Here is a 57671-nt window from a genome sequence, read left to right as displayed (position 1 = left end):
TCAGGAACTAAAACATTGCCCTTAGATTTTGACATTTTACTTCGATCTTCAGCTAAACACCAACCGCTTATCATGATGTTTTTCCACGGCAAAGTATTTTGGTGTAAATGAGCTTTTAAAATAGTATAGAACGCCCAAGTTCTGATAATTTCATGTGCTTGAGGTCTTAAATCCATCGGAAATAATTTATCGTGCCTATCTTTATTAACAGCGAAATCGTCAGAAATCCCATGAGTAGAAAGTTGAGGCGAAACGGAACTTGTTGCCCAAGTATCCATTACGTCATAATCAGGTTCTACTTCTTCTTTACTATAACCCATAGGTAAATCTTTTAACGGATCGATAGGTAGCTGCGTAACATCGGCATATAAGATTTTTCCTTCCTCACCTACTCTTTTAGAGTACCAAACAGGGAAAGGCACACCAAAATAACGCTGCCTACTTATACACCAATCCCAACTAATGGCATTAATCCAATTCTCTAAACGAATCTTCATATTTTTAGGATGCCAATTTAACTCATTCGCTCTTTTAAGCAATTCTTCTTTATGTGATATAGTTTTAACGAACCATTGCGGTACAGTTAGTATCTCAAGAGGAGCACCTGACCTCTCGGCACATTTAACGGTATGAGTGATGTCTTCTTGTTTAATAAGCAACTCTTGTTCTTTTAAAATATCTATTATTTTTGTTCGAGCTTCTTTAATTTTCAACCCATCTATAGAAGTTTCATGTTGGAAGTCTATTGTACCTTTTTTAGTGATAATAGTTTTTAAAGGTAGATTATGCGTCTTCCACCAAGTAATATCCGTTTGATCACCAAACGTACAGCACATTACCAGTCCCGTACCTTTATCTTGTCGTACTAAAGGGTCAGCAAGCAGTGGAACTTGCTCATTAAAAAGTGGGGTTATAGCTGATTTACCTGCTAGATGCTTATAACGTCCATCGTCAGGGTGATAAAATACGGCTACGCAAGCCGGTAATAACTCAGGTCTGGTAGTGGCTATAGTAAGCGGGTCTCCTTGCTCGGTTTTAAACGTAATATAATTCATGAAAGAGGTTTTTTCCTTATCCTCAATATCGGCTTGGGCAAGAGCTGTACCATCTACTGGATCCCATAAAATCGGTTGATTAGTAAGATAAATTTCTTCTTTTTGTACTAAATCAAGAAAAGACATTTGTGATATTTTTCGTGATAACGGACTAATAGTTTGGTACTCTAAACTCCAATCAACCGATAAAGCTATTTGGTTAAATAGACTTCTAAACTTTTCTTCTTCACTTTCTACTACCTCTTCGCAAATTTTTATAAATTCAGATCGATCCATATTATAAGCTTTGATCTGTTTCTGCTTTTCAACAAGTCTCTCGGTCGGTAGCCCGTTATCGTCAAAACCCATAGGATAAAAGATATTTTTACCCATCATACGCTGAAAACGTACAATAAAGTCGGTTTGCGTATAGCTATAAACATGACCGATATGTAACTGTCCTGAAACTGTCGGAGGCGGAGTATCGATTACATAGGTTTCTTCTTTTGCAACGTTTGGATTATAAGCATAAATTTGTTTCTCTTGCCAAATTTGCTGCCACTTTTTTTCATTTTCGGTAAAATTATAATTTTTTGGAAATTCTTTCATAGATTTTGTAGTTGATTCAAGAATATTATTATAAAGGTTATATGTGATTATGACAATAGATGCTTTTCTTTGGGAGGATATGGATATTTAGGATTTGTGCAAGTGGTGCTTGCATGATTAAGTACTTATTTACAATTGAGCGAACGAAAGTTTCTTGAAGACCTGTAATTTTGGCAATAACAGGAATTTTACAGCCCTGACTGAACATTTCCTTCGCTATAATTACTGCCTTATTATGTTCGCCCTCAGCTTTGCCTATCTCAATACCCTGCACCTTTCCTTCATCTCTATATGTATCAGCGATAGTTTTCATAATAGTATCCTTATCTTGCGGTAATAGATGTGTATCTAATACTTCTACTAATTCCGGTTGTTTTTGTTTTGATAATTTTGCGTTAGTATACCATAAGAACGATCTTAGGTAAATATAACCTTTTTCTTTATCCAATATTATAATATGCTTAAACTCTGTTAAAAACTTCTCCCATAGTTTTATCATATCCTGCATATTGGATATGCTGCATCATATATTCTAGCATACCTAAATGTTTTGTCTTGACGATTTCATCATCTGTCATAGCTTGCAAATCTACTAATTGATAATCTTCCCCCATTAATTTCTTTGCCATCACACTATCAGTAAATAAACTCCACAGATTTCTTGGAGCATTATAAATTTCTTTACCGTTGTAAATAACTAAATTATAGACTAGCGGTAATTGGTAATTTATCCTTTCCTTGCTTATGTCTTTCACATAATAATAGTGTATATTTCCATAACCGCAAAGCCGTCCAATAATCAATTGTTGATTGGGCCTCTACTAATACATAAACAAATGCTTCTTCTTTATTATTGGTGCTAATTTTATATGTTATATTACTATATTTCTTATTTAAAGATTCCTCAATGTAGCTTTCTTGTTCTACCGTTATTTTTGATAAATCTAATATTAAAATCATCGGGTAAATAATATTCCAAAAATTCTTGTGCTGCTACCGGGTCGTTCATTATTATTTTTACTAATGAATCATGTTGTAATTTTTTAGCCATAAAAATCTAGTAGCTTTATTTCGTGGCGTATTTTATCTTAAATTATCTATAATATCCATATTTATTTAAATTTAAAGTTTAATATGCTAATTCTAGACAAACTTTTGCTTACCTTAAAATTAATGCGTGTAGATAAGCTGGTAGCTTATTTGCTGGTTTTTTTTCCTGCTTTATTTGGGTTACTGCTTGCAAACCCCTCAAGAACGGAGTTAATACATTTATTACCGTTATTTATTTTAGGTAGTATAACAGCTAGAAGTAGCGGGTGTATTATTAACGATATATTTGATAGAAAATTTGATAAGCATGTTGCAAGGACTAAAGAGCGACCTTTAGCTAGCAAGGCTTTATCTGTTTCTTATGCTATTTTGATACTCTTTATTCTTAGCGTTATCTCACTTTGTATTTTGCTACTTTTAAACAAAACAGCTATATATATAGGTTTTTTTGCGGTAATAATGATTAGCCTATACCCGTTAATGAAACGTATTACTTATTTCCCGCAAATCTTTTTGGGATTTACATTTAAGCTAGGGGCCTTAATAGCTTATGCGGCAGTTCAGGATACACTTGATATAGCAGCGATTATTATGTATTTAGCATGCTGTTTTTGGGCCATCGGTTATGATACGATTTACGGATATATGGATATAAAAGATGATAAGAAAATAGGAGTGAAATCGTTAAGTATATATTTAGAGAACAAGCATTCTAAGCTTTGGCTTTATATATGTTATATAGGTTTTATATTGTTATTTATTCTAGCAACAAAAATGGCTAACCATAATATCGACTATTTACCTATTTTAGCTGCTTTAATTTTACTGATATTACAAGTAGCAACTCTTGATATTGAAAATCCTGCCAATTGTATGACAAGATTCAGAGCTAATAATTATATCGGATTAGTTTTGAGTGTGGTGTTTTATTAAATTCTTTTCCTAATAACAGTCTTGTTAGGGATTAGATAATGTTCTTGATGTCATTCCTGCGAAAGCAGGAATCCATAAAAATAACATTAATATTGCTGTAAGTATTACATTTCTAGTAAAAAACATATAAGAATTTAATTTTTATATGTTTTACTGGATTCCTGCTTTCGTAGGAATGACATTGACCCGTGCAACAACTCCTCTAACAGCCCATAAAGTGACCATCGATATTGCGGTTATATAAACCGCAATTGATAAAGAGTTGCCGGTTACATACCATAGCATTAGGCAGATTGACGGAGTAAGACGTCCGATTAATGAAGCACCTATACTACTGCCGATACCGACTAACATATATTTATCGGCAGTTTTAAATAAATCATTTAGCCAGCAGTTCAAAGGTGCCAAGAACCCGACACCAAGTATTATAATCCAAATACGTACAAAATTAACATACCATATAGATGCATTATTCAAGCAGAGCCATAAAGGAATTATGCTTAAACTCATTAAAATAAGAGTACCGTTTAGTATTTTAAGGTACTGTAGCTTTTTTGTTAGATGCCCTATTATCGGAATCATAATCATATCAAAAATCAGAAACTCAGTATTAAATTTCATCATTATTTCGAGTGATATAGCAGTGATAAGCGGAATAAAACTATTCAAAAAGACGAAAGGTACTATATAAGTCATATATGAGAAACCTATGGCAAAACTAATGCGTAAGATACTTAGTTTACAGTTCCAAATTGTAGTTAAGTCTTGTAATAATGATGATACTACGTCATTGCGAGGAGAGGACCCAGGTGTCATCCCGTGGCTTGACCACAGTATCCAAAAATTACGTAAAGTAATTTTATCTTTTTTATTGGATCCCGTGGTCAAGCCGCAGGATGAAAATGAGGGCTTGACTACAATATCCTCGCGCTTTCTTAAAAAATAACCTATCAGTGCTGTAAGTCCGCCAAATATGAAACATAAACGCCAATATTTATTATACTCTACATTTAAAACTATAGTACTGATAAATGAAGCAAGAATAATACCGACCATAGTAGATGTTTGATAAAGGTAAGAAGCTTTAAACGCTTTTTTTTCTTCTTTATTCTCTAAAATAAATAATTTAGCAATGGCACATTCACCCTCGGAATATACTCCTTGCAATGTTCTAAGCAACACTAATAATAGCGGTGCAAGCCAGCCTATTTGAGCATGTGAAGGTATTAAACCGATTAGGCTAGTTGTTACAGCAACGCCGATTAAAGAGTAAGATAAAGCAAAAACACCGCCGTATTTTTTAGCAATTACGCCAAACAAATAAGAGCCTATGGGACGTGTAAATAAAGACGCAGCAAGAACACTATAGGTAAGTATTAAAGCAACGACTTTATCATGATTCGGAAAAAAAATACCAGCAAGTAGCGGAGCAAGAAACCCATAAAGTGCAGTATCGAAATGATCCATCGCATTACCGATTAGGATCGAAAAATCCCTTTTACTTAATGCATTATTCATATATTAATAATTTAAAATTTATAATGGATTATACTCGATGAATTTGGAACATTGGTGACAATGTCTTTGTAAGTCCTCGGATGCTGAACGTTTAATATACGCTCTGCTCCTCGGCTTACAGAACTATTACTCTTTCCCAAGTTGATCTTCGTATAACAGCGCTTCGTTTTGTAGGAGTATATAAGTATGTAATCTTCCTTGTAAATATTTTTTTAAGAGATATGATTATAAAGTTATAGCTTAAAGTAATTGTAATGAATGAATAATTTGAAACAAGGAAAGTTTATTACATTTGAGGGAGGGGAAGGGATAGGCAAATCTACTCAATCTCAAATGCTCTATGAATATTTACAATCTCAAAATACTCCCGTTATTTTAACTCGTGAAGTCGGTGGTACTATTGTAGCCGAAAAAATGCGTGAAATTCTAGTACATGAAGAATTACTACCTATGTCCGAGCTATTACAAGCTATGGCAGCACGTTATGATCATATGGCACGGAAAATTATACCAGCTCTACAAGAGGGACATATTGTAATATGTGATAGGTTTATTGACTCAACTGTATGTTATCAAGGATTAGAGCTAGAAAACGGCATAGATTTAGTTTATAATCTGCACAAAACTTTAATGCCTTCTCTTATGCCGGATATTACGTTTTTTATTGACGTAGAGCCGGATACTGCTATTAAGAGAGTCAATTCACGAAATATGAACAATAAATTTGACATAAGAGGTATAGATTTTTATAAAACAATCTATTATTGCTTTAAAGAATTAAGTAATAGATTTCCTGAGAGAATAAAAACAATTAAAGCTTCAGATTTAAGTCCACTTGAAGTACATGAGTTAATAAAAAAGCATTTATGAACAATACTTACTACATTACTACCCCTATATATTACGTTAATGATATTCCCCATATCGGTCATGCTTATACTAGCGTTGCAAGTGACGTAATCGCTCGTTTCATGCGACTTCGAGGTTTCGATGTAATGTTTTTAACAGGTACTGACGAACATGGGCAGAAAGTAGAAAAAGCAGCTATTAATAAAAATATTGACCCACAAAAATTTACCGATCAAACATCCGAGAGTTTTCGTCATCTGATGACTGCTATGCATATTTCCAATGATGATTTTATCAGAACAACGGAACACAGACATAAAGAAGCTGTAGCTGTTTTTTGGCAGAAATTACTAGATAACGGCACTATTTATGAAGGTTTTTATGAAGGGTGGTATGCAGTGCGAGATGAGGCTTTTTTTGATGAGTCGGAACTTACGAGGGACGGTTTAGCACCGACTGGTGCTCCAGTTGAATGGGTTAAAGAGCCTAGCTATTTCTTTAATCTTTCAAAGTGGCAGGATAAATTGCTTGAGTTTTATGAAGCAAACCCTGATTTTATCAGACCTATATCAAGGCGTAATGAAGTAATTAGCTTTGTTAAATCGGGTTTAAAAGATTTATCGGTATCGCGTACTACTTTTAACTGGGGAATAAAAGTGCCAAATAATGAAAAACATGTAATTTATGTTTGGCTTGATGCACTGGCTAATTATATTTCAGCACTCGGTTATCTTGACGAACAAAGTAATTACGGTAAGTTTTGGCCGGCTGATTTACATGTAGTCGGTAAAGATATCTTGCGTTTTCATGCCGTCTATTGGCCTGCTTTCTTAATGGCTGCAGAAGTTCCGCTGCCGAAAACAATTATGGCTCATGGCTGGTGGACGAATGAGGGGCAGAAAATCTCTAAATCTCTTGGTAATACCATTGATCCGATTAAGTTAATTGATGAATTCGGTGTTGATCAAGTTAGGTATTTTCTGATGCGTGAAGTAACTTTTGGTGCGGACGGCAATTTTGCTCGTAGTAATTTAATTACCCGTATTAATAGCGAGTTGTCAAACAAAATAGGTAATTTATTACAGCGTACTACATCTTTTGTTTATAAGAATAATGACGCCAAAGTGCCTTTGCTTACGCAAGGTGTTATAGATAAAATATATGAGCTACCGATTTTAAAAACCGCAAGTAAATTTGTCGAGCAGAATATTTTATTGATGGACAAAACAGAGATTAATAAAATTCTTGAAAATATTATTAATTTGGCCGAAGAGGCAAATATCTATATTGATAGCGAAGCACCCTGGAATTTGAAAAAAACCGATCCAGATAAAACGTTAGAAGTGTTATACGCTTTACTAGAAGTTTTACGCTATATTGCGATAATGCTTCTGCCTTTTATACCGAGTTCAGCAAATAAAATGCTTGATCAGTTAGGGGTAAATAAAGAAGAACGTCTATTTAAGCATTTAATACGTGATTATACTTTAACAGCGGGTAGCAATATTTTAGAACCTACCATAATATTTCCAAAATTTGAATAGTGTGTCATACCGTGGCGAGACCGCAGTATGACACACCTACTAAGAGTATAATATGTTAATAGATTCACATTGTCATCTTAATTTACGTAGTAACTTTTCATCCCGCGACGCGATCGCGGGATCTAGTGAGGGTATTAAAACAACTAATATTAGTTGTTTTCTAGATACCGTAGTCAAACCATGGTATGACGCAGTGCTTTTAGATTCTGTCATTCAAAGAGCATTAGAAAATAATGTGCAGTATATGCAAACTATCTGCACTAAAATTGAAGATTTACCTATTATTTTAGAGATAGCTGAAAAATATGCAAATGTTTTTGCGAGTGTTGGGGTGCATCCGTGTGAAGTGAATTCTTTTATTAGTCATTGCGAAGCACTGCAAGTGCTGTGGCAATCTCAGGAAGCTTGGACAAGATTGCTACGTCAAGACTACGTCTTCCCGAACTCAGATGCTGAGGCAATTATTATGCTAACCCAGCATCCGAAAATTATCGGAATCGGTGAAACGGGGCTTGATTATTATCATCAGCCTTACGATCAAAAATTACAAAAAGATTTGTTTGTAGCACATATACATGCGGCGTCTAGTACACGCCTGCCTGTTATTGTTCATACAAGAGAAGCAGACGAAGATACTATTGACATTTTAACCTCAGAAATGCGTAACAGCACATTTCCAGGTTTAATACATTGCTTTACCTCTTCAAAAAATCTAGCGGCAAAAATGCTAGATATCGGTTTATATATTTCAATGTCAGGGATTATAACTTTCAAGAATGCTACTGATTTACAAGAAATAGTCAAATATATACCGCTTGATAGGTTATTAATAGAAACCGACACTCCTTACTTAGCTCCTACGCCTATGCGAGGCAAACAAAACGAACCGGCATTTGTTAGGTATGTCGCTGAAAAAGTTGCCGAACTCAAAAATATAACATCAAAAGAAGTAGCAAATGTTACTACTCATAACTTCAAAACATTATTTTCTAAATTTGAAAAATATATAAATAATACTTTATAAAAACAGCAAGTTTGATAATTTAAAGTTGCAATTTTTAAAATAATATGTATATTTTATAGTATTTCAATTATTAGTATATTTGATATGGAATTTAATCGCAAAAATACCATCATTGGTTTTTTAAAAGCACATGAAGATCAGCAATTTACCTCTTATGGTATCGCTGAATGGTTTGTAGAAAATCACATTGACGAAGCAAGACTCAAGAAGAAAAAGATAAGGAGATATAGGAATTGATGCAGGTGAAATTAGCAGTAGTAAGCTTTCTGCTGAACGAAGACAAGAACCTAATATTAGAATAGAGCTAAACCTAAGCTAAAGTTTTATTATTCGCAAAACCCTGATTACTATGTCAATAATGAACAAGCCACAGAACCTAAAATAAATGCAAATAAAGAAGATAAAATAACCGCAGTGCAAGTATGTGATGCACTGGCATTATATCTTCAAAACAAATTGAAGATTCATAATATGCCTATTAAGCATAATTTTTCTTCAAATAAACAAGGCACTAAAGGTAATAATAAATGGTTACCCCAGATTGGGTAGGTATGGAAGTTCTTAATGAAAAGTGGAGTTTACTAATTAAAGATTGTGCTAAATATTATGCATGAAAACAAGCAAGGCTTTGGTCTTTTGAAGCAAAAAAATTATCAATCGTAGTAATTTACGAGAATCGTTTTTTCAGGCTTTATCAAATTCCTCATGTGCACATTATGGTTATTTAGTTGCTGCTGATTTAATTGAAAGTAGATAAAATGATACTAGGCATGGTATAGGATTTATTTTAGTAGATAAAATCCTGAAGATAGTAAAATATCAATTCCTGCTAGAGAAAGACCGGAAATAGATTGGAATATGGCTAATAGGTTAGCAGAAGAGAATAAAGATTTTGAAAATTATAATTATATAAATAATATTGATACAGTCTATAAAAAACAGAAAGTAAATGATAGTACTTGGTTTAATATTAATGACCACGTAAATAAAATTCCTAAGCAAAATAAGAAGAAAAAATAAACATATTTATATATAGACCATTATTATCATGCATTTATAAAAATTTAAGCAGTGAGTCCTAAAATTAATGTACTGAGAATTTTTAGTGTTAAACTAAATTTATATTCAGTATTTTTAAATTTGTGGATAAATTATGATTAACTGTGATTTAAGTACTAATTATACATATTATATGTTAGAGGGGCTTAGAGCACAAATTGCTCCAATGCATTTAGGTATAAAAATTCTAAAAGAAGCATATTAACATGAGATAACGGTTTTGCAAGAATTATGCATGCTTATTTAACGCTTTGTGAACGCATGACTAGAAAATATGAAAAACCCGAATTTAATAATCCTTGAAACAATTATTGATGATAAAACCTATAACATTAATGAAAAAGTTATACTAAAAAAGTCTTTTTGTGAACTAAGGCATTTTCAGAACATAGGTTTTAAAAAAGAATTACCTCAATTATTAATAGTAGCACCCATGGCCATGGCGGGACATCACGCTACTTTACTTAGAACAACAGTACAAGAATTATTACTGTATACCGGTATTTATATTACAGATTGGACGGAAGCCAGTTATGTGCCGCTTGAAGCAGGGCATTTTGATATGGATGATTATATTGATTACGTAATGGAGTTTATCAATTTTATAGGACCGAATGTTCATACTATGGCAGTTTGCCAACCTACTGATCCATTGCTTGCCGCCATTAGCTTAATGTCGGAGAGTAATAGTCCAAATGTGCCGAGTTCGATGATTTTGATGGGCGGCCCTATAGATGCTAGAAAAAATCCCACGGCAGTTAATGAATTCGCTCAAAGTAAAAGTTTAGAATGGTTCTGCCAAATGGTTACAATGCAGGTGCCGCCAAACTATCCCGGACATGGTAGAAAAGTATATCCCGGTTTCCTCCAACTTGCCGTCTTTATGGGTTTAAACTTATTTCGTCATATAGATTCACATTTAGAATTATGGCAAAGTTTATTAAATTCTGACTATAAAAAAGCCGATATTAAATTTTATGATGAGTATTTAGCAGGTATGGATATGCCGGCAGAGTGTTACTTACAAACTATAGATGAAGTATTCTAACAATTTTCGTTAGCAACAGGTAAATTAGTTTCTGAGAAGCGTCCGATCGATTTAAAACATATTACTAAATGTGCTTTATTCGGTATTGAAGGGGAATTAGATGATATTGCAGCGGTAGGGCAAAACAAAAGCTGCTTTAAAACTTTGTTCAAATATACCTGAATCAATGCAAAGATACCAATTTACAAAAAGGGGCAGGGCATTACGGGGTATTTAGCGGAAGTAAATTTAAACAGTTTATAGTGCCTATTATCAAAGATTTTATCTATGATTTTGATAAAACTAATTTCAAGCAATCTAAACTTAAGGCAGCATAAAAATAGTCATTACGAGCGGGCATTGCCTGTGTGGATTGTTTTTTCCGTCATTGCGAGGAAATTACGTAAGTAATTGACGTAGCAGTTCAGTAAAAAATGCTGATTTACAGCATTTTTTTGTTATTTTTTCTGGATTGTCACGCTTCTTTCAGTCGCTCGCAATGACGGGGTGGTATCCACGCAACAATACCTTGCTGGAATTATATCGCAGCCATACAACAAGATCATAATTAAAGGAGAAGGGTGGTAATCTAATATTCAACTCTTATTAGTCTTTTGAATTTCTTGTTGTTGCTGTTGTCTGTATTCTTCCGCTTTTTCTTCGATGTAATTAAAAAAGAAATAAGTAAAAGTTAAAAAACCGGTCAAAATAATACCAAATGTTATTAGTATTGCTTTAAGTTGCTTTCGTGAATCTTCTGCTTTTAACCTTTTCTCTTCTTCATCTATGTCTTCATCATTTTTGACTTCAGATATTATTGTTTGTTCTTCTGTAGTATTTTCCATGTTGTAACTCAACTAAAATGAACCGCTTTATTACTAAGTCGTTCCTATAACTTACAGATTTTTGAAGTTTATAAGATTAGCTATATTTGAATGATGAGGTGTAAACTCATAAAAATAGGATATATACGCAATAATGCTATGTCAATAGCCTTGAATATTAGCGGTGTTCAACCAAGGTTATACATATTATTATAATTTGAGTCTCCTAACATTGAAGTATTTAAAGTATCGGAGTAAGCAGCTGATAATATAGCATCATCAAAAGTGATATTAAGCTGTCCTATATAGTCTTGAATAAAATTGTTAACAGTAGATTCAAAGTTTGTATATTTTTAGGATATGAATAAACAAGCTGTGTACATTCTGTATTTCCTAATTTACTTCCAATCAATGTTAATAACATAGAGTTATATTCATCTTGGGGGTGTTACGATTAATTATTTCGTAAGTTTTAGCAAGAATATAACAAGCTTCGTTATTTCCCTTCATAGTTTCTAATTTTATTTCTTCAGAAGATAAAATATTATTTAGAAAAGCTTTTTCATATATTTCATAATTCGGTGATGAATCAGATTTTCCGTTAAAAAGAGCAGTAAATAGGATTTTAGCTTTCTCTAGATCATTCATTTTTGATTTAGCGGCAACCAAAAGACCGTTTTCATAGTATCGATAATAAATTGTCAAGACCTTAATTTATTATTAGAACTAATGAAAGAGTTTGTAGTATTGCTTGTTACTACGTTTCCCTCGCAATAATTATCGTTTATATTCCAGTGTTTTACCTGTAATAAGGAATGCCAAGTACCAAGATCGTTCCAAGCAAAATCGGCTTTTATCATGACCATTCCCGAAATATATTCCATTATGGTATTGTCTATAGAAATTGCTGCGATTTCATTATAAGCCTCATTGTCTATGGCCAAACTATTCTCATTTTTTACGGCAGTATTAAATGCTTTTTCTGCAATACAGAATAAATCAGGTTGAAGGTTCATTGCTAAGTTTAAGAAGAAGTTAACATCGTATACACAAATTCCTGAATTCCAAAAATATTCATTACTTTGAAAATGTTTGCTTGCTCTAATATAGGTTGTTCAATTAAATGATCAACTAGATAAACATTTTCTGCAATTGATAATCCTGTGTTTATATAGCCATACTTGGCACTTATAACATTTATAGGAATATAGTGCAAATGCCGCATTCATTAACATAATGTAAAGCTTTATTTAGAGTATTAAGATAATTTATATCATCCGCTATATGATGGTTTGAAGTTAGTAACACTACAATATCAAATCCTAGTGCTGTAGCCGATAATGTCGTAATAATGGCACAAACGGCAGTATTTTTTTGTAAAGGCTCGGTAATTAATGCTATTTCTACATCTATTTCTGCTGCTTGTTCTTTAGTGATTGATTCATATTTTTTGGAAGTAATAATAGTAGGTTGTCCTAAAAATTTATTTCGGTTTAATGTTTGCTGAAGTAAAGTTAGATCACTCAATATTTTTTAAAACTGTTTCGGTTTATCCTTAGATGACAAAGGCCATAGTCTTTTACCGTTACCTCCTGCCATAATCATCGGTTTTATTAGACTCCTTGCATAACCTCCTTCTAAAGGTAATTTGTATACCTTTGATACTTCAAGATTTGGTACGTTAAATTTCAGGATTTGCCTGTGCTCAGGTATTTTTATACGCTGTATAGGCTCACCACTTATTTGACTCCCAACTTCTGAAGTATCTGCGATATACGTCGATCCAATACTCGCATCCTCACTTACCTTTTTGTACGCTGCGGTGCTGCGTTTCATGTCTCCTTCAAATTCCTCTTTATAAGATAGGTTATGTAAGGAGTCTACTTTCATATATTTTACAACTATTAATTGAATTAGATAATAAAGCGCTTTATAAATAGTTTTAAAAAATATGTCAAGTGAATTAACTATATTGGCAAGTTTTACAATAAAAAGTACTTCTGCCTGAATGCTTTATCTTGATAATGGTGCTAGAACAGCTTAAACAACTTTGTCCCTCTCTACCGTAAACCTTAAGTTGCTTAGTAAAATAACCAGGTTTGTTATCGCCGTTTACAAAATCTTTAAGAGTAGTACCGCCGGCAGTTATAGCTTTAGTTAACACATCTCTAATCGCTTTAATTAAATTTTCTATTTCATCATCCCTTAAATCGTTACCTGATTTATCCGGATGAATTCTAGCTAAATGCAGACTTTCGGAAGCATAGATATTACCGACTCCGACTATAACTCTATTATCCATAATCAAGTTTTTTATTGGTATTTTTTTAGTTTGTAGCTTATCTTTTAGATATTCTAACGTCAATAAATCAGAAAAAGGCTCTATGCCTAAATCATTAAAAAATTCTTTTTCTAAGAGATCAGTCTTAAAACTATAAATCATACCGAATCGTCTAGTATCGTTGAAAATTAACTTTTCGCCGTTACTTAAATCAAAAATCACATGATCGTGTTTTTGAGTTTTATAATTAGCAGATTGCAGAGTAAATCTGCCGTTCATGCCTAGATGAACTATTAAAGAATAATCATTATTAAAATCTATAATTAAATATTTTGCACGACGCCTAACATCCAGTATATTAGTATTTAAGATTTCTGTAGCTAAAAGCGGGGATAGCTTATAACGTAAATTATCTCTTTTTAACTCTACATTTTCTATAATAAGCCCGATTAGCTTATCTTTTAGAGAGTTTTTAAGAGTTTCTACTTCAGGAAGTTCCGGCATTTGATACTAATATTTATAATAAAAAACTATGAACCAAACAAATTTTGGCTTTAAAAAAGTAGACTACACTAAAAAACAAGGTTTAGTAAATAACGTTTTTTCTAATGTCGCTGATAAGTATGATTTAATGAATGACTTAATGAGTTTGGGATTACATCGCTTATGGAAAGATGAATTTATTAGGCAAATTCCAAATCTTAACTCTCATATATTAGATGTTGCTAGCGGTAGCGGTGATATTGCTTTAAAACTTGCTAAAAAAGCAAGAGATAGAGTTAATAATATCTCTTTAACTTTAAGTGATATTAATGAAGAAATGTTAAAGCAAGCTAAGAAAAAAGCAATAGATCTGAATTTATTTCAAAATCTTAAATTTACTGTAGCAAGTGCTGAAGAACTACCGTTTCTGGATGATAGTTTTGATTATTATACTATAGCATTCGGTATTAGAAACGTACCTGATATAAATAAGGCTTTAAAGGAAGCATGTAGGGTTTTAAAGCCAATGGGTAAGTTTATATGTCTTGAGTTTTCAAAAGTAAAGGAAGGGTACATGAAAGATTTCTATAAATTCTACTCATTTAATATTATACCGAGTATTGGTCAAATGATAGCGGGTAATAAAGAGGCATATGAATATTTGGTCGAAAGTATAGATTTATTCCCCTCACAAGACGAGTTTAGAATAATGATTAAAGACGCCGGTTTTGAGGAAGTCGGTTATAAAAATCTAAGTGGCGGAATAGTTGCTATCCACAGTGCGTATACTCGATGAACTTCAAAAATTGGCTACGTCGTTCTACAAGATCTGCGGTACTTACTTATTAAGTATACGCTCCGCTCCTCGACTTGTGAACTCCTTGCTCTTTTTGAAGTTGATCTTCGTATACTATTCTTTATTTTACTTCGGAGTATATAATAGATGATAAGTAATTTTTTTAATTTAATACGTATTTTTCGTATCATCAGTAAAAAGCAAATCTTAATTGATTCAAGAAGCCCTATATATTGCAGGTTTATCGGTTATATATTAGCCTTATTTTTTGCTCCGGTCTCGTTAATAAAAAAATCACGGGAAGATTACGGCAAACGCTTAATAGATTGTTTAAGTGATCTTGGACCTATTTATATAAAATTTGGACAAACTCTTTCGACAAGAACCGATTTAGTAGGAGCAGAGATAGCAGGTTATTTAAGGTTACTGCAAGATAAGCTACCTCCGTTTGATGGTGGGGTGGCGAGAAGGTTGATAACGTCATTGCGAGGAGACATGTATGTCGACGAAGCAATCTCAGCAAGCAAACAAAAGATTGCCACGCAGTCTATGACTGTGAGCCATGACGCCCTCCCTTTCTTACACCTCGACGATACCCCCATCGCTGCCGCATCAATTTCGCAGGTACATAAAGCACAACTTATAACCGGTGAATATGTTGCGGTAAAAATTTTGCGTCCGGGTATTCATAAAAAATATAACAGAGATATTAAGCTGCTATATTTTCTTGCAAAAATTATCTCAAAATTTTCTAAAGCAAAAAGGCTCAAACCGATTAAAGTAGTCGATAAATTTCATGAAACTATGAAATTTGAGCTTGATTTACGTTTAGAGGCGGCAGCAGCTTCTGAGCTTACGGATAATATGCGAAATGATATTAACGTGATAATCCCTAAAATATATTGGGATTTAACATCAGAAAATATACTAACCACCGAGTGGTTAGACGGCACTTCTATATATGATACTTTGCTACTAAAGGAAATGGGGTTAGAGCCTGCAAAAATATCTCAGGATTTTGCCGTAATGTTTTTCAATCAAGCCTATAGAGACGGATTTTTTCATGCTGATTTACATGCAGGGAATATTTTAGTGAATAAGCAAGGTAAAATAATTTTACTTGATTTCGGTATTATGGGCAGACTTAAAGAAAAAGATCGTTTAGCCGTTGCCGAAAGTCTATTTGGCTTTTTAAGGCGTGATTATAAATTAGTTGCTAAAGTACATTTAAGAGCCGGCTATATCCCATCAAATACCGATTTAGCTTTATTCGCTCAAAGTTGTAGAGCAGTTACCGAGCCTATAGTAGGGACGCCCATAAAAAATATTTCCATAGGTAAGCTGCTTGCACATTTATTTAAAATCACGGAAGATTTCGGCATGGAAGTACAACCGGAGTTGTTGCTATTGCAAAAGACTTTAATAATGGTGGAAGGGATAGGCAGACAGTTAGACGGTAATGTTAATATGTGGCAGCTCGTCGAACCTTGGATTAAAAAATGGGCCGTGAAAAATCTAAGCCCTGAAGCGAAGTTGTTACGATTGGTAAAGCATGACCTAGATAGTCTAGAGGATATTATTTGACATATAAAAAATTAGCCTTATATATTAAGAAATTTTTTATTATGAAACTAAAAGATTTATTTATTAAATATCCTATTACTACTCCTTTTTTGGTTGATTGTAAAAATGATAAATTAGTATTTCCTTCAGATAAAGAACAAAAATATAAAAGAGACCTAAAAGAAAAAATATGAGAGGAAGAGTTTGAAAAATTAACGACTTTAGATAAAATTGTTTAATACCCCGAAAACTTAGAAAATATAGCTTTAGTAAGTATAGAAAGACATCTCGATAAATCATTTATAGTAGCGAAATTGCTTAATGATGTACAACGTGAATATTATAAATCCATATAGATCCCGATAATAATATTAAATCGATTTTGCATTTCTCAGAAATATATTTTATCGGTGATGTAGGGTGAATGCCGGCTGAAGTTTTAAAACGCGAGTATAATGTCGGTACTATACAGCAAAAATCTTTACCGAAAATCATGGAATTATGGCCTGACCCTTACTATTACAACTGGATTCAGAAAAATAAAGAGTATAACAACCCGGATATAGATCCTCAGGTAATGGAGAATATTGTTTTATTGTGTGGAGAGGTTAGTATGGATTTACCGGTAAATGAAAAATTATAGTAAAAAACCATTGCAAGATAACCATGACTTTTAAAATTAACAAAAATTAAATTTTATAAATCTTTAAATTATATAAAGGTATTTAAATGTCTAAAAGCCAAGAGCAAGAGCAGGAATCCATTGATAATATAAGAAGGCAACAGTTTGATAAAGAATATAAAAATCTTTCGTGGGTTCAAGTTGGATATTTAGCTCTTGGAGCTGACACAGGTAACAAAAAATATGATGAGTTAAATAAACGATATCTAGATCTTAATAAAGATAATTTAGGTATAATACAAAGTGTTATCCAAGCAGTCGGGAATGTTCCTAGTGCATTGCAGTTTACCTGGGAGGCTTCTCAAGTTTTACCTGATCTTGCATTGGAGCTTAATAACCTCAGAAAAGCGAGAAGTGCTACCACTAGTGTAGGTTCTATTGACGCTGGTTGCAAGATGATAGCAGATGCAGCATCGCTTATAAAAAATGTGCTTCTGTTTTACATTCCGAAACTATATCTAATAGTTCAAAAGAAACTCTTTTACAGTCTAAAGTTATCCCATATCTTCTCACGCCTATTTTAAATAAGAGGCTTAGCAAAATAACAAAAAACTTTCAAACTTCCGAAACAGAAAAAATAAATGTATTAGACAAAATAAGTCCTAAATTTATCAGAGAATTATCTACACTAGGAGTAGATTTAATATCTAAAGCACTAGAAAGCGATTTAAACCCAAAAGTACAAGAAATATATAAGAATATTAAACAAAAAAACGCGTCATCTCAAGGTGCTATATTAAAAATATACATGACATTTAAAGCACAAAAAATCGCTAAACCTGAATTAATTGCAAATACAGTAGCACTACTTGTAAATTCTAGCGAAAAATTAATTGAAAGTACTCCTTCAGCTATAAAAGCTTATAGTCAGCTTAAAGCAAATCAGCGTTGGACTAAAATTAACCTAAATATGGAAGGGTTAGATACTGAAAAGGCAAAAAACCTCAAATAGTAGAGTTAGTTGAAAATGCCAAAAAAATTATTGATAATTTATCTCCTGTTTTAGAAAAAAATTACCGCGATATTTAGATAGTAATAAACAGGATATATTAGATGTTTTAAAATATCCTAAAGTAACGGAAAGAATAGAATCACAAGGGAAAGATCCAGAGTGTTTATACATAAGGCATTAGATGCATCTACGTCTTTTTTAAAAGATGCTCTGCCGTCAATTACTAAACTTGCAAGTCTCGCTCTTCCCGATAGTGATAAAGTTGCTGATATAATACAAAAATTTCAGTTAATTAAGCCACTTCCAAAGGAAGAGAAATCAAAAGAAGAAAAGGTAAAAGAGGTAAAGGAATTGATTAGTCCTTTGATACAAATTAAAAACCATAATCCGGAAATAAGAAAAATAATTGAAAAAGACCTTCCTGAACTATTAACAAAACATGCAAGTAGTTTAGGACCGGTTGTAGATGAGTTTTGAAATAAAACACCTAAGGGTCAAAAATTAAAATTAGACGGTGAAAAATTAGTAAAGATAGCCGGTAAGTAAACATGCACCTGAATTAATTCAAATTGCTGATAAATTTAGCAAACATGAATACGGTAAAATTATTATTGCTGGCGTTAAAATTATTATCAGATCCAAAAGTGCTAGGAGTAGTAGCAGAAACTATAGTTAATTTAGGAAAAAGTAAATTTAGTAAAGATAAAGAAGCGGTAGGACCGCATACAAGTAAGGTATTAGAAGAAAGACAAAGAGAGATAGGAAAATCCGGTAGAGGAGCCTAAGTCCTGTGCACTTTTAATAGAATAATCATAATTATGGCTCTTTTTAGTTGGAAATTATCAAATTTTTTTGAAATATGCATAACTATTCCTTCAAAAATCTTATTAATTTTCGCTTAAAAAGATCTAATAATTATAATCATTAATCAAAAGTGCACAGGACCTAGAAACATCTTGCTATTATTTGATTAAAATTATATTGTAAATTCAAAGTGTCATTATGAAATTACAAGGATGATAGACAGAAATTATTAGTTAACACATATCACAGGTGCCCTTGAGATATTCCCTATTTGTGTCATGCCCGGTCCAAGGCAATGTGGTAAAACTACTTTAGCTCACGCTTATATTAAACAGCTTAAAGAAGATGAAAAGAGCTACTTTTTTGACCTTGAGGATCCATCTCACTTAGATCAATTTAAGAATCTTAAAACAACTCTTGAGCCTTTAAACGGTTTAATAGTAATTGATGAAATTCAAAGACAACCTGAAATTTTTCCTTATTTAAGAGTTCTTGCTGACTATTCAAACAAAAAATTTTTAATATTAGGTAGTGCTTCTGGAGAATTATTGCGACAATCTTCAGAATCATTAGCCGGCCGTATTGAATATACGGAGCTTACTCCGTTCAATTTAATAGAGATAAATGATTTTAGGGAGTTATGGTTAAGAGGTGGTTTTCCTAAATCATATTTAGCAAAAAATTATGTCCAAAGTCTTAGATGGCGTAATAGCTACATCACTAGTTTTATCGAGCGTGATTTGCCTAGTTTAGGAATATCTCTTAATGCACATGTAATGAGGCAGTTATGGATGATGCTTGCTCATAATCATGGGCAATTATTAAATTATAGCGAGCTTGGAAGGTCGCTCGGTTTAACGGATATGACTATAAAACGTTATACTGAAATATTAGAGCAAACTTTTATGATTCGGCTATTAAAACCTTGGTATGAACATATCTCAAAACGTCAAGTGAAAGCACCAAAAGTCTATATACGAGATAGCGGAATACTACATGCATTATTAGGGATTCACGAACATGATTGGTATGTTCATCCAAAACGCGGTCTTTTATTTGAAGGGTTTGTAATAGAGGAGTTAATACGTAAATTTAAAACGGATGCAGAGTATTTTTTTTGGCGAACGCAAACAGGAATTAGATTTATTAATTATTAAGAATGGTAAGAAATACGGCTTTGAAGTAAAAAATGTTGATGCTCCTAGTATTACTAAATCAATGCGTACCGTTCTTGCCGATTTGCAGTTAGAACATTAGAACATTTATATATTGTTACCGCCGGGAATAATACATATAAAAAAACAGAAAAATAAGTGTAGTTGGAATAGCGAACTTATCTAATTTACAGCTTGGTTAAAGTATATAAGTTACCATATTTCATTACCTTTAGTCTTATCATTACTTAATAAATTCATGATGACAATTAGAATCAGTAATATTATCTAGTAATATATCTAATTCAGATTTTTCGGTGCTAATAACTAAACTGTTATTAATTAATTTTAAACTACACATACGGGTTTTTAGTTTTTACGTAAATGAATCTAATAGGAATGCCCGGCATGTCAAAAGCCTCACGCATATTGTTTACTAAATACCTAGTATAGCTATCGGTAATTTTTTCCGGATTATTGGAGAATAGCTTGAAAGTAGGGGGGCGGGTTTTTGTTTGAGTCATATATTTTACACGCACTCTTCTGCCTCCTTTTTGTAAAGGCAGCAGATGTGCTTTCGTAGTAAAATTAAGCCATTCATTTAATTTGCTAGTAGTTATTTTCTTATTCCAAATTTTATAAATTTTAAGACAAGCATCTAGCACTTGTTCAATATTTTGTTTATTTATTGCTGAAATGAATAGAACGGGGATACCTTTAACTTGAGGCAGATGAGTATTTATTTGATAATAAAATTCTTCCTGAAATGCTTCTTTTTCGGATTCTTTAACTAAATCCCATTTATTCACTACTATAACTATACTTCTTCCTTCATTTACCACATGGCTTGCAATATTTAAATCTTGCTGTTTTAAAGGAGCTAAAGCATCAATCATTAAGATTACGGTATTAGCAAATTTAATACTGTTAATAGTATCCGATGCCGATAATTTTTCTAAAGACTCTGTAATAGTAGATTTCTTGCGGAGTCCTGCCGTATCAATCAATTTAATATGATTATTTTTATATTGCCAATCAATTTCAATTGATTCACGAGTAATGCCGGCTTCAGGACCGGTTAATAATCTTTCATCATTAATAAGAGCGTTTATAAAAGTAGATTTTCCGGCGTTAGGTCTGCCACTAACTACTATCTGCAAACAATCTCCTTTAATTGGATCGGCTATATTTGTCTCGATTGATTCTTCTTCAGGTAACTTGGCAATAATTTCGTCATATAAATCAATTAAGCCTGTGCCATGCTCGGCAGAGATAGCTATCATACTATCAAACCCTAATTTGTAGTACTCTTTATCAAAATCAAAAGCTTTCTCGCATTTATTAACTACCAATATAGCAGGCTTATTATATTTTCTAACAAAACTACTAAGTAGCTTATCATCAGGTAATATTCCGCTTCTACCGTCAACCATAAAGCAAATTAAATCTGCCTCTAAAATTGCTTTAGTAGTCTGCTCAATTAACCTCTCTCCCATACTATTAGGATTCTCGTCAAGTCCTGGGGTATCAATTAACAAAAATTCAAAAGAGCCGATTTTGCCGTCTGTATATTTTCTATCTCTAGTGACGCCTGGCAAATCGTGAACGATAGCTTTTTTACGTATGCTTAATCTATTGAAAAGCGTTGATTTGCCTACATTCGGACGGCCAACTAAAGTAATGATTTGCTTAGTCATTATTTAATATATTATTATGGTTAAGAGAACTAATAATGCCCCGATAAAACCTACTATATTTGCTATTATAATAGGTGTATTTTTTATTAATATGCCGTATATAAGCCAACTACAAAGAGCAATAGCACTTATAGTAAAGGTGGGCATAGACACAGAAGCCGAAGATTGACAGGTGAAAATCTTATGAGCCTGTACATAGAACATAAAATTGCCGATTGTACCGACAATCGTCATATATTTTTCGTAAAATGTCATTTTTGGAGACATATATTTATTTTTAAAAAGTGGTCTATGTCATTCCTGCGTAGGCGGGAATCCATTAAAATCATATAAAAACTTGTTTTTATATGGTTATTTTATCAAATTATGTAACTCCTATATCAATATTAAAGCTATTTTTTTGGACTCCCGCCTACGCGGGAATGACATACGGCATCCTAAGATAGCAACATTCCACATTGACTATCCCTTAAAACTCGCAATTACCGGTATATGATCTGAAGGTTTTTCTTGAGTCCTTAAATTATAATCCATATAGCAATTTTCTAAATAGTCAATAGTATTATTACAACCAAGAATCATATCAATCCTCATACCTTTATTTTGTTCAAAACATCCGGCTCTATAATCCCACCATGAAAATTCTTGTTTACTCGGATGCATTAATCTGTATAAATCCTCAAATCCGGAATTTAGAATAGTGCGTAATTTTTTTTGTTCAACCTCAGTAAAACAAGTAGTTTCAGCCAGTAGCTTAGGTGAATATACGTCTATATCGAACGGTGCAATATTGAAATCACCGCCTATGATAGTTTTTTCGTCAAAAGATTTTTTAGTTGATAGATAATTGATAAAATTATCATAAAATGCTAGTTTTGCTACAAATTTATCGCTACCGACAAATGAACCGTTAGGAGCATAGAGCGAGATTATATTACAAAACCCTATAGGTAATGATAATTTTATTTCTAAGAATCTTGCTTGATCACTGCAGTAATTATTCGGAAAATCCTTAATTATTTCATCGGCTGGAAATTTTGAAATTATAGCAACGCCGTTATATGATTTTTGTCCGTGAACATAAGAATTATAAGGTAGATCGGATAATGCATCAAAAGGAAATTTTGCGGTTTCGCATTTTATTTCTTGCAATAATAAAATATCCGGATTTTCTTTAGATAAAAAATTACGCAATAAATTAAGTCTTGTTTTTATGGAATTAATATTCCAAGTAGCTATTTTCATGTTTGTTTTGCTATATCTTCTAATTTTGTATTACGGAATCGCCACTCAAGAAAACCAAAATGATAAACTAAGAGACTAGTAATAAATGCTCTGGCAATTACTATACTCATTGAATGTTTTATTGTATGATAATTTGGATTACTACTGTACATATCTAATAATATGCTAAAAGCTATACCCCATAAATACAGTGATTGCAATACTAACTCCTCTTGGTGTCCTCTTAATTGAATTTTCTTTCATAATAAAATCTCGTAATATTGTATCGCAATTAGCTGTAATGAAAGCAAAAAACGGTCTCCAAAAACTTAGAGGCTCAATTTTGTGAATAATAACCATTGCAACTCCTCTCAGTAGTATAAGTAGCTCCTGCTGTCATGTCGGCATTGCCGCTTTGAATATCTAACTTGATACCAGCTATCTTGATTGTACTCAATATTGATACCTATTATTTTTGCAGCAATAGCGTTCATTAATTCTATATCCATACCGGAAACGGTAGTATGACCGTTTGAAGAAGCAATTAAGTATTGATAAGGCTCATTTACATACCATGCATTTATCAAAGTTTTTTTATCAGCTGTCCCTTCGCATTCTAAAATTGCTTGTTGTTCGTTCGTGCCTATGCTTAAAGCATACAAATTTTTAGAAATGAGAAGTATAAAACCAAAGCCTTTAAGCACGAACTACTTTAATTTCACCGTCAGAAAATTTAATATTAAAAATTTTTTCATTCGCAGCAGTAATTTTAGAAGATAAAAAATTACCCGTTTCTCCTTTAACTATAGCAAAACCTCGTTTTAATACGTTGTGATAATCAAGGCTTGCAAGTAACGTACTATTTAATTCTAATTTATACTCAAAGTTTTTCAAAGTATTATTTGCCGATTTTGATAGATAAGCTGTTTGATGTGTTAATTCTAATGTTTTGTAATTGATTATTTTAGCAGGGTTAACTCTTTCTTTAGAAAAAGATTTTATCTTTGTTTCTTGTAGTTCAATAAAGCACGGTAAAGCATCTAGTAAATTAAAACCGGTTTCGTCCAGTAATTGCTGCCTATTATTTATATAGTGAGAGAGATATCTGTGTATTTTATTGTAATTTACTATATTTTGTTCGTGATATTTAATTAACCGGCTAGTATTATTCAATAATATTGTTTCATAAGATTGTAGCGTATTATTTAAAATAGAGCGTACCGGTACAGCAAATTCTGCGGCAGCAGTCGGTGTTGGAGCTCTTTTATCGGCTGCTAAATCTATTAAAGTATAATCCACTTCATGACCTACTGCGGAAATAATAGGAATTTTTGAGTTATAAGCAGCACGTACTAATATCTCATCGTTAAATGACCAAAGATCTTCTATAGAACCGCCACCTCTAGCAACGATTATAACACGTGGTTTATTTACCTCTTCTAAATTGTTAAATCCTTCAATTGCTTCAGCAATTTCATTGCCAGAATTTTCGCCTTGTACGCTAACCGGCCATATTATTATCCGAGTCGGAAAACGTTCGCGAATACGATGAATAATATCTTTAATAACAGCACCGGTTATTGAAGTGATAACGCCTATTTTATCAGGTAAAAAGGGTATAGGAATACGTATTTTATTAAATAAGCCTTCTTTCTCGAGCCTTGCTTTACGCTCATTTAGAATTTGCAGCATAGCTCCAAGTCCTGTGGGTTGCAAATTATCTACCGATAATTGATAACGTGAATTACCTGCATAACTTGAGAGTTTACCGCTAATTACTACTTCCATGCCGTCATTTAAAGGAAATTTGATTTTAGCAAGAATAGGACGCCAGCAAGTACAGGCTAAAATGGCGGTATTTTCTTTTAAGTTAAAATAAGCATGACCTGAGTTTGCTATTTTTAAGCCTGAAATTTCGCCTTTTACCTTAATATAGCCAAAATTATTTTCTAATAGCTCTTTGATTTTATTAGAAATCTCACTAACTGAAAACTCTTTGGTTGCTTGATGCGCAATGAAATTGTCTAGCATTTTATTAGTACTTGGTGTTTTGCGCTGAGGGTAACACATTATTCGTCATTACGAGGAGAAACTATAAGTTTTGACGAAGCAATCTCAGGAGTTTATCCTACTTCATGAGATGGCCACGTCGATGCTATGCATCTCCTCGCAATGATGATTATCATCTCCATAGAATAACCTTGTACTACAAAAGAGCAAGCAAAATTTTTTATTATTTGATATATTGCTAATAGCTTGCTATTATTTTTTACTATTAAAATATATTTATTACATATAAATGCTACTGCGAATAATATGTTTGCTTATTATCATAATATTTTCTTGGGTAAGTTTTGCCGCTCTTTCTAAGAATGGTCAAAATATTAAAATAAGCAATATTATAGCTGACTTCGTAGAGTATAATGAAAATCAGGATTTGATATATGCTAAAGGTAATATAAGAATTATCACGGATGAGTATTTATTAACGGCAGATAATTTACTTTATGATATAGAAAACGATATTTTATGGGCAGAAGGTAATATCCGAATTAAGGATAAACAAAATCGGATAATAGAGGGAGACAAAGCGGTTTTAAAAGATGAATTTAAGAAAGGTATCATATCGGAATTCATTTTGCTTTCCGGTGATAATAATCTTTTAATTGCTAAACTTGCCGAAAGAATAGATGAAAATAATCTTAAGCTGCACCATGCCGAGTTTACCCCTTGTGATGTTACTTGTAATAGAAACCCTATTTGGCAAATTGCTGCTAAGGATACTTATATTCATTCCGCAGAGCATAGAGTAGTTTATAAAAACGTGTTTTTTGAAGTATACGGTGTACCGATTTGTTACTTACCGTATTTTTTCCATCCGACTCATACGGCCCCTGCAACTTCTGGATTATTGGTACCTGACGTCAAAAATAAAGGGTTTGGCATCCCCCTATATCTACGTGCAAAACCTAATATCGATTTTACTCTCACTCCAAGAATTTTTAGTAAATATCAAACTTATGAGCTAGAAGCACGTTATCGCCTGAATGATACCGATAATATGAATTTTCAAGTTATTTACGGTAAATTACCGTATTTTCTAGAAAAAGATGGAAGTGTAGTGAAAAATAAAAAAGTTTCTTCTTATCATTATATAGCAAGCGGTAATTTTATTAGTACCGATAAAGTTTATGATTACGGTTTCAGGGTGGAGCGTACATCGGATAAAGCTTATTTAAAAAATTATTATAATAACTACGCTTCATATTTAACTTCTAAAATATTCTTAAATAAAATTCATGAGGTTGATTATTTTTCGGCGGAAGGATTAAGTTTTCAAGGCTTAGGTAGTAATGATCGTAAATATACCGATCCTCTAGTATTACCAAAAATCAATACAAAAAACGTGATAAATTTGAATGATAATGACAACAGCCATATCGTTGTTGAAAATAATACGTTAATGTACAAAGAAAGAATAGGAAAACAAGTTGCTAGAACCTCTTTGCAACTATCCTTTATGCATAATGTGCTGACTGCTTCAGGACAAATTTTTGATTTTGCTGCTAAAGATAGAGGCGATTTTTATCTTGCTAGGCGGGCTTATGTAGATAAGCCGAGAGAAAGTAAATCATTTCAAAGGAATATACCGGAATTGCAAACTTTATGGCGTTATCCGTTAGTAGGCAATATAACAAAAACGATAAATTTACTTATTGAGCCGGTAGTTTCTTTTACTATGGGACGTAAACTATCTAAGAAAGATAAAAAATTTGTTATAATTGATCCTGCTAAATATGAATTATCCGAAAAAAATATCTTTTTATCCAACTGTTATAGCGGTATTGATTGCCATGATTTCGGTAATAGATTAAGTTACGGCTTAAATACTAGTATTGCTAAAGAAGAAAATTATTTAAAATTATTTTTAGGACACTCCCGTAATACAAGATATAGTATAAATTTGCCAGCTGATGATAAGGAAAATGTAGGGCAGATACTAGGTAATCTTTCTAATAATTTAGAAGTGTTTTATAGCTTTCGGAAAGATAGATATTTCAGACCTATTAGGGATGAAGTGGGAGGAAATTTTAACTATGATAAGATTAACTTTCTAGGTAGTTTTATTCAGCTTACCAATCTTAACAAATATTATTCCGTAGAAAGTATAAAGGTTTCAAATAATAGAGTACGACAATTTTATGGAGACATAAATTATCAGCTAGCGGAAAATTGGACTATAGGCTTTGGTGCACGCATTGATCTCTCTAGACGATCTCCAAATTTACTTACGCGAACTATTAGGATGACATATGCTAAAGATTGTGTTAGAATTACTGCAAAGATTTATTCCGATTATCTAGTCGATGGAAGTAGAGGAATCAAAAAGACTACCTCTTCGCCGACTATTTCTATCGGTTTAAAAGTTTTAAACATGTGAGTATACTCGTTTTATTTGAAAAATTGGCTATGTCGTCTTATAAGTTCTGCGGTGCTCACGTACTAAATGTACGCTCCGCTCCTTGACTTATAGACTCCTTGCTCTTTTCCAAATAAAACTGCGTCTACTTACTGGTCACTTATTCAGAGTATCACATGAGAAAATTATTATTAATCATTACCGTTTTTTTTACTTTTAATGTAGCACAAGCATCATTACCGAATATAGTAGCATCCGTAAATGATGAACCTATTACTCTTAATGAGTTCCGTGCTAGAAAAAAAATGATTATGGCACTAAATAATGTTGAAAGTCTAACGCCTGCTCAAGATAAGCAGCTAAGTGACTTAGTACTTAAGAGCTTAATTGACGAATCTTTGCTTTTTCAATATGCAGGAGATAGAGAAATTCCGCAAGAAGAGATAGAGAACGCTATTAAGTCTATTGAAGATCGTAATAAAATGCCTCACGGTTCTCTTCTTCAGTATCTAAAAAGCAGATCGGTTAATCCTGATAGTTTTATTTCCCAAATTAAATCCGAGTTGATTAAAATGAATATTTTATCAAGTCTATCAAGATCGGTACAAGTAAGTAATAAAGAAATAGATGTTGCAATTTTATCTAGCGATCAAAAAGACGTAGAAATTTCAATGCAAGTATTTACATCTAAAGATGGTGGCAATAAAGCGTTTACGCAGATGAATAATTTGAAAAATCGACTAAAAAAGTGTGCGGATGTTAAAAAATCGCTTTATGATAATTTTGCTACTATGCAAATTATTACCGATAAGCTTAGCAAGATAGAAGGCGTAAAACAAACTATTGTAAAGGACTTAACTCCTGATAAAGCAAGTAATGTTTTTGAAGTAAATAACAAATTTGAAATAACATTAGTGTGCAGCAAAAAAATCTTAAATGTTAATGAAGATGAAAATAATTATGTAGTAAATTTCCTAACCAATAAAAAGATTTCGCAAAAAGCACAAAAAATGTTTGAAAATATGCGTAAGAAAGCAGCTATAAAAATAATGCTGCCGTCTTAGTGTGTGTTATTCTATGTCATTCCCGCGTAGGCGGGAATCCAGAAAAATAACCTTGATTATTAATTCAGAATTATATTTGATAAAAACAAACATATAAAAACAAGTTTTTATATGTTTTACTGGATTCCCGCTTTCACGGGAATGACATACCCTATGCTCCCTTCAATTGCAAAACACGCAGCTTTACATCAAGTTAATCCTCTTAAAAAGCACGGACAAAATTTTATTTTTGACAGTAGTCTATGTGATAAAATCGTACGTGCAAGTAACCTGGCAGAAAATAGCCGAGTATTAGAAATAGGGCCCGGCACAGGAGGGTTAACTAGGTCAATATTGCAGAAAAATCCTGAATCCTTAACTGTTATAGAAACAGATGAGAGATGCCTCCCGCTCCTTAATGAGATTAAAGAATATTATCCTAATCTAAATATTATTAAACAAGATGCTCTTAAAATAAATTTAACCGATTTAAGCTGTGATATAGTCAATTCAGTTGGATTTGCATACAAGAAGCGAGAAGCGAAGCCTATAACTAATAGGAGAGCGAACGATATAGGCGAGTCTAAAGCAATTGACTATAAAGTAACTATAATCTCTAATTTACCGTACCATATAGGTACTGAGTTAGTGATTAGATGGCTGAAAGAAGCACGGCTAATTACTAGTATGACGCTAATGTTACAAAAGGAAGTAGTAGAACGTATTTGTGCTATACCCTCAACTAAAGCATATGGCAGGTTATCGGTAATATGTCAGTTAATAGCTAAAGTGGAAAAGTGCTTTGACGTAGCGCCAACTGCTTTCTATCCACCTCCTAAAGTATATTCTGCGATAGTTAAACTAATACCTTTAGAAAATCCGCTGTCTATTGCTCTGATAAATAAAGTTGAGCAAATAACAAAGCTTGCTTTTGCAGGACGACGGAAAATGATCAAATCATCACTGAAAAATCTTGTACCTAATATACATGAAGTATTAACTCAGTTGAAAATCAATGATAATTATCGCGCTGAAAATCTTGCCCCTCAAGATTATTTGAGAATTGCTGAAATATTATAGCTTGCATCATTCAGCTTTATCTAACTTTTTTGCTTCTGCTTCTTGCTGTAGTTTATATTCTGCTGCTTTTTCATCTATATAGTTAAAAAAGAAATAACAGAAAGTTAAAAAACTAGTCAAAACTATGCATTTTGAGCTTTTAATTTCTTTTCTTCCTCTTCATCAATATAAGACTCAGAGGTTAAAATTTCTTCTTTATATTTTAACTCTTTAAAATTAGCGTATATATTAATTGATAGAGTTTAATTATCATGTGAGAGAAGTATATTTAATAAATCTATCTTACTCAAAAATACGGCTTTTTCTATTTACTAGGTAAATACAATTTAGTTCTTGAGTCTTATAATAAAGCAATTGAACTTGATCCTACAATTTAATTAAAGTGTATGTATTATTAAGTAAAAAACGCTGCAAAGCTTTTACTTATTGCCTTTTCACTCTATTCTGTTTGCTAGATTTCTGTAGTCTAAAATAAGCGAAGCAGTGATGCTATTCGTCTATTGTAATTTGCTTGATTTCGACAATTGTCTTATACAAATGTTCAGCCAAAGTAAACATATTAAATAGCATTGGCTTGGTGGTTAGTTTTTTGTGGCAATCTCTAAATCAGTTTCACTCATTAATATCTAGTTGCGATGTGAATTAATACATTAGGGTCACAGCTACGCATTAATTTCGGTTATCGCTACAGGTTTCCTTGATATCAACAGCCTCAAGTGCCTATAAGATATTTAAAAGTTCCAGCGTGAGCGAAAAAAGACGTTTAGTAAATTTAATATTTGGGAACTTAATATTGAAACCTGAAAAGCTTGATTTTATGCTGCGTTCGCTGTTTGATACATTGGTGAATTTGCCTAAAAATGGCGGAATGGTACCCGCGGCCGGACTTGAACCGGCAAGAGCTTACGCTCCACGGATTTTAAGTCCGTTATGTCTACCATTCCATCACGCGGGCAGCTGTGGATATTAAGGTTGCATTTGCTAAGTGGACAGATTAATAAAAAAAATACGAAAAAGCAAGTACTTTTATCGTTAATATATTAGTCTGATATGAAAAAGTTATTAAACACATTTAAAATCGTTGGTTTACTCATTAATTTATTAGATAATTAACTTAAATAGTGACAAAGTAGTAATAATATGATAGATTAGTTTCAGGAAGTAATACTTTCTCTTGCATGTTATTGACATGTTTATTGACAAATGCCGCAAGGTAAGGTAGTTTTGCATAATGAATTTTTATCAGCTCTTATATTTAAGTAAGGCTTAAAGTAAAATTTAAGTTTTAGTTATTATAAGCGTGTGTTAAGTTCAAATAAGTAATTTCTATCTAATAAAGGTTTTTATGGCTACAAATATAGTAGGTAAAGTTAAGTGGTATAATTCTACAAAGAATTTTGGATTTATTGAACAGGACAATGGCGGCAAAGATGTGTTTGTACACAAATCAGCTGTAGACGCAGCAGGTTTACATAGCCTTGAAGAAGGACAAGATGTAATTTTTGATCTTGAAGAAAAGCAAGGAAAAGCCTATGCTGTTAACCTCAGAATTAAATAAATTTATAATACCAAAAGCAGCTATCCAAAATTGTTTATAATTTAGGGTAGCCTAGTCATCTTTATCAAAATAGTAAATATTTTGTTTTTGTCTTATAATAACCTATATAATTTAAGTATAATAAATTATTTTTACTAAAGGGCATGAAAATGCCCTAAATCTAATAATATTATTCTGGCTTGAATAAGATTCTAAAATAGTTTCATTATTCATTATCGTTTTATATATTTAGTGGGTGTTTTGTAATCTAGCTTAAGCATATTTTTTGATTCAGGATAATTATATAAGTCGTTATTTTAATTTACTATAACTTATTTTTTATACAATAGACCTATTGCATAACTTATCTTATAAAGGGAATAAGAACTGCTACTCTACGCAGCGTACATAGTTAAGTATGTAAGGATAGAGAGCAGCGTCGATGTCTCATATATCTTTAAGAAATGAGTTATGTTAAGAGGTCTAATCAATAATGTGCATATTTTGATTTAAAACTATATTGGATTATATAATGAAAAATTTTAATTTATCTGAAGAATTAATTATTGTTCTCGAGACAATGAATATAACTGAGCCGACTGAAATACAAAAGCAATCGATTCCGGTTGCAATGGCGGGATCGGACATACTCGCTTCTAGCCAAACAGGTTCAGGCAAAACTCTTGCTTATTTATTGCCGTTAATTGATTCATTTATTAAAAATAAAACTACTGCTTTAATTCTTGTTCCGACTAGAGAATTAGCAACGCAAATACACAGTACTTTAAATAAAGTAACTACATCCTATAAAATTAATAGTGCAGTTTTGATAGGCGGTGCACCGATGCCTAAACAATTTATGCAATTAAAAAAGAATCCAAAAGTGATTATCGGTACGCCGGGGCGTATTATCGATCACTTAAATAGGGGAAGTCTAAAAATTGATCGTATAGGCATAACCGTACTTGACGAAATGGATAGAATGCTTGATATGGGGATGAAAGAACAATTAGAAGAAATCAATAAATTTTTACCGGAAAAAAGACAAGTTTTAATGTTTTCCGCTACTATGCCAAAACATATTATTGCTGTTTCTCAAAAATATCTAAACAATCCGGTACGTATTACGGTAGGTGCTACTAATAAAGCAGCTGCAGAAATAAAACAGGAATCAATGCATGTTTCTGATAAAGAAAAATTTAGTGCATTAACTAAACAACTTGGTAATAGGGAAGGATCGGTCATTATTTTTGTGAAGACTAAACGCTCTGCCGATCAATTAGCTAAAATGTTGAAATATGAAAATCATACAGCAGAAGCTATACACGGTGATTTAAGTCAGCGTCAACGTGAAAGAGTAATTTTATCATTTCGTAAGTCAAACCATAGAATAATGGTAGCAACTGATGTAGCGGCTCGTGGGCTTGATATTCCTCATACACAGCATGTTATTAATTATGATTTACCTATGTGTCCTGAAGATTATTTACATAGGATAGGTAGAACGGGTAGAGCAGGGGCTACCGGACATGCGTTGTCTTTTATTTCTCCTGATGATGTTATTAGATGGCGTGCAATCGATCGTTTAGTAAATAAAGGAGAATCTACGCCACGTAGTGAGTTTAGAAGTGATAAAAATAATCGTAAAAGATCATTCGGTAAAAGAGCCGGCGGTGACGGTACAAAGTTTCATGCTTTTGATAGTAGCCGTAAAAGAACCTGTGATGGTAACAGCTACGGTAATAAAAGAAAGAAAGTATCGTAGTTTAGGTTTACGTCATTTATATCATTGCGAGGAAATTACGTAAGTAATTGACGAAGCAATCTCAAGAGTTTATTATCATTTCATGAGATTGTCACGTAGCCTTATGGCTGCTCGCAATGACGATTAGATATCCATGCGGGCGATGCCTTTGCAGGCATGACAACCGTATATTTTAAAGGAGGATAAATTCATAAGTTTAAATTTTTCACGATTTCAATATATATCTAATATTTTCTTTATATTAATAATTTCTTTTCCTGGAGGTTTAATTTATTTACTTACCGGTTCAACTCTTTCTTTTTGGCTTCGAGAATCCGGTTTTGATAAAATCACTATCGGGCTTTTTAGTTTAGTGAATTTTATTCATATATTTAAATTTTTATGGGGTCCTTTGCTTGAAAAAGTAAGTTTTGCTCCTTTAAGTAAGCGGGGATATAAATATTGTTTAATTATTGCTTTGGTTAGTTGTATTTTTTGTGTATATATTCTAACAAATTTTAACCCTAACACTCATTTTATACCATTTGCTTTATGCTTAGTAGCTGTGGCATTTTTTTCGTCCATTTATGATATGTTACTTCAATCATCACAGATGTTACTGATTACAAATAAAAATTGGGGCATAAGTGAGGCAGCTTGTACTACAGGCTTTAGAATAGGTATACTTATAGCAGGTTCAGGAGCGTTATATTTATCTACTATCATATCCTGGCAAGATGTTTATCGTGCTATGGCAATTTTATGTATACCGTCATTACTATTAATTATAAGCTATCCGCTTAAATTTAAAGATAAGATAATTATTAATGATTTTGATAGATTTTGGCATGCTTTTTATGATTTTGTCAAGAAACCTAAATGGCTAATAATTGTTAGTTTTATGCTTCTATATCGTCTTCAAGATAATTTGCTGTCAATTATGCCGAATATGTTTTATCTTGATATTGGGTATACGAAGAAAGATTTAGCTCTTGGATATAAAGCTTTCGGTATGTGTGCTACAATCCTTGGAGGTTTTATAGGTGGGTTTTTGTGCCGAAAATATGAATATTCTTATTTGCTTAAAAGAGCATTAATATATCATGCTTTATCTAGCCTATCTTTTTTATTTCTCTATTTTTATAATCGAGATATTATAAGTTTGTATATAGCGGTCTTCTTTCAAGAATTTACCAAGGGCTTAACTATGTCGCCGTTTTTTTCTTACCAATTAAGATGCTGTAGTTCTAAATATTGTATAACCCAAATTGCTTTAATTACTTCTATTGCTTATATTAGTACCATATTGTTTGGTAGTATTTCAGGCTATGCAGCTACTTATTTAGGCTGGACTTATTTCTTTATTGTAGCAGGATTTTGTTTTATACCGGCTTATATATTAATTAGATATTTGCCGCCTTATGTTATTTCTAGCTAAAGCGGGAATCTAGCAAAATATTTATAATTGTCATTGCGAGGAGGCGTTGTTGTGTGGATCAATTTCACCTCTGTCATCCCGTGGCTTGACACCGAGTGCTTTACCGGTCCCTGCAACAATGCCTTGCGAGGAGCGTAGCGACGTGGCAATCTCTCTTAAATTGCATGAGATTGCTTAGTCGGCATAAATGCCTTCTCGCAATGACGTGGATAGGTAGTATTGGATTCCTGCTGCCGCAGGAATGACATACTTTTGAGCGCCATGTAAAAATGCCTAAATACAAATATATTGTAAAAGTAGTACTATCAATTTATAATAATCAACAAATTTATTAGTGTGCTTTAATTATGTTTATTCAAACTGAAGATACTCCAAATCCGGATGCAATAACATTTTTCCCAGGGCAGGAAATAAGTAGTGATCAGCCGGTATTTTTTAGTGAGCTTGCTGAAGTAAAAGGAAGAAGCAAACTTGCAGAATCATTATTTTATATTAATAATGTAAAATCGGTGTTTTTCGGTAGTGATTTTATAACAGTAACTAAACAAGCTGAAGGTAATTGGCAAGTTATAAAGCCTGAAATTTTAATGGTTATTATGGATCATTTTGTTTCAGGCTTGCCTGTATTTGAAGAAAACACCAAAGCAGATAATGTAAATCATAACCTTGATGGGCTTTCGGAAATAGAGAAGCAAATCGTAGAGATTATTGAAACTAGGGTGCGTCCATCTGTTGCACAAGACGGCGGCGACATAATATATAAAGGCTTTGAAAACGGTGTAGTTAAATTAGCACTTCGTGGTGCATGCCTTGGATGTCCTAGTTCCACCATCACCTTAAAAAACGGCATTGAGTCCATGCTTAAACATTTTGTACCGGAAGTGCAAGAAGTTGAAGCTGTAGAGGAAGATTTTGAGTAATTTAGTATGCTAACTGTGTTAGTCTTCGTCATTGCAAGAAGAAACTGCAAGTTTCGACGAAGCAATCTAGTAAAAATTTCTGATTTACAGAATTTTTGGTTATTTTTTCTGGATTGCCAGGCAGTCTACGACTGCTCGCGATGACGTTAAATGTCATATAGTATATTAAATTTTTTTGAAGAATAGTTATGTCCTATTCTTCCTTTGCAGAATTGATTGTATCATTTTGATGCCAAATAACGTAGTGTAGTTCAACATCTTTTGGAGCATATACTACGATAGGTAGTTTGCTATTATAGCTTAAAAATGTTTCATCGCCTAAAAATACACTAACCGGTTGTATGGTTGCTTTTACGTTTGGGCATGCTATCATTGTACTAGCAGGGTGATCGCTAACTTGATCGATTATATAATAATTATATCCCCATCCTTCTAAAGTTTTTGTTTCCAGCTTACCACCAAACCCAACACGATTACAATCTTGCATTGCATTTTTTGTTGCTTGCAATTCTACTTTTAGCTTTTCTTCATTGGACTCTGTAGGTAAATGAATTACATAACACTTTTGATTTTCAAGTGGTGTAGGATAGGGTGCAATATCTTTTAACCGCTTATCGGTAATAAATCAGTATTTAAAAAACATGATATAAGAAATAGTATAATTTTATTTGGCATATGATTATTTTTTTAATTAGAATCCATTATCTCGCCTAGAGGAATTATATAAGAAGCATTTATTTTACCATTGGCTTATAATATCAGTACTAAAGCCTTCACTATAGTCAACATCACCATTTTCGTTTATTTTTGTACTTAAAAATAATATAGAATTTTCAAATTTATTTTCTTTTAATATAGGCTGATTATTTAAACTAAAAACTTTCATGGCAAGCCTTTCATTATTAGGTAATCTAAAATATATTTCTGATCCGTTATTGGATTCAAAAAAATTACATTTATTATAAGCACCTAATAATAATAAATTATTTAATATATCTATGGTAACTTGTTCTTCAAGGTTTATAATCTTAGGAAATAATATGTAATTATTGTGATTATTTTGTATATTTGAAATAAGAATACTTTGAGAGTTATATTGTTGTTTTTCCAAATATATTTTTGCAAAATTATTTTGTTTTAATTCTGTAAAGGTTAGTTCAGCCTTATATTTTTGTTTGTCACTAGAAAAGTTAGGTAGCGTTTCTATTAAATGAAAATCAAGGGAGGTTGCGCTAAATCTTGTATTCAACATATTATTTTGATTTAATTCGGTAAAATCTAATTCGGCATAGTATGTTGCTCAGTCAATGTCTAAACTATATACAGGCTTATCTTCCAATATCTCTTCAAATAAATCTTCCCATAGCTCGTGTAACTCTAAAAATTTTGAACATGTTTTTTAGTTTTACAAACATCAATTTGATTTGCAAAGCTTTTTGCTATAAAAAACTTTAAATCTTTTTGATCCGATAAAGATAAATCATGAATGTGACATTTAAATGTTTTATCTACATAATTTATTAGTGATGCAGTATCTGCAGGAAAATTTTTAGTTATTTCTAATAATTCTTTTTTTATGCTGTTCTGAAATTATATTCATTTTCTAATCTAATCCCGTTTCTTTCTTAAAAAAGCCGGTATGTCATGAATATCAGACTCTTTATTATCTTGATCTAGAGTACTAACAACAACGTTTTTGCGTTCTAAAGTTTGATTATTTGAAGCACGCAGAGAACCCCATATTTTTCCTAAAAATGATGGTTTGGGTGAGTCATCTTCAGATTTGTTGAAAGTATTGGCATGTAACCCTAGCTCTTTTTCATTTCCGATAAAATTTTGATTTATTGGAGAGTCGGTAATTTCAATATTTTTGGTACTGTAGCTGTTAAAATCAGGCATTTCTTCTATTTGTGTAGGTTGTGCTATAGCTTTATTATAAGTTTCCTCAGGAACTATATTGGTAGTTTCAGCTATTGCGGGTTTATATGTCGGTACTTTATCGGCATCAATACCGGTAGCAACAACTGATACTCTGATCATTCCTTTTAATTCCGGATTAAATGTTGAACCGAAAATAATATTAGCATCAAGGTTGTCTACTTCTTCTCTAATTCTATTAGCAGCGTTGTCAACTTCAAATAAGGTCATGTCGGAACCGCCGGTAATATTGATTAATACACCTCTTGCACCGCACATTGAGCTATGATCTAGCAGTGGATTTGAAATTGCAGATTCTGCCGCTTTAATAGCTCTATCTTCGCCACTAGCTTCACCTGTACCCATCATTGCTTTACCCATTTCACTCATTACTGCTTTAATATCGGCAAAATCAAGATTAATAAGTCCCGGCATAATCATTAAATCCGTTACTCCTCTAACGCCTGCATGTAATACGTCATCTGCCATTTTGAAAGCATCGGCAAACGTCGTTTGTTCATTAGCAATACGGAATAGATTTTGGTTCGGTATTACAATTAAAGTATCAACGAATTGCTGTAATTCAATAAGTCCTTTATCTGCAGTTTTCATACGATGACCGCCTTCAAAATGGAAAGGTTTAGTTACTACCCCAACCGTAAGGATGCCTAGTTCTTTAGCAATGCGTGCAATAACCGGTGCAGAACCGGTACCTGTACCACCGCCCATACCTGCCGTAATAAATACCATATTGCTATTTTCTAGGTAATTACGAATTTCGCTTTCTGATTCTTGAGCAGCAAGTGCTCCAACCTCAGGAGAAGCTCCTGCCCCAAGACCTCTAGTCGTAGAAACACCGAGTTGTATTTTGTTAGTGCATAAAGAATGTTCAAGCGATTGTGCATCAGTATTAGCTACTACAAAATTAGCACCTTGCAGATTAGCACTAATCATATTATTTACTGCATTACTACCTGCACCCCCAACGCCAAAAACTGTAATGGTCGGTTTTAATACTATATTTTCAGGAGCTTTGATATTTAAAACCATGATACTCTTTTATTTTATATAATTAATGTTTAAGTATAATAAAAGATTTAGAAATTTCCATAAACTTTTTATGAAAAATATGGATTATTGTATTTTATAGTGAATTAGCTTGAATTAGGGATGATTTATAAGAAATATTTTATTTTTTTAAGAACATATCTCATACCGTAAATGGATTAGTATTAACGGTATTCGCTATGCCCTTAAAAAAATAAAATATTTCTTATAAATCATCCCTAATTCAAGCTAATTCACTATAAAATAGTGGAATGCCGTTATTATGACATGCTTTGATTAATGCTTTATCGTTAGTGGCCATAGGAACTTCATGCAGGGCAGTTAATAAATAAGTTGTATCATATATAGTAAGATTGTTGGCTCTTGCAGTTTAATTTCATGTATGGAAAAATTTAAATTTGATATATTAAGGGGGAGAGAGTTTAAAAAATCTATAATTTTAATAACCTCTACTGATTTTATTCTAGCACGTTTTTCTGCTATTAATATTACATTAGTTACTTCAAGTCTCCAAAGAGGCGGTACTATCACTCTAAACTTATAACAATAATCTAATGTAAAATCTGAATATTTATCACGTTCATCATAAAAGAACCATGAGACAGTTATGGAGCAATCGGCTATAAACGGTTTAGAATTCACCATTTTCTACCTTCATCTCTAAGCTCTTTAATAGTATAAGGAGCTCTAATGTTTTGCCTTTGCGGAATTCTCTTATTTGCTTTACTATATTATCCATTTTAGGTTTTTGAGTTATAATTTTTGCAACCGGCGTATTATGCTTACAAATGGTAATTTGCTCTCCGTCTTGTACACGCTGTATTAGATCAGAACAATGAGTTTTTGCTTCGAGTAGGTTAATTTGATTAGATAAATTTTGTTTCACATAGGTAATATAATAATAGACTAATTTAATATTATCCTATTTATAAGATTTTATACAGTAATATTAATAGTTTAAATTAATATCTTTGTATAAAACCTAAGATTGACTAACCATTTTTTTAGGTACTACTATTTTATCAAATTTTGCTTCCGATAGAAGATTGAGTTTTTTAGCTGCTTCTTTTAAAGTGATTCCGTGCTTATGTGCTTCTTTAGCAATTTTTGCAGCATTATCATAGCCTATATGCGGATTAAGAGCTGTAACAAGCATTAGAGATTTATCACGTAAATCATTAATGTGTGCTATATTGGGTTCTAATCCTTTAACACAGTGAGTAACAAAGCTATTTACGCTATCGGATAACAGCTCTATAGATTGTAGGATATTGTATATTATTACGGGTTTAAATACGTTAAGTTCAAGATGTCCGTTTGAGCCGGCAATAGTAACCGTAACATGATTTCCCATCACCTGACTGCACACCATTGTTAAAGCTTCGACTTGTGTAGGGTTTACTTTACCGGGCATAATAGAAGAACCAGGTTCATTTTCAGGTAAATGTAGCTCACCAAGACCGCATCTTGGACCGGAGCCGAGCAGTCTTATATCATTTGCTATTTTCATTAAGCTAACTGCTATAGTATTAAGAGTTCCTGAAAATTCTACTAGTGCGTCGTGAGCAGCTAGACTTTCAAATTTATTAGGAGCCGTCTTAAAGGGTTGTTTAGTAAACTCTGCCACTTTCTCGGCAAATTTTATATCAAAGCCTATTTTTGAGTTAATACCTGTACCGACTGCTGTGCCTCCTTGGGCAAGTAGATAAACTTTTTGTAGTGCATTTTCTATGCGTTCTAAAGCATACTCTATTTGTGTAATATATCCGGAGAATTCCTGTTTAAGAGTTAAAGGAGTTGCATCCTGCAAGTGGGTACGTCCTATTTTTATGATTTTGTCCCAATCTTTTGACTTATCCTGCAAAGAGGTCAGTATATTATTCAAAGCTGGTATCAGTTGCTGTTTAGTTGCAAGTACGGTTGCTATATGCATAGCGGTTGGAAAAGAGTCGTTGGATGATTGTCCTTTATTAACATGATCGTTAGGATGTACCGGAGATTTGCCGCCTTTCTTGCCTGTTAATTCTTCGTTGGCAATAGAGGCAATAACCTCGTTCATATTCATGTTTGTTTGCGTTCCTGAACCTGTTTGCCAAACTACTAAAGGAAAATTATCCTCAAATTCGCCTTCTAAGATTCTATCCGTGGCTTTATCTATACTTATAGCGATTTTAGCTTCTAAATCACCAAACTCATGATTAACCTGTGCTGCACATTTTTTTAAAATAGCAAGAGCACGAATTAAAATTTCAGGCATTTTTTGCTTGCCTATTTTAAAATTTTCTAAAGATCTTTGAGTTTGAGCCCCCCAATAAAATTTTTCTTCTATTTGAATTTCTCCAAAAGAATCACTTTCGGTTCTGTAATTTTTCATAAATTGTTAAATGTTATATAATTATCTATTTTTTTCATAAAATGATCACTTACTGCATTCAAGTCTAATTGCTGGGCTAATTTAGCAAAGCTATAATATAATTTGTCTGTTAAAGAAGCTTTTTTTAGATTCTTAGCAATAAATATTAATGTGCTTTCTATCATAAGATTACGATTAAAACTATAAAATTTTTGCCAATGTTCGTTATATTTAGGTTCAGAAGATGCTATATAATCGGAATATATAGGTTTAGTAATTACTGCTTTACCTTGATATATATCAAATATAATATCATTAATTAATCTTTCATTCTTGAGGTTATTGATCACTTTATCAAAAAAATTGTTTAATATAGCTGTTGTTATCTCTTTTTCTGTAAGTGCATTTATAAATATGTCTAATTGTTTTTCAAAACTCTCGATAATTTGTTCATTTGGTTCCCTTTTCATGACTTGTCTCTCAAATTAATTGATATAATAAAAGTTTATGACTTTAATTTTAGTAGACTAAATATTTATATCGAAGTAAATAAAAAACAATATTTGATTTATTAAAAATATTATTTATGTAATGAATGAAAAAGTATAGAAGCGGCATTTGATACATTAAGACTTTCTACTCTCTGAGAAATAGGGATTTTGGCTAAATAATCACATGTTTCTGCAACTAATCTTCGTATGCCTTTATCTTCTGAGCCAAATACCAATACTGTTTTGTCGGAAATTAATTTATCGGTAAAGTAGTCATTTGCAGAACCTGTTAGACCTATAATCCAAAAGCGGTGTTTTTTAAGATAATTCATACATGAGCGTAAGTTAGTAACTTTAATTATAGGTATTAATTCTAAAGTACCGCAAGCCGCTTTAGCAATGCTGCCGCTTTCATTTGGAGAATTATCTTGAGGTAATATTATAGCATTTATATCAAAAGCAGCGGCACTACGAATAATTGCGCCAATATTTTGTGTGTCTGTTATTTGATCAAGAATCGCAATTTTACATTTTGGATTTGTTATATCTATGTCCTCTAAATTGTAAGAAAAAATTGGTCTAATTTTTGCAGCTATTCCTTGATGTGTTTGGTTTTCCAGTAATTTAGATAAAATATCGTTATTAACAATTTCATAAGCTCTAGTACCTATTAATTTTTTATGTGTCTCAAAAATTTCCCTAGTGCATAAAATATTGTCAATTTGACGTTTTGGATTATTTAGAGCAGAAAAGACAGGATGTTTCCCATACATATAATAACAATGTTTAGAATCAAGTTTTTTATTTTGCATCTTATTGAAAACCGTCAGTAATTTGTTCTTGACAGAAACTACTATTTATTATAGAAAGTTACAACTAAATAAATGTGCAAGCTGCTATTTGTTTATTTGATGATTCGGCAAGAAGTTTTATTAAGTCCTAATACTAATTATATTGTATTTTACAGTGAATTAGTCTATTTAATACAGTAAAGTTCTTTAGGAGGGGTGGCCGAGTGGTCAATGGCAGCAGACTGTAAATCTGCCCGCGTAAGCGTTCGAAGGTTCAAATCCTTCTCCCTCCACCACTTAAATGGTTCAGGGAAGCATATCATTTTATTTAAAAATAAAACATAATTGTGTATATTTATAAATCTGAATAAAATTGATATAGCACTGTTAACAAAGTAACTTTGAAAGTATTTTATTAATAGTGCCACAATGCGGGTGTAGCTCAATGGTAGAGTTCCAGCCTTCCAAGCTGGCTGTGTGGGTTCGATTCCCATCACCCGCTCCAGAGAAATAACTTGTATTAAACCTAAAAAATTGTTAGAGAGTAATAATATGGCAAAAGCAAAATTTGAACGAACTAAACCGCACGTTAATATAGGTACGATCGGTCACGTAGATCACGGTAAAACTTCCTTAACGGCAGCAATAACTATAGTACTTGCTAAGACAGGTGGAGCACAAGCTACAGCGTATGATCAAATTGATGCTGCTCCTGAAGAAAAAGAAAGAGGTATAACTATTTCTACTGCACACGTAGAATATGAGACTAAAAATAGACACTATGCACACGTAGATTGTCCGGGACACGCTGACTATGTAAAGAACATGATAACCGGTGCCGCTCAGATGGACGGTGCAATATTAGTAGTTTCTGCTGCTGATGGTCCTATGCCGCAAACTAGAGAGCATATATTACTAGCAAAACAGGTAGGTGTGCCTGCTATGGTAGTATTTTTAAATAAAATAGATATGGTGGATGATCCTGATCTATTAGAACTAGTAGAGATGGAAGTAAGGGAATTATTATCAAAATATGGTTTCCCGGGTGATGAAATACCTATTATTAAAGGTTCTGCACTTCAAGCTTTAGAAGGAAAGCCTGAAGGTGAAAAAGCTATTAATGAGCTAATGGATGCAGTAGATAGCTATATACCGCAGCCTGTAAGAGCTACGGATAAACCTTTCTTAATGCCAATAGAAGATGTATTCTCTATTTCAGGAAGAGGTACTGTTGTAACTGGTAGAGTAGAGTCAGGAATAATTAAGGTAGGTGAGGAAATTGAAATAGTCGGTCTAAAAGATACGCAAAAAACTACCTGTACCGGTGTAGAAATGTTCAGAAAATTACTTGATGAAGGACAAGCCGGAGATAATGTTGGCATATTACTACGCGGTACAAAAAGAGAAGAAGTTGAAAGAGGACAAGTTCTCGCAAAACCTGGTAGCATAAAACCGCATGATAAGTTTGAAGCTGAAGTATATGTGCTTAGTAAAGAAGAAGGTGGACGTCATACCCCATTTACTAATGACTATCGTCCGCAGTTCTATTTTAGAACAACAGATGTTACCGGTACAATAAAATTGCCTGCTGATAAGCAGATGGTTATGCCTGGAGATAATGCTACTTTTACAGTGGAATTAATTAAACCGATTGCGATGCAGGAAGGGTTGAAATTCTCTATACGTGAAGGTGGTAGAACAGTGGGTGCCGGCGTAGTAACTAAAATAAATAATTAATTGATTTTATAAATACCTATTATTTTTTAATAATAGGTATTTATATTTTAAGATGTAATAGACATTTTTCCGAACCGGCTTATAGAGAAGAATTTGAAGGAGGTAAGGAATGCAGAACCGCAGCGTATATAACGGACGTGAGGATTCGAGTGCCGGATCGACGTACAAATTACCTCTAGAAGTACAGTTTGGAAAGATGTCTAAAAAAACATCTTGCTGTTTAAATATTAGGTTTACTGAATGAAAAATAAAATCAAAATTCGTTTAAAATCATTTGATCACCGTAGTCTTGATCAAGCTACAAAAGAGATAGTTAGTGCTGTTAAAAGAACGTTTGCTAACATTAATGGTCCTATTCCTTTACCTAAAAAAATTGGAAGATTTACCGTAAATAGGTCTCCTCATGTACATAAGAAGTCAAGAGAGCAATTTGAAATTAGAACGCATAAAAGATTATTAGTTATAGATGATCCGAATCCGGCGGTTGTCGATGCTTTAAGTAAAGTTGATTTAGCAGCAGGTGTTGATGTAGTGATTGAATTAGAGAGTGGGGAATAAATGAGAACCGGTATAATTGCTCAAAAAATTGGGATGACTAGTGTTTTTAATGATAAAGGCGAAAGAATTTCTTTAACATTAGTAAAAGTTGATGATTGTCAAGTAGTAGGACATAAAACTCTGGAAAAACATGGATATAATGCTTTGGTTATAGGTGTAAAAGATAAAAAAATATCTAGAGTAACCAAACCTATGAGACAAGTTTTTGCTAATGCTAAAATATCTCCTAAAACTAAATTAAAAGAATTTAGAATTTCTGAAGAGAATTTTATTGATATAGCAGCAAGTCTAGAAGTAGACCATTTTACGGCAGGACAATTTGTGGATATAACGGCAACTACTATAGGTAAAGGATTTGCCGGTAGTATGAAAAGACATAATTTTAGAGGTCTTGAAGCTTCTCACGGTGTTTCGATATCCCATCGTTCGCATGGTTCTACAGGACAAAGACAAGATCCAGGAAAGGTTTTCAAAGGCAAAAAAATGGCCGGTCATATGGGATGTAACCAAGTTACTATTCAAAATTTGAAAATATTTGCCGTTGATAAAGAGCGTAAGCTTATTATGATTCAGGGTAGTATACCCGGTCACAAAAATTCGTATCTTTCAGTAAAAGATGCAATAAAAAAGATTTCAATAACTGTATAATAGATATTTAGACATGTTTGTTGAGGTTAAAGATTATCACATTAACAAAACGCCATGCAATATTATTTATATAAAAGTTTTATATAAGACTGTATAAGGTTACAATAAAGATGAAAACTAAAATATTAAGTCTTGCTAATGAAGAAGTTGGTGAGATTAGCTTAAATGAAGATATATTTGCTGTTGAATTTATCAGAGATGATATAATAAAGCAGGTTATTGATTGGCAGAGAGCTAAGGCAATGTCCGGTAACCACAAAACTAAAACAGTATCAGAAGTATTAGGAACCACAAAAAAACCGTTTAAGCAAAAAGGTACAGGTAATGCAAGACAAGGCTCCCTTAGATCGGTACAGATGCGTGGTGGTGGTGTAGCTCATGGACCTAGAGTACGTAGTCATGCAACGAAATTACCTAAAAAAGTACGAAAACTTGGTTTAATTCATGCTTTATCCGAGAAATGCGCTGAAGGAAAATTATTAGTAATAGATTCTTTAAAGCTAGATAAGCCTAAAACTTCTGTTCTTGTAAATATATTAAACAAATTTCAAGGGAAAAGTTTCTTTGTAATAGACGGAAATGAAGTAGATATTAATTTTTCTTTAGCTGCAAAAAATATTTATAATACTGTGATTGTTCCACAAATAGGAGCCAATGTTTATGATATAATACGACATGAATATGTCCTATTATCACAAGAAGCAGTGAGTGTTTTAGAAGAGAGGTTAAGATGAGTTCTTATAAATACTACGATTTAATTAGAAAACCTATTATTACAGAAAAAACTACAACCCTTTCGGAACAAAATAAATACGCTTTTTATGTAGATAAATTTGCTGAAAAACTTACCATTAAAAAGGCTATAGAAGAAATATTTAAAGTAAAAGTAAAAAAAGTGAATATTTTAAACGTTAAAGGTAAGAAGAAAAGATTTAAAGGAATTATAGGGACTCAAATCAATAGAAAGAAAGCTATTGTTACATTAGAAAAAGACCATAATATCGATTTTGCCGGAGGAATTAAATAAATGGCTTTAAAAAACTTTAATCCAATTACTCCTTCTCTTAGAGAGTTAGTTCAAGTTGATAAAACTAGTTTATGGAAAGGCAGACCTTTAAAATCTTTGACCAAAGGTATATCTAAAACCGGTGGACGAAATAATCAAGGTAAAATTACTTCTTGGCACAGAGGTGGAGGACACAAAAAATTATATCGTATTATTGATTTTAAAAGAAATAAAATTGATGTTTCTGCTATTGTTGAAAGAATAGAGTATGACCCTAATAGAACTGCTTTTATTGCTTTAATAAAATATGAAGATGGGGAATATTCTTATATTCTAGCACCACAAAAATTATCTGTAGGTGATAGAGTAATATCAAGTCAAGATGCTGATATAAAAATAGGAAATTGTTTACCTTTAAAATGCATTCCTATCGGTACTACTTTACATAATGTTGAAATGAAAGTCGGTAAGGGCGGTCAAATTGCAAGGTCTGCAGGTACTTCAGTAGATCTAGTGGGTAAAGATTCAGGATATGCTCAGATTAAATTAAGATCAGGTGAATTTAGGTTAGTACCTTTAGATTGTAAAGCTACTATAGGTAGTATATCTAACCCGGATCAAAAAAATATTAATTTAGGCAAAGCCGGTAGAAATAGATGGCTAGGTTGGAGACCGCATGTTAGAGGTGTAGCAATGAATCCTGTAGATCACCCTCATGGCGGTGGTGAAGGTAAAACTTCAGGAGGTCGCCATCCTGTTACTCCTTGGGGATTCCCAACAAAGGGTAAGAAGACACGTAAAAATAAACGTACTTCAAAATTTATCGTAAAGAAAAGAAAATAGATTTTAAATTAATTAGGTATTAGTATGGCACGTTCAATATGGAAAGGGCCTTTTGTAGACGGTTATTTAATAAAGAAAGTTCAAAAATTAATGGAATCAGGTAAATCTGAAATGATTAAAACTTGGTCTAGAAGATCAACGATTTTACCTATTTTTGTAGGGTTTACCTTTTCTGTGCATAATGGAAATAAATTTATTCCGGTTTCTGTAAATGAAGAAATGGTTGGAAGAAAATTAGGTGAGTTTGCTCCTACTAGAACATTTCACGGTCATGGAGCAGATAAAAAAATCAAAAGAAAATAAAGATTTATATGGTACAGGAAAATAAAAATTTTGCTACGGCACAAGCTAAATCTATTAGAGTAAGTTCAAGGAAGCTCAATTTAGTTGCAGCCTTTATTAGAAATATGAAAGTATCTGAAGCATTGGTACAATTAACTTTTTCTCCTAAAAGAATTGCAAAAGTTGTAAAAGATTGTTTACAATCTGCTGTTGCAAACGCTGAAAATAATTTAGGTCTAGATATAGATAGATTGGTTATTACTAAAGCGATTGTAGGTAAGGCTTTAGTAATGAAAAGAGTTATGCCAAGAGCAAAAGGAAGAGCAACTAGAATAAATAAGTTTTTTAGTAATCTTTATATAACTGTTACAGAAAAAGAGGATAATTAAAATGGGGCAGAAAGTTTGTGCACATGGTTTTAGAGTTGGACCGACTTTAATTAAAGGTTGGGATTCCATATTATATGCAGAAAAACATTATAAAACTCTTTTTATACAAGATTTAAAAATTAGGGATTTAATAAATAAGGGTTTTAATCAAGCCCAAATTAGTAGAGTTTTAATTGAACGCCCTTCTAATAAAAGTATTATAATTAATATTAATGCCAAAAAACCAAATATCATTATCGGTAGAAACGGTAGTGAAATTGATAAGCTAAAAAAAGCTATCGAGAAAATGACTTCTTTAAAAGAAGTTTATATAAATATTCACGAAGTTCGAAAATTTAATATAGATGCTGCTATAGTAGCTCAAACTATAGCACTACAGCTTGAAAAAAGAGTTTCTTTTAGAAAAGCCATGAAAACAGCAATTCAGGCGTCATTTAAACAAGGTGGACAAGGTATCAGGGTTAGTTGTTCAGGACGACTTGGAGGTGCTGAAATTGCTAGAACCGAATGGTATATAGAAGGAAGAATGCCGTTACATACTTTAAGAGCTGATATTGATTATTCAACAGCTGAGGCTATAACTACTTATGGAGTTATAGGGGTTAAAGTGTGGATTTATAAAGGTGAATATACAGAAAATAAAAGATATAATTAATTTTAAGTATTAAAATGTTAGCTCCGAAAAAACAAAAATTTAGAAAAGCTCATAAGGGTAGGGTTGCTTCAACAGCAAAAGCAGGTACGACGCTTGCTTTTGGATCATTTGGTCTAAAATCTATAGATGGTTGGCGTGTTACTGCAAGACAAATAGAAGCAGGAAGAAAAGCTGCTACTAGATGTATGAAAAGGCAAGGAAGATTATGGATTCGCATTTTTCCGGATGTTCCCGTTTCTAAAAAGCCTGCCGAAGTAAGAATGGGTAAAGGTAAAGGTTCTCCTGAATTTTTTGCAGTTAGAGTTTCGCCTGGAAGAATTATGTTTGAAATTGAAGGGGTAGAAGAAAATGTTGCACTTAGAGCTTTGGAGCTTGCAAGTGCAAAATTACCTGTTAGAACAAGGATAGTGAGACGTTATGAATGATTTAAAATTATTAAGAAGTAAGTTATCTACTGAAACAATAGAAGAGCTTTATAAAAACCTTAATCTTTTAAAAAAAGAATTGTTTAATTTAAGATTTCAACAAGCTTTAGGTGATTTAAAAAATACTAGTAGGTTTTCGTTAGTCAAAAAGTCTATAGCACGTATTAAAACTGAATTAACAAAAAGAGCTAATAGTGAGGAATATTAAAATGCCGAAAAGAGTGTTACAAGGCGTGGTTATAAGTTCAAAAGCTGATAAGACGGTTACAGTAAAAGTAGAAAGAAAGTTTAAGCATCCTATTTATAAAAAATTTGTGAAAGTATCTAAAAAATATGCTGCTCATGATTCAGAAAATAAATATCAAGAAGGAGATAAAGTGAGTATAATTGAAAGTCGGCCTATCTCAAAAACCAAAACATGGGTAGTGGTAAATGGGGAATAAAGTTTTTTAATCTTTGACTTTATAAGGTAGATTGTTTATTTTATTTCTCGTGTATAAAAAATTGGAAGTAGTTTATGATTCAAATGCAGAGCATCTTGGAAGTTGCAGATAATTCCGGTGCTAAAAAAGTTATGTGTATTAAAGTTTTAGGTGGCTCTCACCATATGGTGGCAAAGCTGGGTGATGTTATAGTTGTATCTGTTAAAGACGCTATACCCGGCGGTAAGGTTAAAAAGGGTGATGTTTATAAAGGCGTGATTGTTCGTACAAAGACTGGAGTAGTAAGACCTGACGGTAGTACAATAAAATTTGATCAAAACGCATTAGTGCTTTTGAATAAACAAGATGAACCTATCGGTACTAGAGTTTTTGGTCCTGTTACAAGAGAACTTAGAGCGAAAAAATATGTTAGAATAATGTCGCTTGCAGAGGAAGTGTTATAAATGATTAAATTAAAAGTAAAAAAAGGTGATGAAGTTGTTGTTATTACCGGAAAGCACAAAGGAAAAAAAGGTAAAATATTAAAAGTTTTTCCGGAGGACAGTAAAGTAATTGTTTCTGGAGTAAATGTAGTAAAAAAGCATACTAAATCTAATCAAATGAGTGAAGGCGGGATAATAACTAAAGAATTACCTATACATATCTCAAATATTGCACACATCGATCCAAAAACCGGTAACCCTACCAAGGTAGCTTTTAAATTCTTAGAAGACGGTTCTAAGGTTAGAGTAGCAAAGAAATCAGGGGAAATTATTGGTAAGGAAGGTAAATAATGTTAAGATTTAAAGAATTATATCAGCAAAAAATTATTGAAAACTTACAAAAAAATTTTTCTTATAAAAATAAACACGAAATACCGCAAATTAAGAAAATTGTGATAAATATGGGAGTAGGGGAAGCAACAGCCGATTCTAAAGTAATTAATAATGCAGTAAATGATCTTACTTTGATTTCCGGTCAGAAGCCGGTTGTAACGTTAGCAAGAAAATCTATTGCAACTTTTAAGTTACGCGAAAATATGAAAATAGGTTGCAAGGTTACATTACGTAAAGATAGAATGTATGATTTTTTAGAGAGGTTAGTAATTGTTGCATTACCCCGTGTTAAGGAATTTCGCGGTTTTTCTTATAAAAGTTTTGATGGTAAAGGGAATTTTACTTTTGGGTTAAAAGAGCAGATAGTTTTTCCTGAAATTAATTACGATAAAATCGATACAATAAGAGGTATGGATATTACAATCGTTACATCTGCTAAAACAGATCAAGAAAGTAAATTTTTGTTATCAGGGTTTAATTTACCTTTTTATAATTAATTTTTAGGATATATATAATGGCAAAAGTAAGTTCTATAAAAAAGAACGAAAGTAGGAAAAAAAAATCACAAAGTTTACATAATAAACGTTTAGCACTAAAAAGTAAAATTTATGATAAAAATATTTCATTAGAAGAGCGTTTTTCTTTGGTAATGTCACTTGCACAATTACCTAGAAATTCATCATCTACTAGAATAAGAAATAGATGTGAGCTTACAGGTAGACCAAGAGGTGTTACAAGAAAGTTTGGTATATCGAGGAATAAGCTTAGAGAATTAATAGGCAGAGGCTTAGTTCCCGGTGTAGTTAAGTCAAGTTGGTAAAAGTCGATAGGTAAATCATATGTCAATGACGGATAATGTAGCAGATATGTTAACTAGAATTAGAAATGCTTATAAAAGCAAATTGATAAATGTTTCTTTTCCTAGTTCTAAAATTAAAACTTCAATTTTAGATGTTTTGCAAAAAGAAGGTTATATAAAAGATTATATAACTACTCAAAAAAATAATATTAGTTATACTGAGGTAGCTTTAAAATACTCTGTTAATGGCGATGCTTCTATATGCGAAATTCATAGAGTATCAAAGCCTGGAAAAAGAGTATATTCTGCTATTAAAGATTTGAAAGGATATTATAATAATATGGGTATATATATTCTTTCTACTCCTTACGGTGTTATGTCTGATAGAGAAGCTCATATTAAAAATGTCGGCGGCGAAGTAATTTGTAAAGTATTTTAAGGTAAAAAATGTCACGTGTTGGAAAATTGCCAATTGCTATACCTGAAGGTGTAAAAATTGGTTTAAATGATTTAGAAGTAAAAATATCCGGACCTAAAGGCGAATTATCAAAAACTTTTAAAGGTAATATAGCAATTTCATTGGCAGAAAATAAGCTTTTAGTAAAACCTTTAGCCGCAAATAAAAATGTACGTGCTATGTGGGGTACTGCAAGAAGCATAATATCAAATATGGTTACCGGCGTTAAAGAAGGTTTTAAGCTTAAACTCGAAATTAACGGAGTCGGTTACAGGGCGATGGTAAAAGGTAAATATTTAAATTTAATGCTTGCTAAAAGCCATAATACAAAAATTGAGATACCTTCAGATATTAAAATAGAGATGCCTAAGCAAAATATTATTATTCTTGAGGGAACAGATAAAGAAAAATTAGGACAATTTGCTTCAATTATTATAAAACAGAGACCACCTGAGCCTTATAAAGGAAAAGGAATTAAATTTGAAAATCAATTTATACCGCGTAAAGAAGGTAAGAAAAATTAAATTTAAGAGTTAAATATGCGTAGTGCTAAGCTAAAATTTGAAAAAAGAAGAAGTAGAATAAGACATAAAATATCTAAAACATCTCATAGCGTTAGATTATCAATATTTAAGTCAGGTAGACATATATATGCACAAATTATTGATGATTCTAAGTCTATAACGATTGCTGCTGCTTCAACTTTAGATGAGAAAATAAAAAAATTAAAAAAATCTCATTGTAATATTGAAAATGCTATCAAAGTAGGCGAAGAAATAGCAAAAAAAGCTGATTCTGCAGGGATACAAGACGTAGTGTTTGATAGAGGCGGATATAAGTATCACGGTGTTGTAAAAGCGCTAGCTGATGCAGCTAGAGAGAAAATAAAATTTTAGGTTATAAGGTTGTAGTAATGTCTAAAGTTAAAAAAAATGACGAGATTTTAAGTGAAGTTTTAGTTGATGTAAATAGAGTTACAAAAGTAGTAAAAGGCGGTAGAAGCTTTGCTTTTTCTGCTTATGTAGTGGTCGGTGATAAAGCCGGCAGAGTCGGAGCGGGACACGGAAAAGCTAAAGAAGTAAATGAAGCTCGAGGAAAGGCAAAACAAGCCGCTAAAAAGAGAATGATGAAAGTACCGTTATATCAAAATAGGACTATTCACCATGACGTTGTCGGTAAAAGTGGAGCTGCTAAAGTGATTTTAAGAAGAGCTAAAGCAGGTACAGGCGTTATAGCCGGAGGATCTATGAGAGCAATTTTTGACTCTTTAGGCGTTCATGATATTGTTGCTAAATCAATAGGTTCAACGAATGTTTACGCAATGATTTCTGCAACATTTGATGCATTAAATAAACTTGCATCACCAAAATCTATTGCTATGAGAAGAGATAAAAAAGTAAATGAAATATCTGTAAAATCTGCTGACATTCAAGTTAATGAATAATGTTGCATAAGTAAGGTGAAGTTATGAATAATAAGATCAATAATATAAAAATTACTCAAGTTCACAGTGCTATAGGTCGTAAGTATGATCAAAGGTTGATATTAGTTGGGCTTGGTTTAAACAAAATTAATAAGAGCGTTATTCTTGCAAATACTAATTCAATCAAAGGGATGGTTAAAAAAGTAAAGCATTTGTTAAAAATAGAAAATATGTAATTAGAGTTTTTAAATGAAATTAAATGAATTATATAATAATATAGGTGCTAAAAAAAATAAGAAAAGAATAGCACGCGGTATTGGTAGTGGTAAAGGAAAAACCGGCGGTAGAGGAATTAAAGGTCAAAAATCTAGATCCGGCGTTGCAGTAAAAGGTTTTGAAGGTGGTCAAACACCTATGATCAAAAGACTACCTAAAAGAGGGTTTAATTGTATTTCAACTAAAAAATACAATATAATAAATATTTATAATATTGAAGAAGCATTAGCCGATGGGCGTTTAAGTGCTGATGATAATATTACGAAAGAAAAATTGGTAGAAGCCAGAGTAGTGAATAATAAAAATAATAAGAAATTAGTGAAATTATTATCTATTTGTAGTGATGATTTCGCTGCTCCTCTATCATTAAAATTAGATGCTTATTCTTCTAAAGCTAAGGATTTAATAGAGAAAGCAGGTGGAAAATTATTATAGTATATGGGGCAGAATTTTTCTAAAAAATCCGGTAATGATTTAGTTAGTCGCATTGTTTTTACTATTCTCATTCTTATAGTATGTAGATTTGGGTCTTTTATACCTATACCTGGTATAGATTCAATTGCTTTAAGTAGTGTGGCTGCAAAGAATCAATCCGGAATACTCGGAATGTTTAATATGCTATCCGGAGGATCGCTAGGTAGAATGTCCATTTTTGCTTTAGCAATTATGCCGTATATTACTGCCTCAATTATTATCCAATTAATGTCAGTTGCATATAAACCTTTGGAAAATTTAAAAAAAGAAGGGGAAGTCGGCAAAAGAAAAGTAAATCAGCTATCGAGATATTTAACGGTTCTGCTTGCTTCTTTTCAGGCTTATGGAGTTGCTATAAGTTTAGAGTCGATTGTAACAAATACTGGTCCTGTAGTAATCTTAGCGGGTTTTTTCTTTAGAGTTACAACCGTAATTACTTTAGTTGTAGGCACGATGCTATTAATGTGGTTAGGAGAACAAATTACACAGCGCGGAATAGGTAATGGTACGTCTTTAATTATATTTATAGGTATAATTTCAGGAGTACCTAGTGCTATTATTAGTATGTTTGAATTATCAAGAAAAGGAGCATTATCGCCTTTAATAGCGATAGCTGTTTGTATTGGAGTAGTTGTATTAATAGCTATAATTATATTTTTTGAAAGAGCCCAAAGAAAATTATTGGTGCAGTATCCTAAAAGACAAGTAGGAAATAAAATTTATGGAGGTGAAGCAACCCATATGCCTCTCAAGTTAAATACTTCTGGTGTAATACCTCCAATATTTGCTAGTTCAATTTTACTATTTCCTGCTACGCTTGCTAATTTTTCTAATAGTAATTCAGAAACTATGGGTATGCTTACTTATTACTTAGGGCATGGAAAACCTGTATATATTTTATTATATGTAGCATTAATTATGTTTTTTAGTTTTTTTTATACTGCAATAGTATTTAATTCTGAAGAAACTGCTAATAATTTAAGAAAATACGGTGCTTATATTCCAGGTAAAAGACCAGGAAAAAATACGTCTGATTATTTTGATTATATACTTACAAGGCTTACGGTTATAGGTGGGATATATTTAAGTGTAATATGTGTCATTCCGGAGCTATTAATGAATAAATATGTAATCTCTCTTTCTTTAGGAGGTACGAGTTTTTTAATTGTAGTGAACGTGGTACTTGATACTCTGACTCAGATTCAAACTTACTTATTTAGTAGTAAGTATGAAGGTTTAATGAAGAAAATAAAATTAAAAAATTAAAAATGAGCTTAAATAGTGATAGTAATTTTTTTAGGTCCTCCAGGAGCGGGAAAGGGCACACAAGGAAAAAAGATAGCTAAAAAAATTGATTTACCACATATAGCAATCGGTGATATATTTAGAACAATTATTAAAACATCAACTAGTGAAGCAGAGTTAATTAATAATTATGTTAGGCAAGGGGAGCTTATCCCTAATGAAATAGTTAATCAAGTAATCAAAAATTTTTTATTATCCTCTGAATATAAAAACGGCTACATATTAGATGGATATCCGCGTAATTTAGAGCAAGCGAAATTTTTTGAATCATTTATTAAAGAAAAAATTAAAATAATATATTTTGATGTTTCAGGTGAATTATTAATTAAAAGAATTTTAGGAAGATATAGTTGTAAAAATTGCGGTAAAATATATAATAGGTACTTCTTGCAGCCTAAAACTGATAATGTATGTGATGTTTGCGGTTCAAGTACATTTGATTATAGAAAAGACGATAATGAAGAAGTAATAAAAAAAAGAATTGAAGTATATAAAACAGAAACATATCCGTTAATAGATTATTATAAAAATAGTGGTAATTTTTATATAGTTAATGGAAGTAAAAATGAACAAGAAATAGAAATTGATATACAGAAAATACTAAAAATAAATTGACTTTATCAAAGATTTTTATATTATTTTTTAGTTACCAGTAAAATTTTGGAGATTATTTGTGGCAAGAATTGCAAGTGTTAATATTCCTGATAATAAACGTTTAGTTGTGAGTTTAACTTACATTTACGGTCTTGGGCCTACTATGGCAGCAGAGATCTGTAATAAAGCAAAAATATCGAAAGATAAAAAAGTGAAAGAACTGACAGATCAAGAGTTAATAGGCTTACGTAATATTATTGAAAGTGAGTATAAAGTTGAGGGTGATTTAAGACGAGAAGTTACGCTTAATATTAAGAAAAAGAAAGATATAAGATGTTATCAAGGACTTAGACATATACGTAAGTTGCCGGTGAGAGGACAGAACACGCATTCTAATGCTCGAACTAGAAAAGGTAAAGCTATTGCGATAGCCGGAAAGAAAAAAGCTGTAAAATAATAGTTTAAGTATAGAGTATAAATAATGAATCAGACGGTTAAAGTTAAGAAAAAGAAAAAAACTATCACTCTTGGTGTTGTGCATATCCGAGCATCATTTAATAATACTATAGTAACATTTACTGATATCCAAGGTAATACTATTTCTTCTGCATCGGCAGGAGGTAATGGGTTTAAAGGGGCAAGAAAAGCAACACCTTATGCAGCTCAAGTAACAATTGATAGAGCATCGGAAAAAGCAAAAGAATATGGTCTAAAAACTATTTCTATTAGGATTGGAGGACCGGGGGCTCAGCGTGAATCAGCAATGAGAGCTTTATTCGGACAAAATTTTGTGGTTACATCAATTTTAGATGTATCGTCAATTGCTCATAATGGAGTAAGACCGCCAAAAAGAAGAAGAGTATAAGAGAATCATAGGTATTAAATGTTATCGTTAAGTAAAAATTGGAATACTTTAATAAAGCCGAATAAAGTTGCTTATGAAAATTTTCCAGAAACCAATAATAAAGCTAAAATTGTAGTTGAACCTTTAGAAAGAGGTTTTGGTTTAACGCTCGGTAATGCTATGAGAAGAGTATTACTTTCTTCTTTACAAGGAGCAGCTATCACGTCTATAAAGATCCCTGCTATAGAACATGAATTTTCTTCTATACCCGGTGTAAAAGAAGATGTATCGGAAGTGATTTTAAACATTAAAGGTATTGAAGTAAAAATGCATGTTGCAGAAAAACGTATCATGAAATTAAAAGCAACAGGACCTTGTGTTGTAAAGGCCGGTATGATTGAAACAGGTCATGATGTAGAAATACTGAATCCGGATCATGTAATTTGTGATCTAGCTAAGGACAAGCAGCTTGAAATGGAATTAACTTGCAAGGTTGGTAAAGGATATGTACTTAGCACAAATAGTTATGAGGATAATTTACCTATTGGTGAAATAGCTATAGATGCTTTATTTAATCCGGTAAAGAGTGTTACTTATAAGGTAGAAAATACTAGGGTAGGTCAGGTTACCGATTATGATAAATTAATTATGTTTGTAGAAACTAACGGTGATGTATTACCTGAAATGGCTGTAGGTTTAGCTGCACGTATTTTACAGGAGCAATTACAATTATTTATTTCTTTTGAAGAACAGGAAGAAGATAAGCAAGTTAAAACTGATGCTTTACCATTTGCACCTTATTTACTTAAGAGAGTTGATGAATTGGAATTATCGGTTAGATCGGCAAATTGTTTGAAAAATGATAATATAATATATATAGGGGATCTAGTAAAAAGAACGGAATCCGATATGCTAAGAACTCCAAATTTCGGTAGAAAATCTTTAAATGAGATTAAAGAAATATTGGCAAAATTTAATTTAAGATTCGGTATGGATGTACCGGATTGGCCACCGGAAAATATTCAGGAATTATCTAAACGTTATGAAGATTCTTATAATTAAGGGCTAAAAAATGCGACATAAAATTAAAGGCAGAAAGTTAAATGTAACAAGTAGTCATCGGCAAGCAATGCTCGCTAATATGGCTGTAGCACTTGTAACCCATGAACAAATTAAAACTACTTTACCAAAAGCTAAGGAATTAAGACCTTATATTGAAACTCTAATTACTAAAGCTAAAAAAGCTGATTTAATGGTAAGAAGAAGCGTTTTATCAAAAATAAAAGATAAAACAGCAGTAGAAAAGCTTATAAATATTTTAGGTACCAGATATAAAGATAGACCTGGCGGTTATACTAGAATAATAAAAGCCGGATTCCGTTATGGTGATTTAGCACCGATAGCATATATTGAATTTGTAGATAGAGATATTAATGCTAAAGGAAATATACAGCAAGATGCTAATGAAGAAATTAAAAATTAAAATATAAGGGACTCGGTGATGGCTAATCATTCTTCAGCAAAAAAAGCTGCTAGACAAACAGTAAAAAGAACTCTAATCAATAAAAAACGATCTAGTGCAATAAAAACTTTTATAAAGAAAGTTGTACATGAAATCAGTCTTGGTAATAAAGAAAATGCTAACATAGCTTTATCTGTTGCTCAGTCTAAGATAATGCAAGGTGTGAAAAAAAATATAATTAAATTAAATACCGCCTCAAGAAAAATCAGCAGATTATCAAGGCAAATAAAAAGTTTGAAAGTAAATAACACTTTATAGTAATTTAAA

Annotated in this window: 67 protein-coding genes, 3 tRNA genes and 7 pseudogenes (1 of these 77 only partly in view); 53 read left to right on the top strand and 24 right to left on the bottom strand. The window is 32.3% G+C overall.

Translation table 11 applies throughout. The annotated features are described in order from the left end of the window. Both RPR_RS06550 and RPR_RS06545 read right to left on the bottom strand, forming a co-directional pair. A protein-coding gene (locus RPR_RS06550; protein WP_012736976.1) for a valine--tRNA ligase crosses the window boundary here: on the bottom strand, positions 1-1643 show its 5' portion. Its footprint begins 796 nt before the window's first position; 1643 of the gene's 2439 nt are visible here — the first part of the coding sequence; it begins with the start codon at positions 1641-1643; its stop codon lies beyond the left edge, outside the window. Between the two features lie 37 nt (positions 1644-1680). Next, positions 1681-2694: pseudogene (locus tag RPR_RS06545) on the bottom strand (Rpn family recombination-promoting nuclease/putative transposase). 83 nt (positions 2695-2777) lie between these two features. Here RPR_RS06545 and ubiA point away from each other — a divergent pair. Further along, a complete protein-coding gene (gene ubiA, locus RPR_RS06540; RefSeq protein ID WP_012736975.1) occupies positions 2778-3626 on the top strand; it encodes a 4-hydroxybenzoate octaprenyltransferase in 849 nt (282 codons plus the stop codon). A gap of 150 nt (positions 3627-3776) precedes the next feature. On the opposite strand, the gene RPR_RS06535 is transcribed toward ubiA, so the two are convergent. Further along, a complete protein-coding gene (locus RPR_RS06535; RefSeq protein WP_012736974.1) occupies positions 3777-5144 on the bottom strand; it encodes an MFS transporter in 1368 nt (455 codons plus the stop codon). Between the two features lie 258 nt (positions 5145-5402). On the opposite strand from RPR_RS06535, the gene tmk reads away from it, so the two are divergent. The 5 genes and pseudogenes from tmk to phaZ all read left to right on the top strand — a co-directional run bounded on the left by tmk (position 5403) and on the right by phaZ (position 10985). After that, positions 5403-6014 (top strand): dTMP kinase, encoded by a 612-nt coding sequence (gene tmk / locus RPR_RS06525; RefSeq protein ID WP_012736973.1) that lies wholly within the window; start codon positions 5403-5405, stop codon positions 6012-6014. Next, positions 6011-7537 carry a methionine--tRNA ligase gene (metG, locus tag RPR_RS06520; RefSeq protein WP_012736972.1) on the top strand — a complete coding sequence of 509 codons (1527 nt, stop codon included), beginning with the start codon at positions 6011-6013 and terminating at the stop codon, positions 7535-7537. Before tmk ends, metG begins: the two co-directional genes overlap by 4 nt. Positions 7538-7589: 52 nt before the next feature. Continuing rightward, positions 7590-8561 carry a TatD family hydrolase gene (locus RPR_RS06515; protein ID WP_012736971.1) on the top strand — a complete coding sequence of 324 codons (972 nt, stop codon included), beginning with the start codon at positions 7590-7592 and terminating at the stop codon, positions 8559-8561. Positions 8562-9419: 858 nt separating this feature from the next. Beyond that, positions 9420-9581, top strand: a complete 162-nt coding sequence (locus RPR_RS08675; RefSeq protein ID WP_187145786.1) for a hypothetical protein — start codon at positions 9420-9422, stop codon at positions 9579-9581. A 133-nt stretch (positions 9582-9714) separates the two neighbouring features. Beyond that, a pseudogene (gene phaZ / locus RPR_RS06510) lies at positions 9715-10985 on the top strand (polyhydroxyalkanoate depolymerase). Between the two features lie 258 nt (positions 10986-11243). Here phaZ and RPR_RS06500 read toward each other — a convergent pair. The 5 genes and pseudogenes from RPR_RS06500 to mutM form a co-directional block, all read right to left on the bottom strand. After that, positions 11244-11492, bottom strand: coding sequence for a hypothetical protein (locus RPR_RS06500; RefSeq protein WP_012736970.1), 249 nt, complete (start codon positions 11490-11492; stop codon positions 11244-11246). Between the two features lie 393 nt (positions 11493-11885). Continuing rightward, complete coding sequence (locus tag RPR_RS08670; protein WP_014273711.1) at positions 11886-12119, bottom strand: hypothetical protein; 234 nt, start codon at positions 12117-12119, stop codon at positions 11886-11888. A 53-nt stretch (positions 12120-12172) separates the two neighbouring features. Further along, positions 12173-12526 (bottom strand): hypothetical protein, encoded by a 354-nt coding sequence (locus RPR_RS09250; RefSeq protein WP_266105343.1) that lies wholly within the window; start codon positions 12524-12526, stop codon positions 12173-12175. Positions 12527-12668: 142 nt separating this feature from the next. Next, positions 12669-13361 (bottom strand): annotated as a pseudogene (locus RPR_RS08665) (sugar phosphate nucleotidyltransferase). A 73-nt stretch (positions 13362-13434) separates the two neighbouring features. Continuing rightward, positions 13435-14256, bottom strand: a complete 822-nt coding sequence (mutM, locus tag RPR_RS06480; protein WP_012736969.1) for a bifunctional DNA-formamidopyrimidine glycosylase/DNA-(apurinic or apyrimidinic site) lyase — start codon at positions 14254-14256, stop codon at positions 13435-13437. Positions 14257-14284: 28 nt separating this feature from the next. Here mutM and ubiE point away from each other — a divergent pair, with 28 nt between their 5' ends. The 8 genes and pseudogenes from ubiE (at position 14285) to RPR_RS06435 (ending at position 20389) form a co-directional block, all read left to right on the top strand. Then, positions 14285-15031 carry a bifunctional demethylmenaquinone methyltransferase/2-methoxy-6-polyprenyl-1,4-benzoquinol methylase UbiE gene (gene ubiE, locus RPR_RS06475; protein WP_012736968.1) on the top strand — a complete coding sequence of 249 codons (747 nt, stop codon included), beginning with the start codon at positions 14285-14287 and terminating at the stop codon, positions 15029-15031. Positions 15032-15178: 147 nt separating this feature from the next. Beyond that, entirely contained in the window at positions 15179-16615 is a 1437-nt protein-coding gene (ubiB, locus tag RPR_RS06465) for a 2-polyprenylphenol 6-hydroxylase (protein WP_012736967.1), read from the top strand. Beyond that, complete coding sequence (locus RPR_RS08660; RefSeq protein WP_187145785.1) at positions 16612-16788, top strand: hypothetical protein; 177 nt, start codon at positions 16612-16614, stop codon at positions 16786-16788. The genes ubiB and RPR_RS08660 overlap by 4 nt, the downstream gene beginning before the upstream one ends. A gap of 230 nt (positions 16789-17018) precedes the next feature. Next, entirely contained in the window at positions 17019-17237 is a 219-nt protein-coding gene (locus RPR_RS06460; RefSeq protein ID WP_016926481.1) for a hypothetical protein, read from the top strand. A gap of 427 nt (positions 17238-17664) precedes the next feature. Continuing rightward, positions 17665-18228, top strand: coding sequence for a hypothetical protein (locus RPR_RS09245; protein WP_228368834.1), 564 nt, complete (start codon positions 17665-17667; stop codon positions 18226-18228). Positions 18229-18387: 159 nt separating this feature from the next. Next, positions 18388-18705: a hypothetical protein gene (locus RPR_RS06445; RefSeq protein WP_085065746.1), complete on the top strand. Its 318-nt coding sequence runs from the start codon at positions 18388-18390 to the stop codon at positions 18703-18705. 113 nt (positions 18706-18818) lie between these two features. Next, positions 18819-19013 carry a hypothetical protein gene (locus tag RPR_RS06440; protein ID WP_085065745.1) on the top strand — a complete coding sequence of 65 codons (195 nt, stop codon included), beginning with the start codon at positions 18819-18821 and terminating at the stop codon, positions 19011-19013. A gap of 261 nt (positions 19014-19274) precedes the next feature. Next, positions 19275-20389 (top strand): annotated as a pseudogene (locus RPR_RS06435) (ATP-binding protein). Positions 20390-20539: 150 nt separating this feature from the next. Here the strand turns inward: RPR_RS06435 and der are convergent. From der to RPR_RS09800, 7 genes and pseudogenes are all read right to left on the bottom strand, one after another. After that, complete coding sequence (der, locus tag RPR_RS06430; RefSeq protein WP_012736966.1) at positions 20540-21883, bottom strand: ribosome biogenesis GTPase Der; 1344 nt, start codon at positions 21881-21883, stop codon at positions 20540-20542. Between the two features lie 3 nt (positions 21884-21886). Continuing rightward, positions 21887-22150 carry a SemiSWEET family sugar transporter gene (locus RPR_RS06425; protein WP_012736965.1) on the bottom strand — a complete coding sequence of 88 codons (264 nt, stop codon included), beginning with the start codon at positions 22148-22150 and terminating at the stop codon, positions 21887-21889. Between the two features lie 195 nt (positions 22151-22345). After that, complete coding sequence (gene xth / locus RPR_RS06420) at positions 22346-23128, bottom strand: exodeoxyribonuclease III (RefSeq protein WP_012736964.1); 783 nt, start codon at positions 23126-23128, stop codon at positions 22346-22348. A 165-nt stretch (positions 23129-23293) separates the two neighbouring features. Then, a complete protein-coding gene (locus tag RPR_RS09240) occupies positions 23294-23467 on the bottom strand; it encodes a hypothetical protein (RefSeq protein ID WP_016830906.1) in 174 nt (57 codons plus the stop codon). 11 nt (positions 23468-23478) lie between these two features. Beyond that, positions 23479-23811: a hypothetical protein gene (locus tag RPR_RS06415; protein WP_228368832.1), complete on the bottom strand. Its 333-nt coding sequence runs from the start codon at positions 23809-23811 to the stop codon at positions 23479-23481. Further along, the gene (gene xseA, locus RPR_RS06410) at positions 23804-25138 is read right to left on the bottom strand and encodes an exodeoxyribonuclease VII large subunit (protein ID WP_085065744.1); all 1335 of its coding nucleotides are present in this window, start codon (positions 25136-25138) and stop codon (positions 23804-23806) included. Before xseA ends, RPR_RS06415 begins: the two co-directional genes overlap by 8 nt. 92 nt (positions 25139-25230) lie before the next feature. Then, positions 25231-25441: pseudogene (locus RPR_RS09800) on the bottom strand (hypothetical protein). Between RPR_RS09800 and RPR_RS06400 the strand changes: the two are divergent. The 3 genes from RPR_RS06400 to rsmA all read left to right on the top strand — a co-directional run bounded on the left by RPR_RS06400 (position 25407) and on the right by rsmA (position 29650). Continuing rightward, complete coding sequence (locus RPR_RS06400; protein ID WP_085065743.1) at positions 25407-27548, top strand: LPS-assembly protein LptD; 2142 nt, start codon at positions 25407-25409, stop codon at positions 27546-27548. The pseudogene RPR_RS09800 and the gene RPR_RS06400 sit on opposite strands and share 35 nt — an antisense overlap. Positions 27549-27703: 155 nt before the next feature. Further along, the gene (locus RPR_RS06395; protein WP_012736961.1) at positions 27704-28591 is read left to right on the top strand and encodes a SurA N-terminal domain-containing protein; all 888 of its coding nucleotides are present in this window, start codon (positions 27704-27706) and stop codon (positions 28589-28591) included. A gap of 153 nt (positions 28592-28744) precedes the next feature. After that, on the top strand, positions 28745-29650 hold the full coding sequence (rsmA, locus tag RPR_RS06390) for a 16S rRNA (adenine(1518)-N(6)/adenine(1519)-N(6))-dimethyltransferase RsmA (protein WP_012736960.1): 906 nt from the start codon (positions 28745-28747) through the stop codon (positions 29648-29650). An 869-nt stretch (positions 29651-30519) separates the two neighbouring features. Here the strand turns inward: rsmA and RPR_RS06385 are convergent. Beyond that, a tRNA-Leu gene (locus RPR_RS06385) sits at positions 30520-30605 on the bottom strand. A 390-nt stretch (positions 30606-30995) separates the two neighbouring features. Here RPR_RS06385 and RPR_RS06375 point away from each other — a divergent pair. From RPR_RS06375 to RPR_RS06360, 4 genes are all read left to right on the top strand, one after another. Beyond that, positions 30996-31208 (top strand): cold-shock protein, encoded by a 213-nt coding sequence (locus tag RPR_RS06375; RefSeq protein WP_004997759.1) that lies wholly within the window; start codon positions 30996-30998, stop codon positions 31206-31208. A 511-nt stretch (positions 31209-31719) separates the two neighbouring features. Then, positions 31720-32952 carry a DEAD/DEAH box helicase gene (locus tag RPR_RS06370; RefSeq protein ID WP_012736959.1) on the top strand — a complete coding sequence of 411 codons (1233 nt, stop codon included), beginning with the start codon at positions 31720-31722 and terminating at the stop codon, positions 32950-32952. A gap of 190 nt (positions 32953-33142) precedes the next feature. Further along, entirely contained in the window at positions 33143-34369 is a 1227-nt protein-coding gene (locus RPR_RS06365) for an MFS transporter (protein WP_085065741.1), read from the top strand. 347 nt (positions 34370-34716) lie between these two features. Beyond that, positions 34717-35289, top strand: a complete 573-nt coding sequence (locus tag RPR_RS06360) for a NifU family protein (protein ID WP_012736957.1) — start codon at positions 34717-34719, stop codon at positions 35287-35289. Positions 35290-35482: 193 nt separating this feature from the next. On the opposite strand, the gene RPR_RS06355 is transcribed toward RPR_RS06360, so the two are convergent. The 8 genes and pseudogenes from RPR_RS06355 to rlmB form a co-directional block, all read right to left on the bottom strand. Continuing rightward, the gene (locus RPR_RS06355; RefSeq protein ID WP_266105342.1) at positions 35483-35842 is read right to left on the bottom strand and encodes an ecotin family protein; all 360 of its coding nucleotides are present in this window, start codon (positions 35840-35842) and stop codon (positions 35483-35485) included. Positions 35843-36028: 186 nt separating this feature from the next. Next, positions 36029-36541, bottom strand: a complete 513-nt coding sequence (locus tag RPR_RS06350) for a hypothetical protein (protein ID WP_012736955.1) — start codon at positions 36539-36541, stop codon at positions 36029-36031. Between the two features lie 356 nt (positions 36542-36897). Beyond that, positions 36898-38256 carry a cell division protein FtsZ gene (gene ftsZ / locus RPR_RS06340; RefSeq protein ID WP_012736954.1) on the bottom strand — a complete coding sequence of 453 codons (1359 nt, stop codon included), beginning with the start codon at positions 38254-38256 and terminating at the stop codon, positions 36898-36900. Positions 38257-38595: 339 nt separating this feature from the next. After that, positions 38596-38919 carry a type II toxin-antitoxin system VapC family toxin gene (locus tag RPR_RS06330; protein ID WP_012736953.1) on the bottom strand — a complete coding sequence of 108 codons (324 nt, stop codon included), beginning with the start codon at positions 38917-38919 and terminating at the stop codon, positions 38596-38598. Further along, positions 38913-39160: pseudogene (locus RPR_RS06325) on the bottom strand (type II toxin-antitoxin system Phd/YefM family antitoxin). The gene RPR_RS06330 and the pseudogene RPR_RS06325 overlap by 7 nt, the downstream one beginning before the upstream one ends. A gap of 96 nt (positions 39161-39256) precedes the next feature. After that, entirely contained in the window at positions 39257-40648 is a 1392-nt protein-coding gene (gene fumC, locus RPR_RS06320; RefSeq protein WP_012736951.1) for a class II fumarate hydratase, read from the bottom strand. Further along, positions 40645-41097: a hypothetical protein gene (locus tag RPR_RS06315; RefSeq protein ID WP_012736950.1), complete on the bottom strand. Its 453-nt coding sequence runs from the start codon at positions 41095-41097 to the stop codon at positions 40645-40647. The genes fumC and RPR_RS06315 overlap by 4 nt, the downstream gene beginning before the upstream one ends. A 110-nt stretch (positions 41098-41207) precedes the next feature. Continuing rightward, complete coding sequence (gene rlmB / locus RPR_RS06310) at positions 41208-41930, bottom strand: 23S rRNA (guanosine(2251)-2'-O)-methyltransferase RlmB (RefSeq protein ID WP_012736949.1); 723 nt, start codon at positions 41928-41930, stop codon at positions 41208-41210. A gap of 189 nt (positions 41931-42119) precedes the next feature. On the opposite strand from rlmB, the gene RPR_RS06305 reads away from it, so the two are divergent. The 32 genes and pseudogenes from RPR_RS06305 to rpsT all read left to right on the top strand — a co-directional run bounded on the left by RPR_RS06305 (position 42120) and on the right by rpsT (position 57662). Beyond that, positions 42120-42205, top strand: a tRNA-Tyr gene (locus tag RPR_RS06305). 135 nt (positions 42206-42340) lie between these two features. Beyond that, positions 42341-42414: transfer RNA gene (locus tag RPR_RS06300), tRNA-Gly, on the top strand. A gap of 47 nt (positions 42415-42461) precedes the next feature. Then, positions 42462-43646, top strand: a complete 1185-nt coding sequence (gene tuf, locus RPR_RS06295; RefSeq protein WP_004997779.1) for an elongation factor Tu — start codon at positions 42462-42464, stop codon at positions 43644-43646. A gap of 44 nt (positions 43647-43690) precedes the next feature. Then, positions 43691-43869 (top strand): annotated as a pseudogene (locus RPR_RS09235) (palindromic element RPE1 domain-containing protein); the annotation flags it as partial. Positions 43870-43886: 17 nt separating this feature from the next. Then, complete coding sequence (gene rpsJ / locus RPR_RS06285) at positions 43887-44204, top strand: 30S ribosomal protein S10 (protein ID WP_012736947.1); 318 nt, start codon at positions 43887-43889, stop codon at positions 44202-44204. Further along, positions 44205-44852: a 50S ribosomal protein L3 gene (gene rplC, locus RPR_RS06280; protein ID WP_012151152.1), complete on the top strand. Its 648-nt coding sequence runs from the start codon at positions 44205-44207 to the stop codon at positions 44850-44852. 110 nt (positions 44853-44962) lie between these two features. After that, complete coding sequence (gene rplD, locus RPR_RS06275) at positions 44963-45586, top strand: 50S ribosomal protein L4 (protein WP_012736946.1); 624 nt, start codon at positions 44963-44965, stop codon at positions 45584-45586. Further along, a complete protein-coding gene (rplW, locus tag RPR_RS06270) occupies positions 45583-45879 on the top strand; it encodes a 50S ribosomal protein L23 (protein ID WP_012736945.1) in 297 nt (98 codons plus the stop codon). Before rplD ends, rplW begins: the two co-directional genes overlap by 4 nt. Beyond that, positions 45880-46701, top strand: a complete 822-nt coding sequence (gene rplB / locus RPR_RS06265) for a 50S ribosomal protein L2 (protein ID WP_012736944.1) — start codon at positions 45880-45882, stop codon at positions 46699-46701. It abuts the gene before it with no gap. 24 nt (positions 46702-46725) lie between these two features. Further along, on the top strand, positions 46726-47004 hold the full coding sequence (gene rpsS / locus RPR_RS06260) for a 30S ribosomal protein S19 (protein WP_004997794.1): 279 nt from the start codon (positions 46726-46728) through the stop codon (positions 47002-47004). Between the two features lie 8 nt (positions 47005-47012). Continuing rightward, positions 47013-47372 (top strand): 50S ribosomal protein L22, encoded by a 360-nt coding sequence (gene rplV, locus RPR_RS06255; RefSeq protein ID WP_012736943.1) that lies wholly within the window; start codon positions 47013-47015, stop codon positions 47370-47372. Position 47373: 1 nt separating this feature from the next. Next, complete coding sequence (gene rpsC, locus RPR_RS06250) at positions 47374-48027, top strand: 30S ribosomal protein S3 (protein ID WP_010977584.1); 654 nt, start codon at positions 47374-47376, stop codon at positions 48025-48027. Between the two features lie 14 nt (positions 48028-48041). Further along, positions 48042-48452: a 50S ribosomal protein L16 gene (gene rplP, locus RPR_RS06245; RefSeq protein ID WP_004997806.1), complete on the top strand. Its 411-nt coding sequence runs from the start codon at positions 48042-48044 to the stop codon at positions 48450-48452. Then, complete coding sequence (gene rpmC / locus RPR_RS06240; RefSeq protein ID WP_004997809.1) at positions 48445-48660, top strand: 50S ribosomal protein L29; 216 nt, start codon at positions 48445-48447, stop codon at positions 48658-48660. Before rplP ends, rpmC begins: the two co-directional genes overlap by 8 nt. A gap of 1 nt (position 48661) precedes the next feature. Next, complete coding sequence (rpsQ, locus tag RPR_RS06235) at positions 48662-48895, top strand: 30S ribosomal protein S17 (RefSeq protein ID WP_004997812.1); 234 nt, start codon at positions 48662-48664, stop codon at positions 48893-48895. A 74-nt stretch (positions 48896-48969) separates the two neighbouring features. Continuing rightward, positions 48970-49338 carry a 50S ribosomal protein L14 gene (gene rplN / locus RPR_RS06230; RefSeq protein ID WP_004997813.1) on the top strand — a complete coding sequence of 123 codons (369 nt, stop codon included), beginning with the start codon at positions 48970-48972 and terminating at the stop codon, positions 49336-49338. After that, the gene (gene rplX, locus RPR_RS06225; RefSeq protein WP_004997814.1) at positions 49339-49668 is read left to right on the top strand and encodes a 50S ribosomal protein L24; all 330 of its coding nucleotides are present in this window, start codon (positions 49339-49341) and stop codon (positions 49666-49668) included. It abuts the gene before it with no gap. Continuing rightward, positions 49668-50207 carry a 50S ribosomal protein L5 gene (rplE, locus tag RPR_RS06220; protein ID WP_012736942.1) on the top strand — a complete coding sequence of 180 codons (540 nt, stop codon included), beginning with the start codon at positions 49668-49670 and terminating at the stop codon, positions 50205-50207. The genes rplX and rplE overlap by 1 nt, the downstream gene beginning before the upstream one ends. A gap of 17 nt (positions 50208-50224) precedes the next feature. After that, positions 50225-50530, top strand: a complete 306-nt coding sequence (rpsN, locus tag RPR_RS06215; RefSeq protein WP_008580947.1) for a 30S ribosomal protein S14 — start codon at positions 50225-50227, stop codon at positions 50528-50530. 19 nt (positions 50531-50549) lie between these two features. Further along, the gene (rpsH, locus tag RPR_RS06210; RefSeq protein WP_010977581.1) at positions 50550-50948 is read left to right on the top strand and encodes a 30S ribosomal protein S8; all 399 of its coding nucleotides are present in this window, start codon (positions 50550-50552) and stop codon (positions 50946-50948) included. A gap of 8 nt (positions 50949-50956) precedes the next feature. Beyond that, positions 50957-51490 (top strand): 50S ribosomal protein L6, encoded by a 534-nt coding sequence (rplF, locus tag RPR_RS06205; RefSeq protein ID WP_012736941.1) that lies wholly within the window; start codon positions 50957-50959, stop codon positions 51488-51490. Between the two features lie 15 nt (positions 51491-51505). Then, on the top strand, positions 51506-51862 hold the full coding sequence (gene rplR / locus RPR_RS06200; protein WP_012736940.1) for a 50S ribosomal protein L18: 357 nt from the start codon (positions 51506-51508) through the stop codon (positions 51860-51862). A 17-nt stretch (positions 51863-51879) separates the two neighbouring features. Next, positions 51880-52410 (top strand): 30S ribosomal protein S5, encoded by a 531-nt coding sequence (rpsE, locus tag RPR_RS06195; protein ID WP_012736939.1) that lies wholly within the window; start codon positions 51880-51882, stop codon positions 52408-52410. 23 nt (positions 52411-52433) lie between these two features. Then, entirely contained in the window at positions 52434-52625 is a 192-nt protein-coding gene (rpmD, locus tag RPR_RS06190) for a 50S ribosomal protein L30 (protein ID WP_012151139.1), read from the top strand. Between the two features lie 13 nt (positions 52626-52638). Then, positions 52639-53100 (top strand): 50S ribosomal protein L15, encoded by a 462-nt coding sequence (rplO, locus tag RPR_RS06185; protein ID WP_012736938.1) that lies wholly within the window; start codon positions 52639-52641, stop codon positions 53098-53100. Between the two features lie 3 nt (positions 53101-53103). Continuing rightward, a complete protein-coding gene (gene secY, locus RPR_RS06180; protein ID WP_012736937.1) occupies positions 53104-54405 on the top strand; it encodes a preprotein translocase subunit SecY in 1302 nt (433 codons plus the stop codon). A gap of 15 nt (positions 54406-54420) precedes the next feature. Then, positions 54421-55059 carry an adenylate kinase gene (locus RPR_RS06175; RefSeq protein ID WP_012736936.1) on the top strand — a complete coding sequence of 213 codons (639 nt, stop codon included), beginning with the start codon at positions 54421-54423 and terminating at the stop codon, positions 55057-55059. A 58-nt stretch (positions 55060-55117) separates the two neighbouring features. Next, entirely contained in the window at positions 55118-55495 is a 378-nt protein-coding gene (gene rpsM, locus RPR_RS06170; protein WP_004997837.1) for a 30S ribosomal protein S13, read from the top strand. A gap of 24 nt (positions 55496-55519) precedes the next feature. Further along, positions 55520-55903: a 30S ribosomal protein S11 gene (rpsK, locus tag RPR_RS06165; RefSeq protein ID WP_008580920.1), complete on the top strand. Its 384-nt coding sequence runs from the start codon at positions 55520-55522 to the stop codon at positions 55901-55903. A gap of 18 nt (positions 55904-55921) precedes the next feature. Then, positions 55922-56944, top strand: coding sequence for a DNA-directed RNA polymerase subunit alpha (locus tag RPR_RS06160; RefSeq protein WP_012736935.1), 1023 nt, complete (start codon positions 55922-55924; stop codon positions 56942-56944). 10 nt (positions 56945-56954) lie between these two features. Further along, complete coding sequence (gene rplQ, locus RPR_RS06155) at positions 56955-57365, top strand: 50S ribosomal protein L17 (RefSeq protein ID WP_004997844.1); 411 nt, start codon at positions 56955-56957, stop codon at positions 57363-57365. A gap of 18 nt (positions 57366-57383) precedes the next feature. After that, complete coding sequence (rpsT, locus tag RPR_RS06150) at positions 57384-57662, top strand: 30S ribosomal protein S20 (protein WP_004997845.1); 279 nt, start codon at positions 57384-57386, stop codon at positions 57660-57662. Positions 57663-57671 lie beyond the last annotated feature (9 nt).

The sequence above is a fragment of the Rickettsia peacockii str. Rustic genome (genome assembly GCF_000021525.1).
Taxonomy (GTDB): Bacteria; Pseudomonadota; Alphaproteobacteria; order Rickettsiales; family Rickettsiaceae; genus Rickettsia; species Rickettsia rickettsii.
The sequence above is the reverse complement of the archived record's forward strand: the minus strand, read 5'-3'. Positions and strand labels throughout refer to the sequence as shown.

Coding starts and splice junctions, on each gene's coding strand:
- ubiA (WP_012736975.1), top strand. CDS start 2,778: ATGCTAATTCTAGACAAACTTTTGCTTACCTTAAAATTAATGCGTGTA.
- RPR_RS06535 (WP_012736974.1), bottom strand. CDS start 5,144: ATGAATAATGCATTAAGTAAAAGGGATTTTTCGATCCTAATCGGTAAT.
- tmk (WP_012736973.1), top strand. CDS start 5,403: ATGAATAATTTGAAACAAGGAAAGTTTATTACATTTGAGGGAGGGGAA.
- metG (WP_012736972.1), top strand. CDS start 6,011: ATGAACAATACTTACTACATTACTACCCCTATATATTACGTTAATGAT.
- RPR_RS06515 (WP_012736971.1), top strand. CDS start 7,590: ATGTTAATAGATTCACATTGTCATCTTAATTTACGTAGTAACTTTTCA.
- RPR_RS08675 (WP_187145786.1), top strand. CDS start 9,420: ATGGCTAATAGGTTAGCAGAAGAGAATAAAGATTTTGAAAATTATAAT.
- RPR_RS06500 (WP_012736970.1), bottom strand. CDS start 11,492: ATGGAAAATACTACAGAAGAACAAACAATAATATCTGAAGTCAAAAAT.
- RPR_RS08670 (WP_014273711.1), bottom strand. CDS start 12,119: ATGAATGATCTAGAGAAAGCTAAAATCCTATTTACTGCTCTTTTTAAC.
- mutM (WP_012736969.1), bottom strand. CDS start 14,256: ATGCCGGAACTTCCTGAAGTAGAAACTCTTAAAAACTCTCTAAAAGAT.
- ubiE (WP_012736968.1), top strand. CDS start 14,285: ATGAACCAAACAAATTTTGGCTTTAAAAAAGTAGACTACACTAAAAAA.
- ubiB (WP_012736967.1), top strand. CDS start 15,179: ATGATAAGTAATTTTTTTAATTTAATACGTATTTTTCGTATCATCAGT.
- RPR_RS06460 (WP_016926481.1), top strand. CDS start 17,019: ATGCCGGCTGAAGTTTTAAAACGCGAGTATAATGTCGGTACTATACAG.
- RPR_RS06440 (WP_085065745.1), top strand. CDS start 18,819: ATGAATACGGTAAAATTATTATTGCTGGCGTTAAAATTATTATCAGAT.
- der (WP_012736966.1), bottom strand. CDS start 21,883: ATGACTAAGCAAATCATTACTTTAGTTGGCCGTCCGAATGTAGGCAAA.
- RPR_RS06425 (WP_012736965.1), bottom strand. CDS start 22,150: ATGTCTCCAAAAATGACATTTTACGAAAAATATATGACGATTGTCGGT.
- xth (WP_012736964.1), bottom strand. CDS start 23,128: ATGAAAATAGCTACTTGGAATATTAATTCCATAAAAACAAGACTTAAT.
- RPR_RS09240 (WP_016830906.1), bottom strand. CDS start 23,467: ATGGTTATTATTCACAAAATTGAGCCTCTAAGTTTTTGGAGACCGTTT.
- xseA (WP_085065744.1), bottom strand. CDS start 25,138: ATGCTAGACAATTTCATTGCGCATCAAGCAACCAAAGAGTTTTCAGTT.
- RPR_RS06400 (WP_085065743.1), top strand. CDS start 25,407: ATGCTACTGCGAATAATATGTTTGCTTATTATCATAATATTTTCTTGG.
- RPR_RS06395 (WP_012736961.1), top strand. CDS start 27,704: ATGAGAAAATTATTATTAATCATTACCGTTTTTTTTACTTTTAATGTA.
- rsmA (WP_012736960.1), top strand. CDS start 28,745: ATGCTCCCTTCAATTGCAAAACACGCAGCTTTACATCAAGTTAATCCT.
- RPR_RS06375 (WP_004997759.1), top strand. CDS start 30,996: ATGGCTACAAATATAGTAGGTAAAGTTAAGTGGTATAATTCTACAAAG.
- RPR_RS06370 (WP_012736959.1), top strand. CDS start 31,720: ATGAAAAATTTTAATTTATCTGAAGAATTAATTATTGTTCTCGAGACA.
- RPR_RS06360 (WP_012736957.1), top strand. CDS start 34,717: ATGTTTATTCAAACTGAAGATACTCCAAATCCGGATGCAATAACATTT.
- RPR_RS06350 (WP_012736955.1), bottom strand. CDS start 36,541: ATGTTGAATACAAGATTTAGCGCAACCTCCCTTGATTTTCATTTAATA.
- ftsZ (WP_012736954.1), bottom strand. CDS start 38,256: ATGGTTTTAAATATCAAAGCTCCTGAAAATATAGTATTAAAACCGACC.
- RPR_RS06330 (WP_012736953.1), bottom strand. CDS start 38,919: ATGGTGAATTCTAAACCGTTTATAGCCGATTGCTCCATAACTGTCTCA.
- fumC (WP_012736951.1), bottom strand. CDS start 40,648: ATGAAAAATTACAGAACCGAAAGTGATTCTTTTGGAGAAATTCAAATA.
- RPR_RS06315 (WP_012736950.1), bottom strand. CDS start 41,097: ATGAAAAGGGAACCAAATGAACAAATTATCGAGAGTTTTGAAAAACAA.
- rlmB (WP_012736949.1), bottom strand. CDS start 41,930: ATGCAAAATAAAAAACTTGATTCTAAACATTGTTATTATATGTATGGG.
- tuf (WP_004997779.1), top strand. CDS start 42,462: ATGGCAAAAGCAAAATTTGAACGAACTAAACCGCACGTTAATATAGGT.
- rpsJ (WP_012736947.1), top strand. CDS start 43,887: ATGAAAAATAAAATCAAAATTCGTTTAAAATCATTTGATCACCGTAGT.
- rplC (WP_012151152.1), top strand. CDS start 44,205: ATGAGAACCGGTATAATTGCTCAAAAAATTGGGATGACTAGTGTTTTT.
- rplD (WP_012736946.1), top strand. CDS start 44,963: ATGAAAACTAAAATATTAAGTCTTGCTAATGAAGAAGTTGGTGAGATT.
- rplW (WP_012736945.1), top strand. CDS start 45,583: ATGAGTTCTTATAAATACTACGATTTAATTAGAAAACCTATTATTACA.
- rplB (WP_012736944.1), top strand. CDS start 45,880: ATGGCTTTAAAAAACTTTAATCCAATTACTCCTTCTCTTAGAGAGTTA.
- rpsS (WP_004997794.1), top strand. CDS start 46,726: ATGGCACGTTCAATATGGAAAGGGCCTTTTGTAGACGGTTATTTAATA.
- rplV (WP_012736943.1), top strand. CDS start 47,013: ATGGTACAGGAAAATAAAAATTTTGCTACGGCACAAGCTAAATCTATT.
- rpsC (WP_010977584.1), top strand. CDS start 47,374: ATGGGGCAGAAAGTTTGTGCACATGGTTTTAGAGTTGGACCGACTTTA.
- rplP (WP_004997806.1), top strand. CDS start 48,042: ATGTTAGCTCCGAAAAAACAAAAATTTAGAAAAGCTCATAAGGGTAGG.
- rpmC (WP_004997809.1), top strand. CDS start 48,445: ATGAATGATTTAAAATTATTAAGAAGTAAGTTATCTACTGAAACAATA.
- rpsQ (WP_004997812.1), top strand. CDS start 48,662: ATGCCGAAAAGAGTGTTACAAGGCGTGGTTATAAGTTCAAAAGCTGAT.
- rplN (WP_004997813.1), top strand. CDS start 48,970: ATGATTCAAATGCAGAGCATCTTGGAAGTTGCAGATAATTCCGGTGCT.
- rplX (WP_004997814.1), top strand. CDS start 49,339: ATGATTAAATTAAAAGTAAAAAAAGGTGATGAAGTTGTTGTTATTACC.
- rplE (WP_012736942.1), top strand. CDS start 49,668: ATGTTAAGATTTAAAGAATTATATCAGCAAAAAATTATTGAAAACTTA.
- rpsN (WP_008580947.1), top strand. CDS start 50,225: ATGGCAAAAGTAAGTTCTATAAAAAAGAACGAAAGTAGGAAAAAAAAA.
- rpsH (WP_010977581.1), top strand. CDS start 50,550: ATGTCAATGACGGATAATGTAGCAGATATGTTAACTAGAATTAGAAAT.
- rplF (WP_012736941.1), top strand. CDS start 50,957: ATGTCACGTGTTGGAAAATTGCCAATTGCTATACCTGAAGGTGTAAAA.
- rplR (WP_012736940.1), top strand. CDS start 51,506: ATGCGTAGTGCTAAGCTAAAATTTGAAAAAAGAAGAAGTAGAATAAGA.
- rpsE (WP_012736939.1), top strand. CDS start 51,880: ATGTCTAAAGTTAAAAAAAATGACGAGATTTTAAGTGAAGTTTTAGTT.
- rpmD (WP_012151139.1), top strand. CDS start 52,434: ATGAATAATAAGATCAATAATATAAAAATTACTCAAGTTCACAGTGCT.
- rplO (WP_012736938.1), top strand. CDS start 52,639: ATGAAATTAAATGAATTATATAATAATATAGGTGCTAAAAAAAATAAG.
- secY (WP_012736937.1), top strand. CDS start 53,104: ATGGGGCAGAATTTTTCTAAAAAATCCGGTAATGATTTAGTTAGTCGC.
- rpsK (WP_008580920.1), top strand. CDS start 55,520: ATGAATCAGACGGTTAAAGTTAAGAAAAAGAAAAAAACTATCACTCTT.
- RPR_RS06160 (WP_012736935.1), top strand. CDS start 55,922: ATGTTATCGTTAAGTAAAAATTGGAATACTTTAATAAAGCCGAATAAA.
- rplQ (WP_004997844.1), top strand. CDS start 56,955: ATGCGACATAAAATTAAAGGCAGAAAGTTAAATGTAACAAGTAGTCAT.
- rpsT (WP_004997845.1), top strand. CDS start 57,384: ATGGCTAATCATTCTTCAGCAAAAAAAGCTGCTAGACAAACAGTAAAA.